Genomic DNA, 42,927 nt, shown 5'->3' on the forward strand with positions numbered 1-42,927 from the left:
GGTATCTGCATAGCTACTGCGCGTCGCTAACGGGCGGGCGGATAAAACCCGTTTGGTCTGGCGGGACCCAATCGCGACGGCTTCGATTCACTCGACCGGAACCCGTCGTTTGCCGGTGAAAGCGTTTTTGTCGATCGCGGCGTCGTACGAACGATGAGTTCACCAGACATAAGCTGTCGTATCTGTAACGAATCGTTCGGAAGCGAGGAATCGCTCAACGAACACATGGCGGAGGAACATCCCGAGCAGGGGATGGCCTGAACCCGACTTCCATGCCCGTCCGAAGCGCTTAGGTTTGCGTCGGCTGACGTACGGGTATGAGGCGGCTCATCATCAACGGCGACCCCGACGTCCGCAAGGGGGGCGTTATCGACCTCGACGGCGAGGAGCTGGTCTGTTTCGGCATCAGCAGGCAGGGCGAGTGGCACGGCCCGGACCGCCCGCAGTTGTGGTGCACGGTCGGAACCGAAGACGAGACCGAGGCCTTCGAGCGCCGCGAGTTCATCCCGATGCATCTCGACGTCGAGACCGTCGACGCCGAGTCCGTCGAGGTGCGAAAGCGCAAGGGCGAACTCACGATCTAACCGACCCGCTGTGAGGCAATCGTGAAGGGGTCGGGTCGCCGACGGCTGGTCCTGTCCGTCCTCGTGGTCGCCATGCTCGTCCTCGCGGCCGGCTGTGCCGGTCTCACCGAGCGCCCGCTCCCCGACGACCTCGCGGGCTACGCGGGCGACCCCGACAACCCCTACGGCGACCGGAATCTGACCGTGGCGGTGACCACCACGGATTCCGAGCGCTCGTTCGGCCCGCTCGTCCGCGAGGCGTTCGAATACTGGGAAACACACGACCAGCGGTATCTGAACTACTCGGTAAACGTCACGCTCGTGGCGAACGAGAGCGACCCCGACATCCGCGTGTCGTTCGTGCCGCGGGTCGCCCGCTGTGGCGAGGTCGCAAACGCCGCCGGCTGTGCGCCCGAGATCACCGACCCCGCACAGACCGGTGAGACCGTCGCGGTTCGCGCGCTCGACAACCTCTCGGCGAACTCGACGGTGCGCGTGCTCGAACACGAGTTCGGCCACGCACTCGGTCTCAGTCACGGCGACCCGCCGCGGGAACTGATGGCGACGCACACGACGCTGACGAGCCTGCCGAAACCGAACGCGAGCGAGCGCGCGCTCGCGTGGAACGACTCGATGCTGTCGGTGTACCTCACCGACGACGTTTCGGAGAGTGAACGCGAACAGATCGACCATGCGCTCGACTACTACGAGCGCGGCGCGGATGGCAGAGTGCCCGAAAACGTCTCCTTTCGCGTCGTGGCGGGGTTCGAGAACGCTGACATCGTGATTCGCCCCGCCGAGCGCTCGCCCTGTGCGTCCGAACGGGGGTCGTGTGGCTCGGTCTTCGGCAGCGACAGCGACGGCGACGGCGCGCTCGAACGGTACGTGCGCCTCGAAATCACCTACACCGACCTCGATACGGGGACCGTCGGCTGGCACGTCGCGCGCTGGCTCGGTCTCGGCTTCGGCATCGAGAACGAATCGGCCTATCCGCCGATACTGCGCGAGGGGACGAGCTACGACGATCGCCGGAGCGACTGGTGGCGATGAGTCTACCGTCGGTCGGAACCACTCCAGCAACCGCCGCTCGATGGACGAGAGGCGACGGCCGGAGACATCGTCTCGAAGAGCGGCGGCGTTCCGACCGTCAGTATCAGGGCAGCGGTCCCCACTCGCGGCGGCGAATCGAGTAGCTTCCACATTCCGGACAGACCTGTCGGCGGTGCTCGAAGCCGGCCCCACAGTTGCGGCAGACGTACTCCGTTTCCTCCGTGGTTCGACCGAGTCGGTTCCTGAACCGGTCGAGATAGCGCATCGGCGGACACTCCCGTCTGACGATGACCCACAGTCGATAAATACTTTTCCGAGAAAATCCCGGATTCTCCGTCTCGTGTGGCCTGTGACGACGATCTACGCCCGGAAGCCCTCCTCCCAGCGGAAAAGGCCGCTTCGCTGTATCACGTCGCCGTCGATTTCGAGGCGTGAGTCCTCGCCCATGTCGGTGATCAGGTCGACGTGCACCGCGCTGTCGTTGCCCGTTTCGCCGTCGGGCAGGCAGGCGTCGTAGGCGCGCCCGAGCGCCAGATGCACAGTTCCATGCATCTTCTCGTCGAACAGGATACTGTCGGTCGGGCGGTCGATGCCGCGATTCATCCCGATACCCAACTCGCCGAGTCGCCGTGCGCCGTCGTCGGTATCGAGGAGTTCGCCGACCACATCCACGTTTCCTGCGGCGTCGTAGTCGACGACCGCGCCGTCGTTGAAGGTCAGTCGAACGTCCCGAACCCGCCGTCCACGGATGGTCATCGGCACGTCGAAGGTGATCTCGCCCTCGGTTCCGTGGGGCGCGGTGAACACCTCGCCGCTCGGGAGGTTGTGTGAGTCGTCGGCGACCGAGGCGGTGGAGTTCACGGCGGTTCGGCTCTCGATGGACATCGTGATGTCAGTCCCCTCGCCGACGATACGGACCTCGCTCCCGTCGTCGAGGAGCGCTTTCAGCCCGCGCATCTCCTCGGCGAGCGCTTCCCAATCGCGGAGCACGGCGTCGTAGACGAAATCGATGTAGGCTTCGTGGCTCATGCCGGCCTGCTGGGCGAGCGCGCGAGTGGGATGCACGGTCGAAACCCAGTCGGTGTCCATGCGCGCCTCCCGAATCCCCTCCCGTGCGGTGGCGTAGGCAGTTCGTATGTGGCCCGGCACGTCGGCCATCGCGCTCGTGTTCCGTCCGCCGCCGAGCGAGAGGACCACGTCGGCGTTCTCGTAGAGCGCGCGCTCGTGGGCGGGGTCGGCGTCGAATTCGTCGTCGTGCGCTCGGAGATAGGCACGGTCGATCTCGTCCGAAGCGTACGTCGTCACGAGGTTCGCGCCGCGCTCGCCGAGTTCCGCCGCGACGGCGACCGCGAGATCGTGTGCGCCCGGGGCGACGTCGATGACGATGTCGTCGCCCGCCTCGATACGTGCGCTCCAGTCGACCAACGTCTCCGCATGCTCGGTGATGCGCTCGTCCATGCTATCGGATGGCGCGAGGCGATCAAAAACCCATCCACACGGCGTGGCGTCACAGTTGGCTCGATTCCTCTCCCACCCAGCGGGCAGTCGTCGCGCTACCCGCGCCAGTCGCTGACGTGCTCGGTCTCGTCGACCCGTACGTGAGATTTGTTCGTCTTGCGTATCCACGACGCGAACTTGCGCATCTCCTCGCTCTCCTTGAGATCCGCGACGGTGTTGAAGCGGTGTTTCAGTTCGTGGTTGGTGAAGACGGCGTGAATCTGACGGTGACAGGGGTCACAGATCGGAGCGACCGGGCTTTCCTTGCGGTTTTGCGGCGTCAGGTGGTGTCTGGTCGTCTCGACGGCGCGCTCGCAGATGGCGCATTCGCCCATGCTCTCGGTTGGTGTCGGCCGTTCATCGGTGTGTCGCCGGAGTGGGGTCGACTAGGCGAGCGTCACGTCGGCGAAGCCGGCGAGGTTCCCGCTCTCGGCGCGCGAGACGGCATCGTAGGCGTCGACGAACCCGCTGCCGACGTTGTACGACGTGTACTCGTTCGTTGCGTCCTCGGCCTCGGCGGTGAGCGTGTTCAACAGCTCCATCGGCGAGACGTCGCCCGTGTTGTTCTCGCGGTAGGCGTCCACGGCGAGCGTGGCGATGCCAGCCGTCGCCGGACAGGCCATCGACGTGCCACTGATGGTCGCATAGAAGAGGCGGCCATCGCCGGCGCTTTCGGCACCCAGCAGGTCCCCGGGCGACATCGTGCTGACGATGGCGTTGCCGGGCGCGCCGATGCCCGGCCGGTAGAGACCGAGTGGTTCAGAACTGCTGCCGGTGTCGTAGTAGCTTCCGAGGTTGTCGAGTGCGCTCTGGCGGTCCCAGTTGTCGGGCGTGTTGGCGCTGCTCTGCTTGCGCCCGCGCGATGAGAAGTCCGTCACCGCTTTCTCGTCGTTCGTCGCGGCGACGCCGAGCACTTGGGGTGCTTTGGCGTATTGGTTCAGCGTGTTCGTTCCTGGTCCCGAGTTCCCGGCCGCAAAGACCGACAGGAGTCCCTCCTGATAGGCCTCCCACGTCGCCGTGTTGAGCGCGCTGTCGGGGTCGAAGTCCTCTCCATTCGAGGAGCCGTAGGAGTTGCTGACGATCTTCACGTCCGAATCGCCGTCCCGAACCCGTTTGAGGAGGTGGTCGTAGGCGGCAGCCGTCTTCAACACCACGAGGACCGCGCCGCCCGCGTATACGTCGAGATCGGCCTCGGGAGCCATTCCGCGGAACTTGCCGTCGCTCGCCGACCCGTCGCCGGCGATGGTCCCCGAACAGTGCGTGCCGTGGCCGCCACCATCGGTGTCGACGATGCCGACGTCCGTCCAGAGCGTCGGCGATCCGAGCGGGTTGCCGATCCACTGCCAGTTGTGCGCGACGTTCTCTCGGAGGTCCGGGTGGTCGCCGTCGACGCCCGAGTCGATGACCGCCGTGTGGACGCCCGCTCCCTCGTATCCCGTCGAGAGACCGCTACCGCTGTCCGACTGGACCTCGTCGGCGCGGGTGACCTTTCTGGAATCGTCGTTGTAGAGTTCGAGTTCCTTGTTGCGCTCGACCCGGCGAACGCCGTCGAGGTCGGCGAGTTCTTCCAACAGACCGCCGCCGACCTCGGTGTAGCCGATGGGCAGGACGTCGAACTTGTAGTAGCCGTTTGGGAGGGCGAAATCGGCCAACTGGTCGACCGCGTCGTTCGACTCGAAGACGACCAGCGCCTCCTGGAGCGCGTCGCTCGTGAGGTCGAACGCACTGTCGACCAGCGACGTGGACTCCGCGCCCGCGACGCCGCTGAACGGCAGCGCCGCGGTGAGGCCCGCTACACCCGTCGCTTTGACGAACGTCCGCCTGTCGATTGCGTCTCGCATGGGACGAACCCCCGTCCTGCACGAGCAATTCGGTTCTGCCCGATCAGTACGGCTTTTTAAATATTCGTTCGGGTGGAACGGTGCTCGTTGGGTCCGTTCCGTACCCGCTTCGAGTGGCCGTCGAGAAGCGCCGCCCGCGCGTCAGTCGAGGAAGGCGGGCGCGACCGTTTTCTCGTCGCGTTCGCGTTCGAGGTGGTCGCGGAACTCCTCGACGGCGACCCCGTCGCGTTCGCGCTCGGCGCGGTCACGGACCGACACGGTCCCCTCGCTCTCCTCGGTGTCGCCGACGACGAGCATGTAGGGAAGACGGTCGTCGTGGCCCGCCCGAATCTTCCGCCCGACCGTCCACGAGCGGGTCTCGACCTCGGTGCGGAACCCATCGAGGTCGGCGGCGACCGCCTCGGCGTAGTCGATGTTGTCGTCGCTCACCGGCAGGATTCTGACCTGCTCGGGCGCGAGCCAGAGTGGGAAGTTCCCGTTGAAGTGCTCGATGAGCACCATGAAAAAGCGCTCGTAGCTGCCGTAGAGCGCCCGATGGATCATCACCGGACGGTGTTCGTCGTTATCCTCGCCGACGTAGGACAGATCGAAGCGCTCGGGCATGTTGAAATCGAGCTGGACGGTTGGTCCGTCCCAGACCCGCCCGAGCGCGTCCTCGAAGGCGAAGTCGATTTTCGGCCCATAAAATGCGCCGTCGCCCTCCTCGACGTCGTAGTCGTAGCCGCCGTCGTCGAGCACAGTACGAAGTTGGGATTCGGCCTGCTCCCAGAGGGCGTCGCTGCCGACCGATTTCTCGGGGCGGGTCGCCAGCACGAGTTCGGTATCCAACCCCACGGTGTCCATCACCTCGAAGACGGTGTTCATGATGGTTCGAATCTCGCTCGCGATCTGGTCGGGCCGGACGAACAGGTGGCCGTCGTCGATGGTGAACGACCACGTGCGCGAGAGGCCCGAGAGTTCGCCGTGCTGTTCTTTGCGGTAGACCTTCCCGTCCTCGAAGTATCGGACCGGGAGGTCACGATAGCTCCACGAGTGGCCGTCGAAAATCGTCGCGTGACCCGGACAGTTCATCGGCTTTAGCCCATATTCCTCGTCGTCCACGTTGAGCAGGAACATGTCGTCGACGTAGTTCTCGTAGTGGCCCGACTGTTTCCAGAGTTCCGTCCGAAACAGGTGGGGGGTTTCGACCGGTTCGTAGCCGGCGTCGAGGTTGAGCGAGCGCGCGTACCCTGAGAGTTCGTCGAGCACGCGCTTGCCGTTCGGGTGATAGAGCGGCAATCCCGGTCCCGTGGTCTCGTCGACCGAGAACAAGTCCATCTCCCGACCGATCTTCCGGTGGTCGCGCTCCTTGGCCTCCTCACGGCGATCGAGAAACTCCTCCAATCCGTCTTGGGTCGGGAACGCCGTCCCGTAGACCCGCGTGAGGGTTTCGTTCTCTTCCTCGCCGCGCCAGTACGCCGCCGAGGTTTCGAGCAGTGCGAAGCCACCGATCTCGCCCGTCGATTCGACATGGGGCCCCTGACAGAGGTCGGAGAACTCGCCCTGTTCGTAGAAGCTCACAGGGTCTTCGCCGGCGGCTTCCGTTTCGAGGATGTCGCGCTTGAACGGGTTGTCCTCGTACATCTCGAAGGCCTCCTCGCGCGAGCGCTCGACGCGCTCGATGGGGAGGTCCTCGTCGATGATGCTCTCGGCTTCTCCCTCGATATCGCTCAGATCGTCCTCGTCGAGGTCCACGTTTGCAATATCGTAGTAGAACCCGTCGTCGGTCCACGGCCCGATGGTGAGTTGCGCCTCGGGGTGGAGTCGCCCGAGCGCCTGTGCGAAGACGTGCGCCGCCGAGTGCCGGAGCACGTCGAGATACTCGTCGGACTGGTCGGTGACGATCTCCAGTCGGCTGTCTTCCTCGATCGGTTCGGCCGCGGCGACGAGGTCGCCATCGACGACGCCCGCGATCGTATCGCGGCCGAGACCCGGTCCGATTTCGTGGGCCACGTCCTCGACCGTCGAGCCAGACTCGACGTGCAGTTCGGAGCCGTCCGGCAGCGTCACGACGACATCGCTCATGGATTGAATAGATTCCACGCGGGGGATAAGCCTGTTGAGACTCTCCCACCCTCCTCAGACGGCTTGTCCAGTAAGGCGGAGCAGCTGGGCGGCGCGGTCGGCCTTGGCGAGGAACACTTCTCGAAACGTCGGCGGCGTCTCGATGCGAGTCTCGTCGAGCAGCGACTCGGGCACCCAGAGCGTGTCGCGGGGTACACCGCCGTCACCGTGGACGGTGAAGTGGCTCGTTTCGAGCTTCATCACCAGCGGGAGGTCGGTCCGCTCGATACCCTCGCCGGCGGCGTACAACTGTTCGTTGAGCCGCTCGTGGGTGGTGCGCTGGATGAGCGCGCCCGCCCCCTCCTCTGGCGTGGGTTCGATGGAGAGCCGGCCGACGTAGTAGCCACGGGAGAACCGTTCGAACATACTATGTGTGTCAGTACCACACAGCCAGTCATAAACGTTTCTGCGGGTCAGCCGTTGCCCCAGTCGGAGATGCCGAGCACGGCGTCACAGTCCGGACAGGTCCAGACCTTCGGCGTGCTCGCGGCGTCTGCCTGTTCGAGTCGCTCCGCCCAGACGGTGATGTCGGCCTCACAGTGCGGACAGTGCGCCATTCGAAATCATACCACAGGGCGGCACTTGTAGTTTCTGGCAGTCCGCCCGTGGATACAACGAGCGACTGGGGCGAACGGCCAGCGCGCTTTTACTCTCCCGCGACCGAGCGACCGGTAGTGAACACGAACGCCGTCGCGGTCGCCTTCGTTTCGGTGCTGCTCTGTGGGTTCGTGGGTATCGGTATCAGTCCACAGGCCGGAACGGCTCGGACGACCGCCCAGCCCGCGGCCGGGGACATGGGGAGCGACGTCTCGGTGTTCATGCAGCGCGGCGTCGCGGCGGCCAACGGCTCGGTCGACTCGGGGATGTGGCTGGCCGCCTTCGACACCGCCGAGAACCAATCGCGCAAGGAGGTGCTCGTCACCCAGCGCGCGGCGACCCTGCGCGTGCGCCTCGCTCGGCTCGAAACCCGCATCGAGGAGTTTGCCGAGGAAACCGACCGCTCGGTCGCCCGGCAGGCACGCCACGCTCGCCTCGTCGCCGACCGTGACGCCCTCAGCACCGCGGTCGGCGAGGCGAAGACCGCCGCGGCGAGCGAGGGCGTGAACGCCTCGGGACTGGACCGACTCAGTCAGCACATCGAGGGCCTCTCCGTTCCCGCGGCGTCGAACGGCACGAGCGGCCCCGTCGAAACGACAACCGACGTCGCCGGGTCGCCCACGGAACGGACGTCGGCGGCTCAGACAACGTTTTACCCATCGAGCACTAACTTCGAGTGAATGGACTCCGCGGCGCTGCTCGACCTTCTCGGCAACGAAAACCGCCGGCGCATCCTCGGACTGCTCGCCCAGCGGCCGTGGTACGTCACCGAAATCAGCGACTCGCTCGGCGTGAGTCCGAAGGCCGTCATCGACCATCTCCGCAAACTGGAAGAGGCCGGACTCGTCGAGAGCCGTGTCGACGACGGCCGCCGGAAGTACTTCCGCATCGCGCGCAACCTCAGACTCGAAGTGAACGTCTCACCGTACGAGTTCGGTGCCAAAAGCGCCTATCCGGCGAGTTCGAGCCTCGACCTGACGACCTGCCGGTACGTCTCCATCGACGTTTCGAGGACCGAGACGAGCGACCTCGCCGAACTCGCCGCCGACCTCGAACGCTTCGAACAGTTGGAGGACGAACTCTCGCTGGCCCAGCGCTGGGTACAGGGTCGGCTGGCGTCGCTGCACGACACGCTCACCGACCGCCTCGAAGACCGACTGAACACGGAGCGGTTCGCCGACCACGGCGACGCGCGCTTCTGTGCGGAGGTGCTGGGCGCGATCGAGAGCGGGGCCGACACCGCCGACGCGCTCGCCGAACGGTTGGGCGTGCCGCTGCCGGTCGTCGAGGACGCGCTCGATCTGCTTTCGACGAACGGTCTCGTCCGCCGTGAGAACGGGCGCTGGACGGTCGAATAGTTTGTTTTTAGGTGCCAACTACGGACACTCCAATGTGATTTATATATTTGTGGATGTAACGATCAGCAATGAACGAGCCGCTTCCGAGAATCGGCTGGGCGATATTCGGACTCATGACGGCTGGAGTGGTTCCGTTCGTCCTCGAAACGCCCGCGGCTGCCGTCGCAGTTTCGTTACTCGCTCTCGGCTCGTTCTACATCGCAGCGAAGGGATCGAACCGTCCGGGAGTTTCGTAGGAACTCGGAGAGAGGATGGTCTCGGCTGATGGGCCGATTACAGTTCGCGCGTCAGCCCGTCCCGGAGGTCGCGCCCGAAGTAGTGGCCGGCCAGCCCGGCGAGCAGGCCGACACCCGCGGCGATGGCGATCACAGGAACGCCCACCCCGGCGATCGTCAGCGCGAAGTAATCGAGCAGCGTGCCGGCGGCGGGTACGAGTGCGCCCGCCAACCCGGCTTCGAGGTAGTGGCGGCGCTCGCTGGCCGCGCCGAGGACGAACGTGGCGACGAAGACGCCGACGTATCTGAGTACCGCACCGAGAACCGGGACGAACCCCCCGAGAAGGACGCCGACGGCCACGAGCGCGAGCGCGACGAGAAATGCCCGTGGCGAGAAAACCCCCTGAATGCGCTCGCGCGTCGTCGGTCCGTCGCTCGCCGGCGTCCGCTCGGGTTCGCCACCCGCGTCGTCGGCCGTGGTCCGCTCGACCTCCGCGAGCAACTCGTCGGTGTCGCGGGTCGTCGTCCGTTCGCCGGCGCGGTCGGCCATAGTGAAACCAGTGTCCCGAGCGGCATGGACCTTTCCCCGCCAGCGGGTCGAGTCCCCCGTCAGTCGCCGAGCGCGGTCAACTCGTCGACGTCGGGGATCGACTCGTTCGCGGCGGTGATCTGCTGCATGCGCTGGCCGTGCTTGCTCGTGGCGTACTCGACGAGTTCGCCGGTCTGAACGCCCGGCTCGTCGCCGTCGTAGTCGGGAATCGACGCCTGCACCAGCGGGAGCAGTTCGCCGACGGTGTTCTCGATGACCGACGCCTCCACCCGTCCGCTCTCGACGAGTTCCTTGAGTTTCGCCATGCCGAAGCCGACGTGACGACCCTCGTCGCTGCGAATCGAGGTGAGACCCTCGACCAAGCCGGGGAGGTGGGGCACGTCGGGATAGGCCTCCGCGTCGAACTGGCGCGTGAGACCGTAGTAGCCGGTCTGAGCGAGGATTCCCTCGACGGTCATGTGGTAATGTGAGTACGCCTTCGCGCGGTTTGCGGGCGTGTCGTCGTCGAGTAGTCGCGCCATCGCGCGCTCGTTGCGCGCGAACAGTTCGTCGTACTCGTCGGAGAACCACCGGTCGTCGGCCGGCGAACTGCGCTCGACACCCCGATCATCCTCGGCCGGCTGGATGACTTCGCGCCAGTAGCGATCGAAGAAGTCGGCGTGTTTGGCCTCCTCGTAGAGCTGTGTCGTGATGAACAGCTGGTCCTCGAAGTCGTCGAGGACGACCGCCAGCGGCGCGAGGTCCTCGGCGACGGCGTCCTCGCCAGCGCCGAACAGCGCGAGCGCGCGTTTGAGTCCCTCGAAACCCACGTCGTCCAGGTCGACCATCGCCTCGCGGTCGGCGGTGAGGTCGATGTCGTGTGGGTCCCAGTGTTTCTCGACGGCGTGGCGGTAGTATCTGAACGTGCGTGCGTCGGTGTCGATGTGCATCGGCGGTTCGGTCTGCGACATCTCGGGAAGACTACGGGCCGAGGAGTCATGAACTTCCTGCCACCGCGACGGCGCTATTTATATATCGACATGGAGTTCAGCGGCGCGACCGACGGAAGGACGAATTGAAGTCCGCGAGGCGGGTAGTCAGGGTATGAATCCGGGCGACCGCGTCCGTCTCGAACACGATGGACGGACCCACGAGGGCGTGCTCATGCCCGCCACGACCGCCGAGCGCGCCGTGCTCAAACTCGACGGCGGCTACAACGTCGGCATCGATAGGAAGGGAAGCGAACTCGAAGTCATCGAGGCGGGCGTCCACGACGTCGGCGGCGCGGACGCCAGCGAGTCCTCGCGGGTGGATTTCGACGACGACTTGCCGACCATCGCGCTCGTCTCGACGGGCGGGACCATCGCCTCGACGGTCGACTATCGCACCGGGGCCGTCACAGCCAGATTCGACGCCGAGGACGTGCTTCGTGCGGTGCCCGATTTGGCCGGACGGGCGAATTATCGAGGGAGAGTCGTGGCGAACATCCTTTCAGAGAACATGACGCCCGACGTCTGGCAGGACCTCGCCCGCGCCGTCCACGAGGAGATCGAGGCGGGCGTGGACGGTGTGGTCGTGATGCATGGTACGGACACGATGCAATTCTCGGCGAGCGCGCTCGCGTTCATGCTCGACACCCCTGTTCCAGTCGTCTTTACGGGGAGCCAGCGCTCGGCCGACCGGCCCTCCTCGGACAACGTGATGAACGCCGTCTGTGCGGTCGAGGCAGCCAAAAGCGACTGCGCGGAGGTAATGGTCTGTATGCACGCGAGCGACTCGGACGACCGGTGTGCGCTCCACCGGGGGACCAGAGTCAGGAAAAATCACACCTCCCGGCGGGACGCCTTCGAGACCGTCGGCAGTACGCCGCTCGGCCACGTCGAGTATGACACCGACACGGTGAACTTACACGAAGAGCATCGTGAGCGCGGCGCAACCAACCTCGCCGTCGCGTCGACCCTCGAAACGGACGTCGAACTCCTCAAATTCACGCCCGGCACGAGCGAGCGCGTGCTCGATGCGGTGGGCGAGAGTGCGGGTCTCGTCCTCGAAGGCACGGGATTGGGCCACGTCCACACCGACTGGATTCCCCGTATCGAGGAGTTGATCGAGGGAGGAACGACGGTCGTGATGACCAGTCAGTGCCTCTCGGGACGGGTCTGCGACCGCGTCTACGATACCGGCCGCGACCTGCTCGATGCGGGCGTTATCGAGGCCGGAGACACCCTGCCGGGCACCGCGAAGGTGAAACTGATGTGGGCGCTGGCGAACGAGGAGGACATCGAGAGGGTGATGGGCGAGTCGCTGGCCGGCGAGTGTACCGAGCGCTCGGTGCCCGCCGAGAACCTGGTCGAGGGAGGTCGTGCGCAGTGAGCACGGGAATCCACATCCGGCAGGCTCGCCGAGAGGACTACGAGGCGGTCGTGGCGTTTACCCGGGAAACGTGGGCCGACCGCGAGGCGAGCGATTACATCCCCGAGATCTATCACGAGTGGATCGCCGGCGACGGCGACGGTCAGCGCACGTTCGTCGCCGATACCGGCGACGACGTCGCGGGCATCTGTCAGGGCGCGCTGCTCTCAGAACACGAGGCGTGGGCACAGGGGATGCGCATCAACCCCGACTACCGGGACAGGGGACTCAGCACGAAACTGAACGACGCGCTGTTCGCGTGGGCGCGTGAACGCGGCGCGACAGTCTGTCGGAACATGGTCTTCTCGTGGAACGAGGCGGGACTGGGCGGCTCGCGCGCCGCCGGGTTCGATCCCCGCATGGAGTTCCGCTGGGCGCATCCCGAACCCGACCGCGACGGGTCCGAATCGACCCTCGACGTCGTCGCCGCGCCCAATGCGGCGTGGAGTTGCTGGCAGCGCTCGCAAGCACGGGGGGCGCTCGCGGGACTCGCCCTCGATACGGACGAGTCGTGGGCGGTCTCGGAACTCACTCGCGAGCGCCTCCGCCGGGCGGCCGACGAGACGCGGGTGTTCACCGTTCGGGGGGCGGACGGCACGCGCGGGATGGCCTACCGGGTGCGCGATTACGAGCGCGAAGAGAACGGGGAAAACGAACACTGGGCGGAGTACGGCGTCGGCGCATGGGACGACCTCGACGCCGCGCGGGCGCTGTTCGACGCCATCAGTACGGATGCCGCCGAACTCGGTGCCGACCGCACGCGAATCCTGATTCCCGAGACGCCACGGCACGTCTCGGACGCCGCGGCCGCCCGTGTCGCGGTGAGCGGCGAGCCGGATTTCGTACTCGAAGCAGACCTCTCCTGAATCAGTACGCCCACGATAGCGCCGCGAGCGAGCCGCAGGCGAGCGAGCGGCACGTGGCTTCGCCTGGCGGATGAAGGGCGAGGGCGCGAGTGCAACGAGCGCCCGAGGGCTTCGACGGTGCGGTTGTGATGGGGGACGATGGCGTCAGTGCGAGCGAAGCGAGCGCGGTTCGCCGCTCGCGCGGTTTGCGGGCGGGAGTTTTTAGCCGAGGTTTTTGCGAGGAGTGGTTCGCGCGAAGCGCGAACCCGACGAAGTAAAAAAGTCGTTAGTAATGCCACGGTACGTCGTCGAATTCTGGGTCACGGCCCTCCATGAACGCCTCCCGTCCCTCTCGGGCTTCGTCGGTCATGTAGGCGAGTCGAGTCGCCTCACCGGCGAAGACCTGCTGGCCGACCATGCCGTCGTCGGTCGCGTTGAAACCGTATTTGAGCATCCGGATGGCGGTCGGCGACTTTCCGTTGATGCGCTCGGCCCATTCGAGGGCTGTGGATTCGAGGTCGTCGTGCGGGACGGCTTCGTTCACCATGCCCATCTCGGCGGCCTCGGCGGCGTCGTAGGTCTTCCCGAGGAAGAAGACCTCGCGGGCTTTCTTCTGGCCGATCTGTTTGGCGAGATACGCCGAGCCGAACCCGCCGTCGAAACTCGCCACGTCAGGGTCCGTTTGCAGGAATTTTCCGTGTTCGGCGCTGGCGATAGTGAGATCGCAGACAACGTGGAGAGAATGACCGCCGCCGACCGCCCAGCCAGGCACCACACAGATGACGGGTTTGGGGAGGTGGCGAATCGCGCGCTGGACTTCGAGGATGTGGAGCCGGCCGGTGTTCTCGGAGTCATCCTCGCCGTCGTCGTATTCGTAGCCGGAGCCACCGCGAACGGACTGGTCGCCGCCCGAGCAAAAGGCCCAGCCGTCGTCCTTCGGCGAGGGACCATTTCCTGTAAGCAGCACGCAGCCGACGTCGGTCTGGCGTTTCGCGTGGTCAAGGGCGGTGTGGAGTTCGTCGACCGTCTTCGGGCGGAAGGCGTTCCTGACTGCGGGGCGGTCGAAGGCGATGCGCACGGTACCAGAATCGGCCGCTCGATGATAGGTGACGTCGGTGAAGTCGAATCGCTCGACGTGCCGCCAGCGGTCGGGATCGAACAGTGCCGAAACCATGATCGGACTCCAGTCGCACGGTCGAAAAACCTTCGTGATTCGACGCCGGGCCGGTAACGTGGGGTGAACTCCGTCCGCGAGTCGGCGGCGATCGCGAACGCCGCCGTCGTTCGGCAACTCGGGTTTGCGTGGGCGATATGCGCACCGGCAAGCCCAGAGGTTAAGTGTATCAGTCCGTGTTGTTTCAGCGCTACAGCGATGCAATCGCACGATGCATTCAATCGAATGAGAGTATCGTCTCTTCAGCGCACGGGCGCTGTCGAGATCGATACGGGAGAGTAACACGTGACAACACGACGCGAATTCCTCAGATATGGTGGCGCAACGGCCGCAACGGCCGGCATGGGCGCGACCGCGGGCTGTACGGCCGTGCTCGGAGCCGACACCAACGCGGTGAAGGTGAGTTCCCAGCGCTTTCCGGAGGCCATCCTGCTCAGCTACATGGCCATCGAATCGCTGCGGGCGAACACCGATCTCACGGTGGTCGACGAAACCTCCCTCGGCGGCGACCCGATGAACTTCCGGGCGGTCAAAAGCGACGAGACCGACATCTGCTGGATCTACACCGGCACCGTCTGGACACTCATCCCACCGAAAAAGGAGAAGATCATCCCCGATTCCGGGCGGCTCTACGATCTGGTCGAACGACAGCTGAAACGCCAGCATGGCCTGTCGTTCCTGAACCCGGCCCGCTTCAACAACACCTACGCCCTCATCGCCGAACCGGAATGGATGGAGAAAACGGGCGTCAAGAGCGTCAGCGGCTTCGGCGAGTACATCCAGAACAACCAACTGAACACCCCGATGGTGCTCGGCATCTCGTTCTCCCAGCGTGCCGACGGCTGGCCGGGACTGGTCGACCACTACGGCTTCGGGAAGGCCGCCTCGAACCTCAATATCCGCACCGCCAGCTCGTCGCTCACCTACCAGATAATCGATAGCACGCGGGCGAGCGTCGGGATGGGGTTCACGACCAACCCACAGCTCCGCCAGTACGACCTCAAAATCCTCGAAGACGACGAGGACTTCTTCCCGATATACAACCCGGCACCGCTGACCAACGACATTATCGAACGGGAACCCCAGATCCGCGAGCCGCTGAACGCCATCGGACCGACGCTCACCTACGACAAGATCGTTCGGCTCAATAAGTTGGTACAGATCGAGCAGAAGGATCCTCAACGGGTCGCCCGGCAGTATCTCCGCTCGGAGGGACTGATATGAGCGTCGTGACGTTCTTCCAGAGTCTCGTTCAATTCGCACTCGACAACAGCGACCGGCTGTTGCGGCTGTTCGGCGAGCACGTCGTGCTCACCATCGAGACGCTGCTCATCGCGTTGCCGATCGCCATCCTGCTCGGCATCGCCATCAGCTACAACGAGCGGGCGGCGACGATCGTCCTCTGGATCGCGAGCGTACTGCTCACGCTACCGGCCATCGCCTTCTTCGGCGTTCTCGTGCCGATTCTCGGCATCGGGACACCCCCGGTCGTCGCCGCGCTGGTGGCCTACTCGCAGCTGCCGATCATCCGCAACACCTACCTCGGCATCACGCAGGTCGATCCCGCCGCCGTCGAGGCCGGCACGGGTCTCGGGATGACCCGGTTCGAGCGCCTCCGGCGCGTTCGCCTCCCCGTGGCACTCCCGGTGGTGATGGCCGGCATCAGAAACGCCGTCGTCCTGCTGGTCGGGCTGGCGACCATCGGTGCGTTCATCGGCGGTCCCGGGCTCGGCTTCTACATCTTCTACGGCATCAATCAGGGCAACACCGCGATGATCGTCGTCGCCACGGTGGCGGTCTCGGTGCTGGCGCTCGCCTTCGACTACCTCTTTGCCGTGACCGAACGTGGTCTTCGCCTGCGCAACGGCGAGGACCTCGAACCGACCTACACGACACGACTGTTCGACGCGATTCGTACCCAACTCCAATGATCCAGTTCGACAACGTTCACAAGCAGTACAGCGACGGCACGCAGGCCGTCAACGGGCTCGACTTCGAGGTCGAGGAAGGGACGACCACGGTTCTCGTGGGTCCCTCCGGCTGCGGGAAGACGACGACGATGCAGCTGGTCAACCGCCTCGAAGAGCCGACCGAAGGCACGGTCTACTACGACGGCACCGACGTCCAGGACCTCTCGGCGACCGAACTCCGCCGACAGATCGGCTACGTCATCCAGGACATCGGACTGTTCGACCACATGACCATCGCCGAGAACGTCGCTACGGTGCCCGAACTCAAGGGCTGGGACGAGGAACGCACCGACGAACGGGTCGACGAACTGCTCGAACTGATGGGGCTGCCCCCGGAGGAGTACCGCGACAGCTACCCGACCGAACTCTCGGGTGGGCAACAGCAGCGTGTCGGCGTCGCCCGCGCGCTCGCGGCCGGTCCCGACGTCATGTTGATGGACGAGCCGTTCGGCGCGCTCGACCCGATCACCCGCGAGAACCTCCAGGACGAGTTCCTCGACATCCAAGAGGAGATCGAGACGACGATCATCTTCGTCACCCACGACATCAACGAAGCCCTCAAAATGGGCGACAAGATCGCCATGATGAACGAGGGTGAACTCGTCCAGTACGACACGCCGACGGCGCTGCTCGAAACGCCGGCGACGAAGTTCGTCGAGGACTTCATCGGGCCTGACCGCACCCTGAAACAGCTGCGCGTGCTCCGGGTGGGTGAGATCATGCGGACCGATATCCCCGACGAGCACAGGGATGTGGTCGACGCGTTCGAACCCGACAACACGGTGATGGCCGACGGCGGCGAACTCATCCCAGTCACGCCGACCGATAGCGCGCAGGTCGCGCTCTCGCGGTGTATCCAGGCCGGCGTGCGGGCGCTCCCGGTCGTCGAGGGTGGCGAGGTCGTCGGCGTCGTCACCGAAGAGGACATTCGGGGCTATCACGCCGAGAAAGCCACCGAGGAGACCGCATGAGCGTCGTCAGTCTGCTCGCGGAGGCGTGGGCGTACCTGCTGGCGAACTCCGGGACGTTCTTCGACCTGCTCCGCGAGCATCTCACGCTCGTGTTCGTCTCGGAGGCGCTCGCCATCGCCGTCGCTGTTCCGTTGGGGATCCTCGCGACGCGCAACGAGCGGGTGAACACGGTCGTCTCGACCGCCGGCAACGTCGCACAGACGGTGCCGACGCTCGCGGTCATCGCGCTCGTGTTCCCGATACTCGGGCTCGGCTTTCTGCCCTCGGTCGTCGGCCTGTTCGCCTACTCGCTGCTGCCGATCCTCACGAACACCATCGCGGGCATCGAGAACGTCAGTGACAGCACCGTCGACGCCGCCCGCGGGATGGGCATGACCGACGGGGAGATACTCCGGAAGGTCAGCCTGCCGCTCGCCCTCCCGGTGATCTTCGCCGGCATCCGCACGAGCACAGTCCTGAACGTCGGCTCGGCGTATCTGGCCTTCTTCATCGGCGGCGGTGGTCTCGGCGTCTGGGTCATCGGCGGCATCAAACTGTTCGACACGGCGCAACTGCTCGCCGGCGCGATTCCGGGCGCACTGTTGGCCATCGCGCTCGACGCTCTGCTCGGCCTGGCTCAACGACGACTCGGCACCGAGACCGCGAGCGGCCAGACCGCGGCGGCGGCCTGATCGCTTTCGTTTCGAGTTTCAATCGAACGTATCGAGAACGCGCTCGTGGACCACCTCCCGGAAGCGATGGCTTCGCGCCGAATCGAACGTGACCTCGATGACCTGCGTGCCGTCGCTGCCGAGGGAGGCCCGGTAGGCGTCCAGAAACGTCGCGCGGTCGTCGGCGCGAACGAACTCGAAGCCGTACAGTTCACCGATGGGCGCGAAATCCAACCCGTGAGGGGTCTCGAACTGCTCGAACACCGATTCGAACTCGGCGATGGGCAACATCCGAAAGATGCCGCCGCCGTCGTTGTTCACGAGGACGATGGTGGCGTCGACGCCACACCGTGAGAGCGCGAGCAGGCCGTTCATGTCGTGGTAGTAGGCCACGTCGCCGAGAACGAGGATCAGGGGGTCGTCGGTCGCGCTCCCAGCACCCAACCCCGTAGAGAGGATGCCGTCGATGCCGCTCGCGCCGCGATTACCCAACACCGTGAGGTCGCCGTCGTGCGGTTCGCCGAAGCGGTCGGCGTCGCGCACAGGCATGGAGTTCGAGACGAACACCGTCGCGGGATCGGGAGCCGCGGCGAGAACATCATTCGAGATCGTGCCCTCGAAGAACTCCTCGTCGTGGGCGTCGTCGAGGAGGTCCCAGTAGCGCCGTTCGGCCGTGGCGAACCGGTCGCGCCACTCGTCGCTCGCGCCCGTCTCGACCCGCCCCGCGAGGTCGCGTGCGAGCCGGTTCGGGTCGGTGACGAGCAGGTCGCTTGCGGTGAAGGTCGCTTCGCGCCACTCCCCCGCGGGGTCGACGAGGAACTGGCGCGTGCCCGCCTCGCGGGCTCCATTGCGGAGATATCGCCTGAGCACCTTCGAGGTCGGCGATGCGCCGACTCTGAGAACGGTCTCGGGATCCGGCCACCCATCCACGTCGAGATAGGAGTCGTAGCCGCCGCAGACGAGCGTGTCAGCGAGCTGCGGGCCGAAGCGCAGCCCCGAGAGTGGGTCGGCGAGAATCGGAAATCCAGTTTGCTCGGCGAGTGCGGCAATCGCCGCGGCGTCGAGGTCCGTGCTCGGCCCGGCGATGAGCAAGCCACGGTCGACCGCGAGCGCGTCGGCGACCCGCGAGAGGGTGCCATCGTCGAGCGCGGGACGACCCTGTCTGATGTGGACGAACGGCCCATCACGACCGGTCGCACCGAGCGGCGCTTCGCGCTCGAAGTCGTCGGGCACGTCGCCCGATACGGGGACGGGTTCGAGCGGTTTGCGGAACGGAACGTTCAGATGCACGGGTCCGGCCGGCGTGCCCGTGCTCGCGGCGAGCGCGCGGGCGGCGGTGACGCGCAACGAGCGGAGTTTGCGGCCGTCCGCCTCGGGTTCGGGAAGGTCGTGATACCAGCGGACCGCCGACCCGTACAGTTTCTGTTGGTCGACGGTCTGATTCGCGCCGCTGTCGCGCAGTTCGGGCGGGCGGTCGGCGGTCAGCACCACCAGCGGGATACGGGCCTGATTGGCTTCGATGACCGCCGGATGGAAGTTCGCGGTCGCGGTGCCCGACGTCGAGAGCAGGGGTGTGGGGTCGCCGGTGCGTTTGGCGCGCCCGAGTGCGAAAAACCCCATCGAGCGCTCGTCGAGGTGCGAAAACACCTCGATGGCGGGATGGTCGGCGAACGCCACCGTCAGCGGCGTCGAGCGGCTACCCGGCGCGACACAGACCGCCGAAACGCCCTGCGCCGCGAGTTCGTCGACGAAGACCTCGGCCCAGAGCGTATTGCGATTGGGCCAGTTCGGGTCCCGGCTCATCCGTCGAGTTCGTCGAGTATCGGTCGGAACTTCGGGGCGAGTTCGGCCCACTCCTCGTCGGGGTCGGAATCGCCGACGATGCCGTTGCCCGCGAACAGCGTCGCCTCGTCGCCGCCGGCGACCGCCGAGCGGATGCCGACGACGAACTCGCCGTCACCGGCGGCGTCGAACCAGCCGATCGGCGAAGCGTACCAGCCGCGATCGAACGGCTCGGTCTCGCGGATCACGGTTCGGGCGCGCTCGGGCGGGAGACCGCCGACCGCCGGCGTCGGATGCAGCGCCTCGACCACATCGAGGACGTGGATGTCGTCGTCGAGCGTCGCCGAGATCGGTGTTCGGAGATGCTGGATGTTGGAGAGTCGCTTGATCTCGCGCTCGCCGACGGTGATATCGCCGAGGGGTTCGAGACGCTCGCGGATGGTGTCGGTGACGAGCGCCTGCTCGTGACCGAGTTTCGCGCTCTCGTCGAGCGAACGCGCGAGTTCCGCATCCTCTTCGGGTGTGTCGCCGCGCTCGACCGACCCCGCGAGCGCCTCGGTGGCGACCCGTTCGCCGTCTATCCTGACGAGTCGTTCAGGAGGTGGACCGAAAAATCCCTTCTCCTCTGTGGGCTGGACGAGAAACCGATAGCAGTCGGGGTAGGTCCGCCGGAGGCGTTCGAGCGTGTCGGGAACGTCGATTGGCGCATCGAGACTCGCATCGAGCGCGGTGGCGAGCACGACCTTCCGGAGGTCGCCGTCTCGAATGGACGCGACGGCGCGCTCAACGCTTGTGACCCACTCGGATCTGGTGGTCAGTCGGCGGGTGGCGGCGATACCCGGTCGCGCGCCGCTCGGGCGCATCATCGGCAGCCCCGTGAGTTCGTCGTGGGCGGCGTCGAGGCGTGTCTCGACCGATTCGGGAGTGGCGTCGGTGTCGTACGAAGCGACGCTCAGCCACGTACGGTCGTCCGCACGTGTCAGTTGGATACTGGGTAGGACGAACAGTGCTGCCGGGAATCCCGTCCACGGCAGCGCTGGCGCGTGGTCGGCCTCGAAGGCGAGTCCACCGATGAGGCGGGGACGGGCCGCGGGCGGGCCGTCGGCGTCGACGTCGGCGAACAGCGCGTTGGCCGTCGCACGGAGCGTGTCGAAGCGGGCTTCGCCCTCGGCGCGAACGATGGCCGCCGCGCCGCCGCCGGCGAGTTCGAGACCGTCGGGCGTCGCCCACGCGACCCGCGGGGCCGACTGAGCCGAGAGAAACGCGCGGAACGAGCAGTCGTCGATCTCGCGGGTGCGACTCACCAGCCGCCCGTCGCCGACGTCCGGTGGGCGCTCTTCGCGTCCTGCCTGTGCCATCACTCGAAGGGAGGTGCGGCAGGCTCTTGAGGGTGTCCGTTGTGCGTTCGCGTGCGCTCGTCGGCGTGATTCGATCGCTGCGTGTTCGGGACACGTCGGTTGGCACGAACGCCACCGAGCGGCGGAATTACTCGTTTCGGAACATTGTTTTGATATCGTGAAATCGTGAATTGTCTTTCCACGGGTAGAGTTTTCTCGATACGAATGAATTTCCCCGCCAGAGTTAAATACCACTCTACCGAAGCCCCCGATGTTCCGATGGCTAAAGTAGAGATCACGATCCCGGAGCAGCTCGAAATGCAGATCGCACGGATGGTCGAGGAGGGGGAGTTCCTCAACCGACAGGAGGCCGCCGAGGAGCTGCTTTCGACCGGGATGCGGGCGTATCAGACGAGTGGGCCGATGGACGACGAGGACGAACCGGGTCTCGAAGACGACGGCATGATGGGCCACGAGGACGAATACGTCTTCTGAGGGCGTCGTGAGGACAACCGTTAAACCGAGCGCGCCCGTTTAGTCCACCAATATGCACAAAGAGGAACTTCTCGACCTCCACGAGGAGATGGTGACGATCACCGAGTTCGTCAACGACCGCGAGGACGTCGACCCGGAGCTGTTCGAGACCTACGAGAAACTCGACGTCACGCCCGACGACGTCCACAAATCGAAAAACGAGCACAAACACGCCGTCTTCATCCTCGGCAACGCCCTCGCCGAGGCGATGAGTGACGACGAGTTCTCCGACGCCGGCCGCATCGGCAAGCGCATGCGCGAACTCGCCACCGACGCCGAAGGCAAGCTCTGAGGGCAGTATCACGGCGCGCCGCCGAGTCCCGGTGGCTATTTCACCCCACGCGAGCGAGCCGTGAGCATGGACGCCGACGAACTCATCGAGCGCGCCCGCGAGGCAGCGACGAGCGCCCACGTCCCCTACTCCGAATATCGGGTCGGGGCGGCGCTCGAAACCGCGGACGGAACGGTCTTTCTCGGCTGTAACATCGAGAACGCGAACTACTCGAACAGCCTCCACGCCGAGGAGGTCGCCCTCGCCGAGGCGGTCAAGAACGGCCACCGCGACTTCGCGCGCCTCGCGGTCACCTCCTCCGAGCGCGACGGCGTGCTTCCCTGCGGGATGTGCCGCCAGAGCCTCTCGGAGTTCTGCGCCGACGACCTCCGGGTGCTCTGTGACGAAGGCGAATCCAGGAGCGAGTACCGACTCGGCGAACTGCTGCCGGATGCGATCTCGGCGGCAACGTTGGGCAAATAGACAAAGCTACACGGCCTAGTGTTCCGAGTGGAGTTCACCCGAGTCAGATCGCTTCGCGTCTCCGATAGAGATAGACGGGAACCGTGATGTAGAAAAAGAACAGTCCGACCAAGTACAGCCATGTGGTCGGGTTCCATGAACTGTGACGACGAACGTATCGAATGTCGAGATAGAGAGCGACTGCAACGACAATCAGTAAAATCCCGAAAACAGTTTCGGCCGCGCTGTTGACTGCCCCGAGAAAACCGATATTCGTCCCGTCCGATAGCACACCGATGAGGAGAGCTGTGAATGCAAGCCCAGTAGCCTTGAGCAACGTGCTGTACCAATCGCGTGCCCGTACCGCTCTCGCGAGCAATCCGTCTTCGCTCTCCGCTGATGCGATGGCACTCGCGTGAGACTGTGCGCTCTGTGTTTCGTTGTCCGACTGCGCTCCCTCTACTTCCCCTATATCGTATTGTTCCAGAAGGTCTTCAGCGCCTAGCTCATCAACCATCGAGACAAGATCGTCGCCATCGACCAATTTCACGTTCAACTCTTCTGCCCGCTTCTCGGCTGCCCGCGTAAACGTGTTGGTAGTCGCGATGACGACTGAATCGACTCCCGATTCTTGCTGTTTCAGACTCGCATATTGTTGAATAGCGGGACCACTGACCGTGGTGTTCGGTCCGTATCGCTTCGCCTGAATAATTGTTTTCTGTGGATACGGGTTCGGTTTCGTCGCAACGACATCTATTCCAGCATCAACGGATGCTTGTGAGACGTTACATTCCCAGCCCATTCGTTCCCAGAGGTCACCGACAAAATATTCGAAGTCGTAGTCGTCCATCCGTTGCAGACGATTTTTGACAGCGACTTGCATCGGATAGCGATACGTTCGGAAACCAGTAGTATAAATCAATCCCCGCGACCGTCTGCTAACGTACAACCACGGCTTATTTGCTATCGGTCAGCGAACCCACCGTATGACCGGCGATAGCGAAGATCCGAACGACGAACTGCAATATCACCTGGCGGTCGGCCCCGACGATGTCGCCGACACAGTCCTTCTCCCGGGCGACCCAGAACGCATCGAGAAGATCACGAATCAGTGGAGTAATTCAGAGGTGGTCGCCGAACACCGTGAGTTCCGCACCGCCACGGGCGAATATGAGGAGACTCCGATCAGCACGACCTCGACGGGCATCGGCAGTCCCTCGGCAGCCATCGCAGTCGAGGAACTCGCGCGCGTCGGCGTGGAGACGTTCCTTCGTGTGGGGTCCTGTGGAGCCATCCAGCCCGAGATGGACGTGGGCGACCTCGTCATCACCTCGGGAGCCGTCAGACAGGAGGGTACCAGCGGCGAGTACGTCCGCGAGGACTTTCCGGCGAGCGCCGACGACCGCGTGGTGGCGGCACTAGTTGCGGCCGCCGAGCAGTTGGGCCACGACTACCACGTGGGCGTGACCGCGAGCACCGACAGCTTCTACGCCGGGCAGGGTCGGCCGGGCTTCGAGGGGTTCGAGGCCGCCGGCAGCGAGGCCCAGTTCGAGGAACTGCGCGAGGCAGGAGTGTTGAACTTCGAGATGGAGGCGAGCGCGATTCTCAGCCTCGCCAACCTCTACGGATTGCGGGCGGGCGCGGTCTGCACAGTGTATGCCAATCGGACGACCGGCGAGTTCCGCACCGAAGGGGAGAACCGTGCGGCCGAGACCGCCAGTCTCGCGGCGGCGCTGCTCGCTCGGATGGACGAGCGGGCGCGCGAGGTCGGTGCCGACCGCTGGTATCCCGGTCTCGGCATCGACGGCTGACGACGCTCGATAGCACGGAGAGCGCCCACAGCACGGTTCCGCATCGGGAATCCTTTTCAGTCGGGACGCGCTATATCCCATGTGGCGTCCCCGTTCGAGGTTTTGGAGATCGATCCCGACGCGAGCGCAGCCGAACTCCGGCGGGCCTACCGCGAGCGCGTCATCGAGGCCCACCCCGATCACGGCGGTTCGGCCACGGAGTTCCAGCGCGTCCGGGAAGCGTACGCGGCGGCCAAGGCCGGCCGCGAACTCGAAGCGCCGCCCGAGCGCGAGGAACTCGACGAGGAGTCCGAACCAGACGACGAACCCGACGGCGCGCGCGTCGAGTACCTGAACTACGCGGTGCTCGACGACCACGGCTGGGACGTCGGCGACGCGGACCTCTTCGGGAAGGCCAACGACGCGGACCTCGACCCGGTCAACTATGGCAAGTTCCTCGTCCAGCCGGGCGAGTCGCTGCTCGAAGCCGCCGAGAACCGGGGTTTCGCGTGGCCCTACGCCTGTCGTGGCGGCGCGTGTGCGAACTGTGCGGTCGCACTCGTCGAAGGCGAGTTGGAGATGCCCGCCGACACCATCCTCCCGCCGAAGATGAAGGCCAGCGGCATCCGGCTCTCGTGCAACGGGATTCCGATCACCGACGAGATGAAAGTCATTTATAATATCAAACACCTCCCGGGTCTCGACGAACTGAGACTGCCCCCGCGGCCGTTCGAGCAGGCTCACGCCAGCGACTGACTTGGAGACGTGGCAAACAGTTAAGCCGAATCCCGACGCACCGTTTCGGATGATAAAACTCGTTGTCGGGTTAGTCAAGAAAGACGGCATGAGCATCGAGGCGTTCGAAGACCACTGGCACGACGAGCACGCCCCGCGGGCGAGCGAGATTCCGAGCCTCGAAAAGTACACTACTGGAGTCGCACTCGACCCCGAGGAAAGCGAGTACGACGGCATCGCCGAACTCTACTTCGAGAACCCCGAGGACGTCGAGACGGCCTTCGATTCGGAGGCCGGTCGGTGGGCGCTCGACGACCTCGAAAACTTCACCGAGACGGACGAGAACATCCAGCTAGTGCTCGACGAGACGGTGCAGGTTGAGTAGGCGGGTAGCTCACTTCCTGAGAAACGACGAGATGCGGTCGGTCAGGCCGCCGTCGCCGAGTTTGAGGTAGTAGGCCGCGCCGCCGTCCTCGTAGTAGTGGTCGATGTGGCGCTGGATCTCGAAGCCGATGTGTTCGTAGAAGCCGACGGCGTCCCGATTGCTCGCGCGGGCGTGACAGCTCACCGAACCGTGTTCCTCGGCGACGGTGGCGACGAGCCGTTCGCCGAAGCCCTCGCCGCGGTGGGCGAAATCGACGGCCAGAAAGAGCACGTAACCGTCACGGCGGACGGCCGCGAAGCCGATGAGGTCGTCGTCGCTGCCGGCGAAGACGAGGTGGACGGTCGCGCGGCGGTAGGCGTCGGCGAAGAACCCGCGGCGCTGTTTGAGCACGCCCTCCTCGCGGCGGATGCGCTCTTTCAGCTCCCACGCGGCGTCGAGATGCTCGTCGCTGCCCGGCCCGGCGACGCGATTCGTGACATCGACACTCACTGTCGGTCGATAGTGCACACGAAACCATAACTCCACCGCCCGCAGGGGAAGGCACAACGTTTTCGAGGGGGCCACCGCTGACTGCGGTATGGCTTCGGCGTCGGAACCGCGAGAGTCGTCGGGTGTGCTGCACACGCTGCGCGAGTGGCTCATCACGGGCGCTGCGCTCACGATCCCATTCCTCATCACCGTGATGGTGCTGGCGTTCGTGTTGAACTTCCTCAGTAACGTCCTCACGCCGGTCGTCGAGGCGGCGCGCGTGCTCGGGTTCATCGGGCCGGTCGCCGGTATCGCCCGTGCCATCGGTCTCGGACCGGCGTTCGGTTCGGTCATCATCGAGTTCGGCACCATCTTCGCGCTCGTGGCCATCGTCTTCGTCGTCGGGTTCGTCGCCCACGCCACCTCCTCCGAGCGGAAGTTCTCCCAGTGGTTCCACACCGCGATGGAGGCGATCCCGGGCGTCGGCTCGGTCTACACGAGTTTCAGGCGTATGAGCGACGTGTTGCTCGAAAGCGACACCAGTAGTTTTCAGGACGTGAAGCTCATCGAGTTCCCGAACGAGGGCACCTACTCGTTCGCGTTCGTGACCGCCCAGCCGCCGGCGACCATCGACGAGGCCGCGAGCCACGACGACCTCAGAACGCTGTTCATGCCGCTCGCGCCCAACCCCGTGATGGGCGGGTTTCTGGTCCACGTCCCCGCAGCGCGGGTCTACGACGTCGACCTCACCGTGGAGCAGGCCGTCAGCGCCATCGTCACCAGCGGCGTCGCCATCGGCGATACGGAGGACACGACGAGTCTCTCGGCCGACGAACTGGCGGCGCTCGGCGAGTACGACGCCGAGCGGACGACCGTCGAGGAGGGACTCGTCGGCGGGCCGGCGAACCCCGAACCGGCAGAACGCACCGCCGAACCCGCCGAGAGCAGCGATACGGAGCGTGGCGAGTCGTGAGCTTCGAACTCCGCGCACACACCGCGGACGTGGCCGTCGCCGCTGCGGGAGCGACGCTCGACGAGACGTTCGGCGCGGTCGCCGACGGACTGGCGGCGGCGATGTGCGAAGCGATCCCCGAGAGCGGCGAGCGCTTCGAGTTCACCGTCAGCGCCGAGAACCGCGAGGCGCTCCTGTACGAGTATCTCGCCGACTGCATCTATCAGCGCGACGTGCGCGGCGTACTGCCCGTCGCAAACCGGGCGACGGTACAGCGCGATGGCGACGAGTGGCGCGGTGAGGCGAGCGCGCGCGGTGTTTCGCTCTCAGACGTCGATGCACGGGAGATCAAGGCCGTGACGTACTCCGAGATGTGCATCGAAGAGGACGAGGGAGGCTGGCGGGCCTATGTCGTCTTCGACGTCTGACCCGGGGAGACGAAACCTATTCCGGCGACGGCGGAGTAAGGCGGGCATGGATACCTACGACGCCGACGGAGTTACGCTCGAACGGGTGGACGAATACGTCTGGGAGATCCCACAGGAGGGGGCGATGAACGCGCCCGCACGGGTGCTCGCCAGCGAGGCGCTGCTCGACGAGATCTCGGACGACAAGACGCTCGAACAGTTGCAGAACTCGACACAGCTCCCGGGAGTGGAAAAATACGCGGTCTGCATGCCCGACGGCCATCAGGGGTACGGCTTCCCGGTGGGTGGGGTTGCCGGTATCGACGCCGAGGATGGCTGTATTTCACCGGGGGCGGTGGGCTTCGACATTAACTGTGGCGTGCGGATGATGACGACGAACCTCACCTACGAGGACGTCGAGGGTCACGAGGAGGAACTGGTCGAGTCGCTCTTTGCGAACGTTCCATCAGGACTCGGCGGCGGCGGCGTGGTCGAATCCGGTGTCGAAACCGTCGAGGAGATCCTCGACCGGGGCGTCGAGTGGGCGCTCGACGAGGGCTACGCCGTCGAAGCGGACCTCGCCCACTGCGAGGACGAGGGTCGCCGGCCGGACGCCGACCCCGATGCCGTCTCGCAGAAGGCCAAAGACAGGGGCAAGAACCAGATCGGGAGTCTTGGGTCGGGCAACCACTTCCTCGAAGTCCAGCGCGTGACCGACGTCTTCCGGGATGGAGTGGCCGATTCCTACGGGCTGTCGGAGGACCAGATCGTGGTGCTCATCCACTGTGGCTCGCGGGGACTCGGCCATCAGGTCTGTACCGAGTACACCCGCGAGGTCGAGCAGGCGCACTCGGGACTGGTCGATCGGCTCCCGGACAAGGAACTCGCGGCCGCTCCGGCGGGAAGCCAGCTCGCGGACGAATACTACGGCGCGATGTGTGCGGCCATCAACTATGCCTGGGTCAACCGTCAGGTCATCATGCATCGCACGCGAGAGGTGTTCGAGCGGGTGTTCGAGCGCTCGTGGGAGGAGATGGAGATGAACCTGCTCTACGACGTGGCGCACAACATCGCCAAGAAAGAAGTCCACGACGTGGACGGCGAGGAGCGCGAACTCTACGTCCACCGCAAGGGCGCGACCCGGGCGTTCCCCGCCGGGCGCGAGGAAGTCCCGAAGGCGTACCGGGACGTCGGCCAGCCAGTGATAATCCCGGGGAGCATGGGCGCTGGCTCGTATGTCCTCCGTGGTGGCGAAGCCTCGATGGACACCACATTCGGTTCGACGGCCCACGGCGCGGGCCGGACGATGAGTCGCACGCAGGCGAAAAGCGAGTTCTGGGGCGAGGACGTCCAGGACGAACTCCGCGGGCAGAAGGTGTACGTGAAGGCTCAGAGCGGCGCGACCGTCGCTGAGGAAGCGCCCGGCGTCTACAAGGACGTCGACGAAGTCGTGAGGGTGTCCGAGGAGTTGGGCATCGGCGACACCGTGGCGCGAACCTTCCCCGTGTGCAATATCAAAGGCTGAGTCAGCCGGGATGAATCAGCGGATTTCTGACTGCTCGACCGCCGGCCGTCGTATCCGACCTTCGATTTCCGGGTCGATACCGAATTCGCGGGCGTACTCGACGAGCGCCTCGTAGGCTTTCCCAACTGTTCGAACCACGTCGCGTTCGTCGAACGCCGAAAAGAGGTGGTCGCTCTCGACGTGGTGAAAATCGACCGCGACGGAGTACGTCCGGTCGGGGGCAACAGGTTCGCCACCGACCCGCGCCTCGACGAGTTGTCCGGGTTCGTCCCACACCAGAGTCGCACCACTGACGTGACCAACCCTCCAGTCAGGGACCTCGGGATAGCGATAGGAGTGGTCGCACTCGCGGAAGGACTCGAGCAGTTGCTCGCCGGTGAGTTCGAGGACCACGAGATCGTTGTCGAAGGGCAACACGCCGACGAGGTCCACGGCAGTCACTGTTCCCGAGAGCGGGTCGCTCTCCCGGATGCCGGCTCTGAGCATCGCTACCTCCGTGTCGGCTCGCCAGCGAAGGGCATCGGTCACGACGTTGCCGACGCGGCTCTCGCCACCGTATCGGTCTCGCTTTTCGAGTTCGAGAGGCGTATCGAGCGTCGTCACCACCTCCGACAATCCCGTCTCGTCCATCCGCTTGCGGAGCGCCGTTTCGACATCTTCGTCCAGCGGCCCGTCCAGCACGGCGTGGGCGGTCAGCGTCGCTTCGTCGTCCCCGAGTTCAACGTCGAGCAGCCGTCGGCCGTTCGCGCCGGGCCGCGCGACGAGCGTTCCAGCGATGCGCTCTGTGTGGGCCGTGTGGTCGTGCCCGCCGAGAACCGCATCGACGTCGAGTTCCGCCGCCAGTTCGGTGTCATCGCCACAGTGTGAGAGCACGACCGTGTAATCCACCTCGCCTTCGAGTGCTTCGACGCTTTCGGCGACGGCCGCGACCGAGGCGGTGAATTCGAGGTCGTCCGCTTCGGGCGTCATCACCGGCGTGTCGGGGGTCGCCACGCCCACGAGGCCGATGCGATGAGCATCAGTCTCGACGACCGTATGCGCGAGTGCTCCCGCGTCGGTGGCGAAGCGCTCGCCCTCTTCGAAGACGTTCGCGCCGAGCCACGGCTGTGGGGAGTCGCCGACGAGTTCTCGCGTGGCCTCGACGCCGTAATCGAAGTCGTGGTTGCCGAATACCTCGGCGTCCGGCTCGACGGCACGGTAGAAATCGAGCGCCTGCCGGCCCTGCGTGACGAGCGAGAGCACGCCGGGCGCGGTGTTGTCGCCCGCTCCGCACACGACGGTCTCGCTGTCGCGCAACTGATCGATGAGTCCGGCGAGCCGCCCGATGCGTTCCGGGTCGTCGTAGGCGTTCTCGATATCGGCGTAGTGCAACAGGCGCGGGGCCATTCGTCCACATATCAATGGGAGTGGATAAAGTTGTTCCGGGCTATCGAAGAAAGTCGAACGAGACATCCGCCGGCGTAGTGTGTGCCTCCACCGCACGGCCCTGCTCGTAGTTGACGAAGTTCAGATAAAATAACTCGCCACAGCCCTCGCCGTCGGTTTCGCTCGCCCCACAGACGATTTCGACGCCATCGCCCTCCTCGAAGTTCTCGTGTGGAGCGGCGTACTCCCAGCCATCGAGGGCGAAGGGCGTCACGGACTTATCGGCGAGTTCGGGTTCGCGGTCAAGCGTGACGAGCGCATCACAGCGGGGACAGGTGTAGCGAACGGCAACCATATCGGAAGAAGGGTATGGACGCGTATAGCTTCGGTCCTCCAGCGGCGATACGGCCGCCGTACGGTGCTGGCGGTGCTGTGCAGTAGTGCGGAAGGTGTCCGCGCGAACGGAATGGGCGCGGTTGACCGCTCACGCGGTTTGCGAGCGGGAGTTTTTAGTCCAGGTTTTTGCGAGGGGTTTAGCGCGCCGACGGCGCGCGATGCCCCGAAGTAAAAAAGTGGGGGCGGATTAGTCGTTACAGCAGCCACCGACCCGGTCGCCGAAGTCGATGGCGAGATCGGCGGCGATCTCTTGGTTCACCCGTTCGAGACGCGCATCGAGGGCTTCCTGCGCTTCGAGGAACTCGGCCATCGCCGGCACCGTGTGAAGGTCCTGCTGGGCACTTTGGAGCGTTTCGAGGTCGTCCTGTGTGGCCTCGCCGGTCTGGCGAGCCTGCACGAACTCGTCGCGCAGGCGCTCGAACTCCTGAACCTTCTTCTGGGCTTCGGGGCTTTTCTCGACAGCGGCTTTCGACTCGACGAAGCGCTCGTACTCCGGCGTGTCGGCGATGGCCGCGCCGAGATCGCCCGCGACGGTTTCGGGTTCGTCCCGTGTCGTGGCTTCGACGCCGGCGTCGACCTCCGATTCGGTGCTCATCACTCCCCGGTTGGGTCGTGAGCGCCTTCAACGTGGCGGTCAGCGGAGTCGAGATTCGATCCACGCCACCACGTCGGCGAGTTCGTCCGGGCCGATACCGTGGGCGCTCTCGTACTGGTGGGACTCGACCGCACAACCCATCTCACGGAGGCGGTCGGCGGCCCGCTCGGCGCGCTGGGCGGGAATCATCCGGTCGGCGGTGCCCGAACCGACGAACACCGGTGTGCCCGCGATACCATTGGGCGCGCTGTCGGCGTGTGTTTCGGCCAGATACCCATGTAAACAGACGACCCACGCGAACCGGTCCGGCTGCTCGCACAAAAGCGAGAGGCTCGTGATGGCCCCCTGACTGAATCCGAGCAGTCCGATTCTCCCTGGTGCGAGGTCGTAGCGCTCGATCGCAGCCTCGATGTTCTCGGCGACGAGATCGAGGCTCCGGCGGAACTCCTCCTCGTCGGGTTGGCTGCGATGGAGATCACCGTCGGGCATCACCATCTCGTACCACGTATAGCCTTGCATGAGTCGGTCCGGCGCGCGCAGGCTGACGATGTGGAGTTCGTCGGGCAGGCGCTGGGCCACGGGAAGCAGGTCCTGCTCGTCCGCGCCGCGACCGTGAAGGACGAACACCGCCGGTGCGGGTCCCTCGGTGAGGCTATCGGGGTCCACGTGGACGTGTTCGAGCGGGAGGTCGGCGGGCATGGAGCGACGTAGGTCGGTAAGGGGTTTCAACCTCTTGGGCAGCAACGATTCGATGGCCTGTGCGTCTCGTCGCTCACGCAAAACACCGAGACTAAACGTCAGGACAGCCAAACCCGGTCAATGAGCCATACGTCGGAATCGAAGTCGGGTGACCTCACCAAGACGGGAATGTCGCTCAAGCACGACCGTGAGTGGGACTACGAACTCGACAGGATAGTGGAAGCGGTCGAGGAGCGCGACGCGAAGAAGGTCGGTCTCCAGTTCCCCGAGGGGCTGAAGCGCCGCGGTCCCGCGGTCACCGACGACCTGCGCGCACTCCTGCCCGACGACGTTCGGGTACTCCTGTCGGGCCAGCCTTGCTATGGCGCCTGCGACCTCGACACCTACATGATGCGCCGCACGGACGTGTTCGTCCACTTCGGCCACTCGCCGATGAAAGAGTCGGACAAGATCATCTACGTCCCGCTCTTCTCGAACGTCGACGTCGAGCCGATCCTCGAAGACTCTCTGGACGAACTCGCAGACCCCGCCGAGAACCCCGACGTCGGCCTCGTGACGACCGCCCAGCACATGAACAAGTTCGAGGAGATGCGCGCGTGGCTCGAGGAGCGAGAGTTCGACGTCCACACACGCCGCGGCGACGAGCGGCTCACCCACGAGGGGCAGGTCTTGGGCTGTAACTACGCCTCGGCGGACATCGACGCCGACCAAGTGCTCTACGTGGGCGGCGGGAAGTTCCATCCCCTCGGACTGGCGATGGAACACCCTGACAAGCGGGTCGTCATCGCCGATCCCGTCAACAACGCCGTCTCGATCGCCGACACCGAGAAATTCCTCAAACAGCGCTACGGGGCCGTCCACCGCGCGATGGATGCACGGAAATGGGGCGTCATCTTCTGTACGAAGATCGGCCAGGGTCGCTACGACCAGGCCGAGAAGATCGTCGAGGAGAACGACGACGCCTACCTCATCACGATGGACGAGGTGACGCCCGACAGGCTCCGGAACTTCGACATGGACGCGTTCGTCAACACTGGGTGTCCGAGAATTACGACCGACGACGGTCCGCGATTCCACAAACCGATGCTCACGCCGGGCGAGTACGAGATCGCCGTCGGCAACGAACCGCTGGAGAACCTCTCGTTCGATACTTTCCACGGCACGTGGTAGGCGTCGTGGGCTGCTGTTAGTCGACCGCTTCGAGCCGGAACGCATATGCCGGCCATCCCGGTCGTGTACCCATGCCCGGCGCACGCATCGAGCGCGGCGAGCGCGTCACGCTCCGAACCATCGAAGAGAAGGATATTCCGTTCACACAGCGCGCATCGGCCAATCCGGAAATCCGCTACCCGCTCGGCTCCCCGCTCAGGAACCGCGAGGAGGTCGAAAACTGGGATACCGAAAGCACTGACCGCTTTCTCGTCAGTCTCGACGACGATGCGGGTCCCGGCCAACCCGACGAGGGAGAGACGAAACCCATCGGCGTCGTCGCCGTCGAGGACGCCGACTGGAAACGTCCCGAACTCGGTTACTGGCTCGTCCCGGAGGTCCACGGCGAGGGCTACGGCACCGAGGCGGTCGCGCTCGTCGTCGAGTACGTCTTCCGGAGCTACGAGACGCCCGCCATCGGCGCGGGTGCGTTCGACTTCAACGACGCTTCCCAGGGACTGCTCGAATCGCTCGGCTTCAGCGAGGAGGGCCGCCGTCGCAAATACATGTTCGTCGACGGCGCACACCGCGACATGATTCAGTACGGCTTGTTGCGGGAGGAGTGGCGCGAACAGCACGATTCGTGAGTCTCGCTTATCGAACTCTACCAGTAGCTCTCGTATACTTTCACCGCGTAGCCTTCTGACGAGTCGCGATACAGACGAGAACCCAGGCTACACCCTCTTCGATCGAGTTCATACAGTTAGTCCGAAAAATCGAGCACGACCGCTCGTCCGGCTCAGCTCTCGATGGTTTCGATTTCCTCGTCGGTGAGGTCGATGTCGCTTGCGGCGACGTTCTCTTCGAGGTGGTCGATACTCGAGGTACCGGGAATCGGAAGCATCACGGGCGAGTGCTGGAGCAGCCACGCGAGCCCGACCTGATACTCGGTCGCGTCGTGGTTGTCGGCGACTTCGTCGAGACCGTCGAGGTCGCCCGAGCCGAGCGGTGCCCACGGGATGAATCCGATATCATGCTCCTCGCAGTAGTCGAGAACCTCCTCGTGCTCGCGGTCGCCGATGTTGTACTGGTTCTGGACGGTGGCGATCTCCACTACGTCGCGCGCGGTTTCGAGCTGCTCGACCGAGACGTTCGAGACGCCGACGTGGTTGACCTTCCCCTCGTCTGTGAGGTCGGCGAAGGTCTCGACGGCTTCGGCGTAGTCGATGTCGGGGTCCGGGCGGTGATACTGATAGAGGTCGATCTGGTCCACTTTGAGCCGGTCGAGACTCCCGAGAATCGAATTGCGGATGTAGCCCGGCTGGCCACAGCGCGGCCACGAGGCGTCGCGGTCGTCGCGCCAGAGTCCGCCTTTCGTCGCCACGAAGACGTCCTCGTAGGGCGCGAGCGCCTCGCCGATGAGTCGTTCCGAGACCGCTGGCCCGTACGAATCGGCGGTGTCGATGAAGTCCACACCCAACTCGGTGGCCCGCTGGAGGACGTCCTTGGCCTCCTCTTCGTCGTCCGGCGGACCGATGATCTCCTCGCCGGTGAGTCGCATCGCGCCGTAGCCCAGTCGATGAACAGTATCTTCACCGCCGATATCGAACGTGTCGCTCCGGTTTTCGGTTGCCATCGAACGAAAGACGACTACCACACGGGAGCCTCTTTCGGCCGCGGCAGTCCGTTCGGCAAGTACGAGATACCGGACCTCAGAACCCGCGCTGGTACTGAATGGGTGGCTCGATCTGTTCCGACCGGTCGAGGGTATCGGCGGCGTGCAGCGAGAAATACGGGTCCCTGAGATGCTCGCGGCCGACGATGGCCATGTCCGCCCGGCCGTTGCGGACGAGCGCGTCGGCTTGAACGGGGGAGGAGATGCCGCCGACCGCCCCGACGGCGATATCGGACTCGCGCTCGCGGGTGATGCGGTCGGCGTAGGGCAGCTGATAGCCCGGTCCCCGGGAGGGGATCTGCGGGTCGGGGTCGTTGCCGCCGGCGCTCACGTCGATGAGGTCCGCGCCCGCCGCGGCGAGGTCGTCGGTCAATCTGATCGAGTCCTCGACCGTCCACGAGTTGCGCTCGGGCAGCCAGTCGGTCGCCGAGATACGGACGAAGACGGGCTTGTCGTCGGGCCAGACTTCCCGCACCGCGGCCGTCACCTCGCGGACCAAGCGGCTCCGGCCCTCGAAGTCGCCGCCGTAATCGTCCGTCCGGTGGTTGGTGACCGGCGAGAGGAACTCGTGGAGGAGGTAGCCGTGGGCGGCGTGGACCTCGGCGATATCGAAGCCCGCCTCGTCGGCGTGCTCGGCGGCAGTCCTGAAGGAGTCGATGACGTCCTCGATGTCGTCCTGCGTCATCGCCGCCGTTTCCGTCGCCCCGCTTTCGTAGGGCCACGGCTCCCGGCTGGGGGCGATCGTCTCCCAGCCGCCCTCGTCGGGCTGAAGCGGCTCGCTACCGTCCCACGGTCGGGATTTCGACGCCTTCCGGCCGGCGTGGGCGAGCTGGATGGCCGGCACCGAGCCCTGGGATTTGACGAACTCGGCTACCGGCGCGAGCGCGTCGGCATGGGCGTCGCTCCAGATGCCCAGATCCTCCGGCGAGATGCGCCCGCGCGCCTCGACCGCGGTCGCCTCGGTCATCACGACGCCGGCCCCGCCGGACGCCCGACTACCGAGGTGGACGAGATGCCAGTCGGTCGCCAGCCCGTCGCGATCCTCACAAGAATACTGACACATCGGAGAGACCATCACCCGGTTCGGGATCGTCGTCTCGCGCAGTTCGAGCGGCGCGAAGAGATCTGCTGTCATCACCGAAACCACGTGCTCACCCGGAAAGACGGTGACGAAAACGGCCGCCGTGGCACGAAAAACAGGTCTATACCGCCGATTCCGGAAACGGTGTCTCGCCGCCGGTTCAGCCGAGCGTGAGCGCGAGCGGAATCGCAAACACGACCACGAGACCGACGAGCGCCACGAGCGCGCCGATACCGACTTCGCGGCCCGAGAAGTCGCTCATCGGGGCCGTCTCGCGGGTGGCGACCGGTTCGACGCTTCCATGAGTTCCCTCGCCCGCCGCGTCGGGGTGGCTCTCGCGGCTCTCGTGGTCGCCCTCGACCATCGTCTCGTTTTCGGTGTCGGTCGCCTGCTCCTGGCCGGCCTCTGACTCGCGCGGCTCGGTCGGCGCGTCGTCGCTCATGGCCGAGTCGATGACCGCGGGCTACTAAAGCCTCCCTGTCGGGGGCGACCGGATTGCTTTTTGCTCGGAGTGCGGTAGGTCGCGTCAATGGCGTTGACGAAGCGAGTCATTCCCTGTATCGACGTCGACCTCGACGAGGCGGGCGAGCCGGCGGTCTACACCGGCGTGAACTTCGAGAACCTGACCTACTCGGGCGACCCCGTCGAGATGGCGCGCCAGTACAACGAGGCGGGGGCCGACGAGTTCGTCTTCCTCGACATCACCGCGAGCGCCGACGGCCGCGAGACGATGCTCGACGTCGTCTCGCGTGTCGCGGACGAGGTGTTCATTCCCCTGACAGTAGGCGGCGGCATCCGCACCCGCGCGGATATAAGGGAGACCCTCCGGGCGGGCGCGGACAAGGTCTCCATCAACACGGGCGCACTCCAGAGTCCAAGTCTCATCACCGAGGGCGCAGAATCGTTCGGCAGCCAGTGTATCGTCATCTCGGTCGACGCGCGCCGCCGCTACGACGGCGAGGGCGAACACTTCGTCACCATCGACGGCGAATCGTGCTGGTTCGAGTGCACGGTGAAGGGTGGGCGCGAAGGGACGGGCATCGACGTGATCGAGTGGGCGCGCGAGGCCCAAAATCGCGGTGCGGGCGAACTGTTCGTCAACTCCATCGACGCCGATGGCACGAAGGAGGGGTACGACATCCCATTGACGCGCGCAGTCTGTGAGACCGTCTCGACGCCGGTCATCGCCTCCTCGGGCTGTGGCGGTCCCGCCGACATGACGGAGGTGTTCACCGAGGCGGGTGCGGACGCGGCGCTTGCGGCCTCGATTTTCCACTTCGGCGAGTATTCGATTCGGGAGGTCAAGGAACGTCTCGACGAGCATGGGATACCGGTCCGACGCTAAGGGTCGTCTCGCCTGTGGCAGGCGGTTTTTGATGCAGATTTTTGCGGCCCCGTGAACGAAGTGAATCGGGCCGCAAGAAGGTGCCAATGGAATATCTCGACGAGCAGGGGATACCGGTGCGGCGCTGAGAGCGGGCAGTGGCCGTCGGTGTGCTCACTCCGTCAGCGGCAGAACGATGCCGAAGAAAATCACCGAGAGGAAGGCGATGACGATGCCGGCGATCTCGCTGTCGGCGAGGAGAGTCTCACCCCAGCCGGGAAGCGGGCCGAACAGCGCGGGACCGGCGATCGCGCCGAGTGCGCCGAGGACGAACAGCGTGACACCCAGTCCGAAGCCGTATTTCGTGAGCCAGCCGTAATCGAGGTCGCCGTACCGAGCCATACACACCGCTTCCCGCCGACTGCCTCAAAGATTGCGTTTCGTCCCCGCGAAGCACAACCGCTTTGTCCCCACGCGAACGAGTCGACTCAAATGTACGAGACTGCGATGGAGTTGGTTGCGGAGTTCGGATCGACCGCCGTTCGCGCCGTGGGCGCGGCGGTCGCGGCCGTGGCGGGCGTGGTCGTCGAGCTCAATGGTATGGAGACCCTTGGGGCGGGCGAACAGACGATCGGGCTCTGGATGGCGGTGCTGGGCGGCGTGTTGCTCATCGCGGGCTTCGTGCTCGCCCGCGAGGCGGTCGGACAGGTCCGGTCGGCGAACTAACCGTCAGGCAGCGCTCTCGAACGCCGTGTGGAACGCCGCTGTCATGTCGCTCACCCGCTGCGCACCGGCTTCGAGCGCGTCGAGCGGGTCCGTTCCTTCTGTGCGGATGGTGAGCACCGGTTCGGTCTGGCCGCCCGACTGCTCGGGGTTGACGTCGTAGGTGGCCGCCGCGACACCCTCGGTTTCGAGCAGTGCGCCCTTGAGCACGTTCATGAACGTGTGATCCTCGCCCGTTATCTCTATCGACAGTTCCTCGTCGCCGCTCTCGATGACGCGCAGGTCCATACGGTTTCTTCGCGCTCGCGCGCTTCAACCTGACGGACTCCCGCGACAGAGTGAAACCCACGCCCACCCACCACCGATCATGGTCTCGCCGTGGCTGGCGCTCGTCCGCGTCGGGGTCGTCCTCGCGGTCCTCGTCTCGGCGCTCGTCGCGTGGCGACTCGACACGGACGACTGGGAGCGCGCACTGCGGACGCGCTTTCTCGCCGGCGTACCGTGGGGCACGCTGTCGACGGTGGCTGGCGTGCTCGTCGTCTATGTGTTCGTACAGGGCGGGCTCCGGCACTGGCACGCCCCGCTCGCGCTGCCCTTCCGCGCGTGGTCGTACCTCTACCCGCTCGGCATGGCCCTCTCCTCGTTCGCCCACGTCGGCCCGAGCCATCTGGTGAGCAATCTGGTGGGAACGGTTGCACTCGCGCCGCTGGCCGAGTACGCATGGGGCCACTACCCGTCCGAGCGCGGTTCGCCGCTCGTGAGGACCCCCCTCGGCCGCGTGCTCGCGGTGCCGGCCGCCGCCCTCCTCGTCGGGCTGTTCGTCGCGCTCTTTTCGATCGGACCCGTCATCGGCTTCTCGGGCGTGCTCTTCGCCTTCGCGGGCTTCGCGCTCGTACAGTACCCGCTCGCGACCGTGGTCGCGCTCGCGGCCAGCGGTGCTGTTCGACAGCTCTACGCCGCCATCCAGAACCCGGTCGTACAGGCCAGCGCCGAACCCTCGTTCGGAGCGCCGTGGTGGGCCGGCATCGCTATTCAGGCCCACGCCATCGGCCTGCTCGTGGGTGTTCTGGCCGGTATCGCCCTCGTCCGCCGTCGGGGAACGGGACCCTCGGCGAGCCGGCTCTGGCTCGGCACTGTCCTATTCGCCGTCTCGCAGTCGCTGTGGGCGGTCTACTGGTTTCGCGGCAACGGCGGGTTCGTGCTCTACCGGGCGCTCGGCGTGGTGCTCGTCTTCGGGCTTGCCACGCTGGTCGCCGCGAGCGTCGCCGCCCCCGGTCGCTTTTCGCCGACGCGACCGCTCGTCGGCGGCAGCGAGCGCCGGGTGGGGGCCGTGGTCGTCGTCCTGCTCGCGCTCGCGGCGCTTTCGGCTCCCGCGATCCCGGTGAATCTCACCACCGTCGATTCCTCGACGGCACGGGCGGCCGCCGCGCCCGCCGACGCGACGCCCGATGGCAATCCCATCGCCGTACGCGATTACACCGTGCACTACGCCGAGAACGTCACCAACCGGCAGGTGTCGGTGGTTGACGTTGCGGCGTTCGGCGAGAGTACGACCGTCAACGCCAGCGGCGTCGTCGTGGCGAGCGAGCGCCGACACCTCTGGACGACCGCCGTCAGAGCCTCGCGCCTGCAGTTCGCCGGCTGTGCGACCGTCCGTGTCGGCGGTCTCGGCTGGGAGGAGCGAGTGCGAGTCTTACGCACCGGCTGGCGGACGGGCGGCGAGCGGGCTTACAAAGTTCGATTCGAGCACGGCAATCACAGCCGACTCGCCTACCGCTCCGAACCGGCGACCGCCGACGCGACGATCCGGAACAAGAACGTCTCGGTAGTCCCTCGACGGAAGGGGTTCGGGCTGGTCGTCTCACGGGAAAACCGAACGGTTGGGCGCGTGCCGCTCCCGAGAAACGGAACCGCGCGCGCCGCGAACCTCACCTTCAGCCGCGAGGGCCGGGACCTGTTCGTCACGGCCGGCGAGACGCGCGTTCGGGTGGCAAAACGAGAGACGTACGAGTGAGTCCTGCGTATCGAGTGGGGTTCGCCGCCCGACTACGCCCACTCGATGCGGAAGAGTTCGGCGTCGACGGTGTGTGAGTCCGCGTCGTGGAAGTCGAACTGCTTGGGGAGATCGAGTTCGGCGCGGAACGAGCGCGTGACCGTCCCGTCGTTGTCGGCGGCGAACGATGCGACGAAATCCCGACTGCCGGCGTTGTGCACCGAATACGAGACGTCGCCCACGCGGGCGGCCGTGGCGAGGAACGCACGATCCGCGTGTTCGCTGTCGTTCTGTGCGCCGAATGGAGGGTTCATCACCACGGTCGTCCCTCCATCCGTGTCGAGCGGCGCGTCGGTCGCGTCGGCGCGCAGCCACGAGATGTCGGCTGCCGTGCCGACCCGTCCCTCGTTGTCGCGCGCCGTCGAGAGCGGATTGGGGTCGATGTCGACGCCGACCACCCCCGTGGGGCCCCTGAGTGCGGCCGCGAGCGCGAGCATCCCGGTTCCAGTCCCCAAATCGACGACGAACCGGCCCTCGATGTCGCCCTGCAGGTCGGCGTCGTGGACCAGTCTGGCCGCCAGTTCGGGCGGCGTTCGGTACTGCTCCAGGCTCGCCTGCGGGTTCTCGAAGCCGGCGACGACGGCGAGTTGCTGGGCCAGCGCGCTCACGGAACTCATCGCCGACCATACCCAATGGGCATACGAAAACCTTTCCACATACATCGGAGTTATCCGAGGGGTAGAACTACGTCGGTGGCCACCGTTCGACCGACCGGATGGACGAACCCGACCCACAGGTGCAGCAACTGCTCGATTTCATCGACCAACAGCGCGCGCCGCCGACCCACGGCATGTCGGTTCCGACCGCCCGCGCTCGCCTCGACGAACTGTTCGCGACGCCCGATCCCGAACCGGTCGGCGGGGTCGAAAACTTCTCTATCGAGGGGCCCGGCGGCCCGCTTCCCGTTCGGGTGTACGCCCCCGAGACGGGCACGGAGCCGTACGGCGTGTTCGTCACCTTTCATGGCGGTGGGTGGGTCGTCGGCAGCCTCGACACCCACGACCCGGTCTGTCGCGCGCTCGCAAACGCCGCCGAATGTCTCGTCGTCTCGGTCGACTACCGCCTCGCACCCGAACATCCGTTCCCGGCGGCCGCCGAGGACTGCTATGCGGCCGTCGAGTGGGCCGCCGAATACGCCGACGAACTCGGCGGCGACCCCGAGCGCATCGCCGTCGGCGGCGACAGCGCGGGCGGCAACCTCACGGCTGCGGTCACGCTCATGGCCCGCGACCGCGACGGGCCTGAACTGTGTCACCAGTCGCTCGTCTATCCGGCGGTCAACTCCCCCGTGTTGAAGCGATTCGACTCCTACGAGGAGAACGCCGAGGGCTACCTCCTCGAATACGGCAGCATCGAGTGGTACTACGAGCGCTACGTCCAGCGCGCGACCGACGCGCGCAACGAGTACGTCGCACCGCTGCTGGCGCGCGATCTATCGAGCCTTCCACCGGCGACAGTCCTTACTGCGGGGTTCGACCCACTGCGCGACGAGGGCTTCACCTACGCCGATCGCCTCGATGCGGCGGGCGTTTCGGTCACGCACGAGCACTTCGAGGGGATGGTCCACGGGTTCGTCAATCTCGTCGACACCATCGATCGCAGCCGCGACGCCATCGGGTTGCTCGCCGACGACCTCGAAGAAGCGTTCGCCGGGTAGGTGGTCGGTGCGCGAACCGATTGCGGAGAATCAGGCGGCGTTCGTCGAGACGAGACTGCTGGCGACGGCGGCCAGTTCACCGGCGTCGGCCTCGGCGAGGCGCTCGTCGCCGAGCAGCAGCCGCAGGCGCGGGCGACCGACGTCGATGGGGACTTTCGTCGTGTCGAGCAGCCCCATCTCCTCTAGCCGGGTCTTCGTCCGCGAGAAGGTGGCCTTGCTGGCGACGCCGGTGTCCTCACCCCACTTCGAGATGTCGTAGAGCAGTTCCTCGTTTTTCGCCGCGACGAGCAGACTGATCGTCACCTCGTCGAGACCGTCGCCGTCGCCGCGGGCGGTTTCGAGCGAGGCGAGCACGGCGTCGAAGTCCTCGCGCATGGCGGGATCGAACGCCTCGGCCATCGTCTCGCGCACCCGCGACATCGGCGGGGTTCTGAGGCTGTAGTCCGGACTCTCCGCCCAGCGCTCGTCGTACTGCTCGCGGGCACTCTCGACGAACGCCTCGTCGTCGGTCCCGAGGGCGGCCACCCGCTGGTCGGCCGTGACGAGCGAGACGACCGTCTCCCCGGTGACGATCACAGGACCGGTGCCGGCGTCCTCGGTCGTGCGCAGCGAGAGCGTGCCGTCGGCGACGAGGTCGGCGGCCATGCTGGCGACGAGGAAGTCGTCGAGAACGGTCTTGAGCGTGTCGTCGAACGCGAGCAGTCGAACCGTCGGCGGGCTGTCGAGGTCCGCGAGCACCGCGACCAGCCGCTCGACCGACGTCGCCGCAGGAACGACGACGAGCGCCTCGTCGGGCGCGTCCGCGAACACGGTGCGGTAGATTTCGGCGACGTCCGTTTCGATTCGGTTCGAGAAACTCATCGTAGCTAAACGGAGGTTCCCTGTCTATTTAATTTTACTGGCCGAGAGGACCTGAAACGCATAAAATCGAAAGAATTAGGCAACATATCGGACGATCGTTCGGGCAGGACGCCTTACACCCCGTGGTCGGAGAGCAGCAATCACCCCGTCACTGGGAAGCCAGTCTTGCCCACGTTTCCACGAACCACGATGACGAATGGGTGTTGCTCGTCCTCAACCCTTAGAAACGTGAGTTCCCGAGCGATCGTCGTCGGATCCGCCGGAAAGTTGCCTTGAACCATTCTGACCACGTGCGTTACTATATGAAATATTACGGTATATTCATGCGTCATCGGGGCCCTCTCAAAAGTGTTATGGCCAACAGCCGGCACGGGACGGCCGAAGGAGAATCGCCACCGACCAGCATCCTGTTCGAGATGTCGTGTGTCGGGCAGACGGGGGCGGCGCTCGCCGGCAGCGCTTGCGGCTACTCCGGCCCCTAGATCACACCGAGATCGAGGCGGTCGCTCCAGTGTAGTTCGCCGTCGACTTTCACCGGCATGGCTTCGAGTTCGAGCAGCGCCCATAACTCGTGCGCCGAGAGGTCGAGCGTCCGGACGTGACCCGAGGAGAGATAACAGTCGCTCTCGCCCATCGCGGGGATGAAGAGACTGCCGAGACCGTGTTTGCGCGTCGGATAGGTGAACTGCTCGACCCGAAACCGTCCCTCGGCGCGCTCGATTTCACAGAGGATCGGCGTGCCGCTCGCGGCGTAGGCGATGGTGAACTCACCGTCGCCGACGACGAGGTACTGCCCACCGACGATGCACTCGCTGCGGGCGACGTCGAGGGCGGCGCGCAACGGAAATCCGGCATCGAACAGCCCCGCGAGCGCCCGTCCCATCCGAACCGCGTCGCGGTTCAGAATGTCCGAGAGGGTGACGATC

54 protein-coding genes and 1 pseudogene (1 of these 55 cut by a window edge) are annotated in these 42,927 nt (G+C 65.5%); 28 read left to right on the top strand and 27 right to left on the bottom strand.

Annotation, left to right across the window (positions count from 1 at the left end; all coding sequences use genetic code 11):
- Window positions 1-11: the 5' portion of a 50S ribosomal protein L44e gene (locus ACP97_RS08875; protein WP_049997479.1), read on the bottom strand. Its footprint begins 271 nt before the window's first position; the window shows 11 of its 282 coding nt (coding positions 1-11); its start codon is at window positions 9-11; the stop codon falls past the left edge of the window.
- A 142-nt stretch (window positions 12-153) separates the two neighbouring features.
- On the opposite strand from ACP97_RS08875, the gene ACP97_RS19885 reads away from it, so the two are divergent.
- From ACP97_RS19885 to ACP97_RS08885, 3 genes are read left to right on the top strand one after another with little or no spacing between them, the layout of a single operon-like run.
- The gene (locus ACP97_RS19885; protein ID WP_152420480.1) at window positions 154-261 is read left to right on the top strand and encodes a C2H2-type zinc finger protein; all 108 of its coding nucleotides are present in this window, start codon (window positions 154-156) and stop codon (window positions 259-261) included.
- A 56-nt stretch (window positions 262-317) separates the two neighbouring features.
- On the top strand, window positions 318-584 hold the full coding sequence (locus ACP97_RS08880; RefSeq protein WP_049997480.1) for an HAH_0734 family protein: 267 nt from the start codon (window positions 318-320) through the stop codon (window positions 582-584).
- A gap of 21 nt (window positions 585-605) precedes the next feature.
- A complete protein-coding gene (locus ACP97_RS08885; RefSeq protein WP_336884756.1) occupies window positions 606-1,613 on the top strand; it encodes a matrixin family metalloprotease in 1,008 nt (335 codons plus the stop codon).
- A gap of 103 nt (window positions 1,614-1,716) precedes the next feature.
- On the opposite strand, the gene ACP97_RS20410 is transcribed toward ACP97_RS08885, so the two are convergent.
- The 7 genes from ACP97_RS20410 to ACP97_RS20415 form a co-directional block, all read right to left on the bottom strand.
- Window positions 1,717-1,878, bottom strand: coding sequence for an FmdB family zinc ribbon protein (locus ACP97_RS20410; RefSeq protein ID WP_202593589.1), 162 nt, complete (start codon window positions 1,876-1,878; stop codon window positions 1,717-1,719).
- 95 nt (window positions 1,879-1,973) lie between these two features.
- Window positions 1,974-3,071 (bottom strand): aminopeptidase, encoded by a 1,098-nt coding sequence (locus ACP97_RS08890; RefSeq protein WP_049997481.1) that lies wholly within the window; start codon window positions 3,069-3,071, stop codon window positions 1,974-1,976.
- A 95-nt stretch (window positions 3,072-3,166) separates the two neighbouring features.
- Window positions 3,167-3,445, bottom strand: a complete 279-nt coding sequence (locus tag ACP97_RS08895; protein ID WP_049997482.1) for a hypothetical protein — start codon at window positions 3,443-3,445, stop codon at window positions 3,167-3,169.
- 51 nt (window positions 3,446-3,496) lie between these two features.
- Window positions 3,497-4,951 carry a S8 family serine peptidase gene (locus tag ACP97_RS08900; RefSeq protein ID WP_049997483.1) on the bottom strand — a complete coding sequence of 485 codons (1,455 nt, stop codon included), beginning with the start codon at window positions 4,949-4,951 and terminating at the stop codon, window positions 3,497-3,499.
- A gap of 141 nt (window positions 4,952-5,092) precedes the next feature.
- Window positions 5,093-7,015 carry a threonine--tRNA ligase gene (gene thrS, locus ACP97_RS08905; protein ID WP_049997484.1) on the bottom strand — a complete coding sequence of 641 codons (1,923 nt, stop codon included), beginning with the start codon at window positions 7,013-7,015 and terminating at the stop codon, window positions 5,093-5,095.
- A 54-nt stretch (window positions 7,016-7,069) separates the two neighbouring features.
- Window positions 7,070-7,420 (bottom strand): DUF5802 family protein, encoded by a 351-nt coding sequence (locus tag ACP97_RS08910; protein WP_049997485.1) that lies wholly within the window; start codon window positions 7,418-7,420, stop codon window positions 7,070-7,072.
- Between the two features lie 47 nt (window positions 7,421-7,467).
- Window positions 7,468-7,611 (bottom strand): hypothetical protein, encoded by a 144-nt coding sequence (locus ACP97_RS20415; RefSeq protein ID WP_202593590.1) that lies wholly within the window; start codon window positions 7,609-7,611, stop codon window positions 7,468-7,470.
- A gap of 48 nt (window positions 7,612-7,659) precedes the next feature.
- Between ACP97_RS20415 and ACP97_RS08915 the strand changes: the two genes are divergently transcribed.
- From ACP97_RS08915 to ACP97_RS19890, 3 genes are all read left to right on the top strand, one after another.
- Complete coding sequence (locus ACP97_RS08915; RefSeq protein WP_154019984.1) at window positions 7,660-8,331, top strand: hypothetical protein; 672 nt, start codon at window positions 7,660-7,662, stop codon at window positions 8,329-8,331.
- Window positions 8,332-9,009, top strand: coding sequence for a metalloregulator ArsR/SmtB family transcription factor (locus ACP97_RS08920; protein WP_049997486.1), 678 nt, complete (start codon window positions 8,332-8,334; stop codon window positions 9,007-9,009).
- A gap of 68 nt (window positions 9,010-9,077) precedes the next feature.
- A complete protein-coding gene (locus ACP97_RS19890) occupies window positions 9,078-9,245 on the top strand; it encodes a hypothetical protein (RefSeq protein WP_154019985.1) in 168 nt (55 codons plus the stop codon).
- Between the two features lie 37 nt (window positions 9,246-9,282).
- On the opposite strand, the gene ACP97_RS08925 is transcribed toward ACP97_RS19890, so the two are convergent.
- Both ACP97_RS08925 and ACP97_RS08930 read right to left on the bottom strand, forming a co-directional pair.
- Complete coding sequence (locus ACP97_RS08925; protein WP_049997487.1) at window positions 9,283-9,774, bottom strand: hypothetical protein; 492 nt, start codon at window positions 9,772-9,774, stop codon at window positions 9,283-9,285.
- A gap of 59 nt (window positions 9,775-9,833) precedes the next feature.
- Entirely contained in the window at window positions 9,834-10,724 is an 891-nt protein-coding gene (locus tag ACP97_RS08930) for a ribonucleotide-diphosphate reductase subunit beta (RefSeq protein ID WP_049997488.1), read from the bottom strand.
- A 133-nt stretch (window positions 10,725-10,857) separates the two neighbouring features.
- Between ACP97_RS08930 and gatD the strand changes: the two genes are divergently transcribed.
- Both gatD and ACP97_RS08940 read left to right on the top strand, forming a co-directional pair.
- Complete coding sequence (gatD, locus tag ACP97_RS08935; protein ID WP_049997489.1) at window positions 10,858-12,126, top strand: Glu-tRNA(Gln) amidotransferase subunit GatD; 1,269 nt, start codon at window positions 10,858-10,860, stop codon at window positions 12,124-12,126.
- Window positions 12,123-13,031 (top strand): GNAT family N-acetyltransferase, encoded by a 909-nt coding sequence (locus tag ACP97_RS08940; RefSeq protein ID WP_049997490.1) that lies wholly within the window; start codon window positions 12,123-12,125, stop codon window positions 13,029-13,031. The genes gatD and ACP97_RS08940 overlap by 4 nt, the downstream gene beginning before the upstream one ends.
- 265 nt (window positions 13,032-13,296) lie before the next feature.
- Here ACP97_RS08940 and ACP97_RS08945 read toward each other — a convergent pair whose 3' ends face one another.
- On the bottom strand, window positions 13,297-14,184 hold the full coding sequence (locus tag ACP97_RS08945; protein ID WP_049997491.1) for a 1,4-dihydroxy-2-naphthoyl-CoA synthase: 888 nt from the start codon (window positions 14,182-14,184) through the stop codon (window positions 13,297-13,299).
- Between the two features lie 285 nt (window positions 14,185-14,469).
- Between ACP97_RS08945 and ACP97_RS08950 the strand changes: the two genes are divergently transcribed.
- From ACP97_RS08950 to ACP97_RS08965, 4 genes are read left to right on the top strand one after another with little or no spacing between them, the layout of a single operon-like run.
- Complete coding sequence (locus ACP97_RS08950; protein WP_049997492.1) at window positions 14,470-15,408, top strand: glycine betaine ABC transporter substrate-binding protein; 939 nt, start codon at window positions 14,470-14,472, stop codon at window positions 15,406-15,408.
- Entirely contained in the window at window positions 15,405-16,115 is a 711-nt protein-coding gene (locus ACP97_RS08955; protein ID WP_049997493.1) for an ABC transporter permease, read from the top strand. Before ACP97_RS08950 ends, ACP97_RS08955 begins: the two co-directional genes overlap by 4 nt.
- Entirely contained in the window at window positions 16,112-17,125 is a 1,014-nt protein-coding gene (locus tag ACP97_RS08960; protein ID WP_049997494.1) for an ABC transporter ATP-binding protein, read from the top strand. The genes ACP97_RS08955 and ACP97_RS08960 overlap by 4 nt, the downstream gene beginning before the upstream one ends.
- Complete coding sequence (locus ACP97_RS08965) at window positions 17,122-17,796, top strand: ABC transporter permease (RefSeq protein WP_049997495.1); 675 nt, start codon at window positions 17,122-17,124, stop codon at window positions 17,794-17,796. Before ACP97_RS08960 ends, ACP97_RS08965 begins: the two co-directional genes overlap by 4 nt.
- A gap of 18 nt (window positions 17,797-17,814) precedes the next feature.
- On the opposite strand, the gene menD is transcribed toward ACP97_RS08965, so the two are convergent.
- Window positions 17,815-19,578 carry a 2-succinyl-5-enolpyruvyl-6-hydroxy-3-cyclohexene-1-carboxylic-acid synthase gene (menD, locus tag ACP97_RS08970; RefSeq protein WP_049997496.1) on the bottom strand — a complete coding sequence of 588 codons (1,764 nt, stop codon included), beginning with the start codon at window positions 19,576-19,578 and terminating at the stop codon, window positions 17,815-17,817.
- Complete coding sequence (locus ACP97_RS08975) at window positions 19,575-20,915, bottom strand: isochorismate synthase (RefSeq protein WP_049997497.1); 1,341 nt, start codon at window positions 20,913-20,915, stop codon at window positions 19,575-19,577. The genes menD and ACP97_RS08975 overlap by 4 nt, the downstream gene beginning before the upstream one ends.
- A 258-nt stretch (window positions 20,916-21,173) precedes the next feature.
- Here ACP97_RS08975 and ACP97_RS08980 point away from each other — a divergent pair, with 258 nt between their 5' ends.
- The 3 genes from ACP97_RS08980 (at window position 21,174) to cdd (ending at window position 22,182) form a co-directional block, all read left to right on the top strand.
- Complete coding sequence (locus ACP97_RS08980) at window positions 21,174-21,389, top strand: DUF7120 family protein (protein ID WP_049997498.1); 216 nt, start codon at window positions 21,174-21,176, stop codon at window positions 21,387-21,389.
- Window positions 21,390-21,441: 52 nt separating this feature from the next.
- A complete protein-coding gene (locus ACP97_RS08985; RefSeq protein ID WP_049997499.1) occupies window positions 21,442-21,720 on the top strand; it encodes a UPF0058 family protein in 279 nt (92 codons plus the stop codon).
- A 66-nt stretch (window positions 21,721-21,786) separates the two neighbouring features.
- The gene (gene cdd, locus ACP97_RS08990) at window positions 21,787-22,182 is read left to right on the top strand and encodes a cytidine deaminase (protein WP_049997500.1); all 396 of its coding nucleotides are present in this window, start codon (window positions 21,787-21,789) and stop codon (window positions 22,180-22,182) included.
- 43 nt (window positions 22,183-22,225) lie between these two features.
- Here the strand turns inward: cdd and ACP97_RS08995 are convergent, their stop codons facing one another.
- The gene (locus tag ACP97_RS08995) at window positions 22,226-23,011 is read right to left on the bottom strand and encodes a restriction endonuclease (protein ID WP_161782622.1); all 786 of its coding nucleotides are present in this window, start codon (window positions 23,009-23,011) and stop codon (window positions 22,226-22,228) included.
- Window positions 23,012-23,147: 136 nt separating this feature from the next.
- On the opposite strand from ACP97_RS08995, the gene ACP97_RS09000 reads away from it, so the two are divergent.
- The 3 genes from ACP97_RS09000 to ACP97_RS09010 all read left to right on the top strand — a co-directional run bounded on the left by ACP97_RS09000 (window position 23,148) and on the right by ACP97_RS09010 (window position 25,071).
- Complete coding sequence (locus ACP97_RS09000) at window positions 23,148-23,972, top strand: nucleoside phosphorylase (protein WP_049997502.1); 825 nt, start codon at window positions 23,148-23,150, stop codon at window positions 23,970-23,972.
- Between the two features lie 81 nt (window positions 23,973-24,053).
- Complete coding sequence (gene fer / locus ACP97_RS09005) at window positions 24,054-24,707, top strand: ferredoxin Fer (RefSeq protein ID WP_049997503.1); 654 nt, start codon at window positions 24,054-24,056, stop codon at window positions 24,705-24,707.
- Window positions 24,708-24,756: 49 nt separating this feature from the next.
- Window positions 24,757-25,071 carry an EthD family reductase gene (locus tag ACP97_RS09010; RefSeq protein ID WP_049997504.1) on the top strand — a complete coding sequence of 105 codons (315 nt, stop codon included), beginning with the start codon at window positions 24,757-24,759 and terminating at the stop codon, window positions 25,069-25,071.
- 9 nt (window positions 25,072-25,080) lie between these two features.
- On the opposite strand, the gene ACP97_RS09015 is transcribed toward ACP97_RS09010, so the two are convergent.
- Window positions 25,081-25,560, bottom strand: a complete 480-nt coding sequence (locus tag ACP97_RS09015; protein WP_049997505.1) for a GNAT family N-acetyltransferase — start codon at window positions 25,558-25,560, stop codon at window positions 25,081-25,083.
- A gap of 88 nt (window positions 25,561-25,648) precedes the next feature.
- Here ACP97_RS09015 and ACP97_RS09020 point away from each other — a divergent pair, with 88 nt between their 5' ends.
- From ACP97_RS09020 to ACP97_RS09030, 3 genes are read left to right on the top strand one after another with little or no spacing between them, the layout of a single operon-like run.
- The gene (locus tag ACP97_RS09020) at window positions 25,649-26,512 is read left to right on the top strand and encodes a DUF502 domain-containing protein (protein ID WP_049997506.1); all 864 of its coding nucleotides are present in this window, start codon (window positions 25,649-25,651) and stop codon (window positions 26,510-26,512) included.
- Window positions 26,509-26,919, top strand: coding sequence for an archease (locus ACP97_RS09025; RefSeq protein ID WP_049997507.1), 411 nt, complete (start codon window positions 26,509-26,511; stop codon window positions 26,917-26,919). Before ACP97_RS09020 ends, ACP97_RS09025 begins: the two co-directional genes overlap by 4 nt.
- A gap of 46 nt (window positions 26,920-26,965) precedes the next feature.
- A complete protein-coding gene (locus tag ACP97_RS09030; RefSeq protein WP_049997508.1) occupies window positions 26,966-28,423 on the top strand; it encodes an RtcB family protein in 1,458 nt (485 codons plus the stop codon).
- 15 nt (window positions 28,424-28,438) lie between these two features.
- Here the strand turns inward: ACP97_RS09030 and ACP97_RS09035 are convergent, their stop codons facing one another.
- The 4 genes from ACP97_RS09035 to ACP97_RS09050 form a co-directional block, all read right to left on the bottom strand.
- Window positions 28,439-29,809: a bifunctional metallophosphatase/5'-nucleotidase gene (locus tag ACP97_RS09035; protein ID WP_049997509.1), complete on the bottom strand. Its 1,371-nt coding sequence runs from the start codon at window positions 29,807-29,809 to the stop codon at window positions 28,439-28,441.
- 40 nt (window positions 29,810-29,849) lie between these two features.
- Window positions 29,850-30,143: a hypothetical protein gene (locus ACP97_RS09040; protein WP_049997510.1), complete on the bottom strand. Its 294-nt coding sequence runs from the start codon at window positions 30,141-30,143 to the stop codon at window positions 29,850-29,852.
- A gap of 228 nt (window positions 30,144-30,371) precedes the next feature.
- Window positions 30,372-30,779 carry a YlbF family regulator gene (locus ACP97_RS09045; protein WP_049997511.1) on the bottom strand — a complete coding sequence of 136 codons (408 nt, stop codon included), beginning with the start codon at window positions 30,777-30,779 and terminating at the stop codon, window positions 30,372-30,374.
- A 39-nt stretch (window positions 30,780-30,818) separates the two neighbouring features.
- Window positions 30,819-31,478, bottom strand: coding sequence for an alpha/beta hydrolase (locus ACP97_RS09050; protein ID WP_049997512.1), 660 nt, complete (start codon window positions 31,476-31,478; stop codon window positions 30,819-30,821).
- A 120-nt stretch (window positions 31,479-31,598) separates the two neighbouring features.
- On the opposite strand from ACP97_RS09050, the gene dph2 reads away from it, so the two are divergent.
- Both dph2 and ACP97_RS09060 read left to right on the top strand, forming a co-directional pair.
- Window positions 31,599-32,648 (top strand): diphthamide biosynthesis enzyme Dph2, encoded by a 1,050-nt coding sequence (gene dph2, locus ACP97_RS09055; protein ID WP_049997513.1) that lies wholly within the window; start codon window positions 31,599-31,601, stop codon window positions 32,646-32,648.
- 71 nt (window positions 32,649-32,719) lie between these two features.
- Window positions 32,720-33,274: a GNAT family N-acetyltransferase gene (locus tag ACP97_RS09060; RefSeq protein ID WP_049997514.1), complete on the top strand. Its 555-nt coding sequence runs from the start codon at window positions 32,720-32,722 to the stop codon at window positions 33,272-33,274.
- Between the two features lie 152 nt (window positions 33,275-33,426).
- On the opposite strand, the gene ACP97_RS09065 is transcribed toward ACP97_RS09060, so the two are convergent.
- The 3 genes from ACP97_RS09065 to ACP97_RS09075 all read right to left on the bottom strand — a co-directional run bounded on the left by ACP97_RS09065 (window position 33,427) and on the right by ACP97_RS09075 (window position 35,825).
- The gene (locus tag ACP97_RS09065) at window positions 33,427-34,263 is read right to left on the bottom strand and encodes an aldo/keto reductase (RefSeq protein ID WP_049997515.1); all 837 of its coding nucleotides are present in this window, start codon (window positions 34,261-34,263) and stop codon (window positions 33,427-33,429) included.
- A 76-nt stretch (window positions 34,264-34,339) separates the two neighbouring features.
- The gene (locus ACP97_RS09070; protein WP_049997530.1) at window positions 34,340-35,437 is read right to left on the bottom strand and encodes an NADH:flavin oxidoreductase/NADH oxidase; all 1,098 of its coding nucleotides are present in this window, start codon (window positions 35,435-35,437) and stop codon (window positions 34,340-34,342) included.
- Between the two features lie 106 nt (window positions 35,438-35,543).
- Window positions 35,544-35,825, bottom strand: a complete 282-nt coding sequence (locus ACP97_RS09075; protein WP_049997516.1) for a DUF7550 family protein — start codon at window positions 35,823-35,825, stop codon at window positions 35,544-35,546.
- An 87-nt stretch (window positions 35,826-35,912) separates the two neighbouring features.
- Here ACP97_RS09075 and hisF point away from each other — a divergent pair, with 87 nt between their 5' ends.
- On the top strand, window positions 35,913-36,728 hold the full coding sequence (gene hisF / locus ACP97_RS09080; protein WP_049997517.1) for an imidazole glycerol phosphate synthase subunit HisF: 816 nt from the start codon (window positions 35,913-35,915) through the stop codon (window positions 36,726-36,728).
- Between the two features lie 153 nt (window positions 36,729-36,881).
- Here the strand turns inward: hisF and ACP97_RS09085 are convergent, their stop codons facing one another.
- Window positions 36,882-37,109 carry a DUF7860 family protein gene (locus ACP97_RS09085; RefSeq protein ID WP_049997518.1) on the bottom strand — a complete coding sequence of 76 codons (228 nt, stop codon included), beginning with the start codon at window positions 37,107-37,109 and terminating at the stop codon, window positions 36,882-36,884.
- Window positions 37,110-37,199: 90 nt separating this feature from the next.
- On the opposite strand from ACP97_RS09085, the gene ACP97_RS09090 reads away from it, so the two are divergent.
- Window positions 37,200-37,433 carry a hypothetical protein gene (locus tag ACP97_RS09090; protein WP_049997519.1) on the top strand — a complete coding sequence of 78 codons (234 nt, stop codon included), beginning with the start codon at window positions 37,200-37,202 and terminating at the stop codon, window positions 37,431-37,433.
- A gap of 3 nt (window positions 37,434-37,436) precedes the next feature.
- Here the strand turns inward: ACP97_RS09090 and ACP97_RS09095 are convergent, their stop codons facing one another.
- On the bottom strand, window positions 37,437-37,718 hold the full coding sequence (locus ACP97_RS09095) for a DNA-directed RNA polymerase subunit L (protein WP_049997520.1): 282 nt from the start codon (window positions 37,716-37,718) through the stop codon (window positions 37,437-37,439).
- Window positions 37,719-37,797: 79 nt separating this feature from the next.
- Between ACP97_RS09095 and ACP97_RS09100 the strand changes: the two genes are divergently transcribed.
- Window positions 37,798-39,444 (top strand): rhomboid family intramembrane serine protease, encoded by a 1,647-nt coding sequence (locus ACP97_RS09100; RefSeq protein ID WP_049997521.1) that lies wholly within the window; start codon window positions 37,798-37,800, stop codon window positions 39,442-39,444.
- 32 nt (window positions 39,445-39,476) lie between these two features.
- Here ACP97_RS09100 and ACP97_RS09105 read toward each other — a convergent pair whose 3' ends face one another.
- Window positions 39,477-40,100, bottom strand: coding sequence for an METTL5 family protein (locus ACP97_RS09105; protein ID WP_049997522.1), 624 nt, complete (start codon window positions 40,098-40,100; stop codon window positions 39,477-39,479).
- Between the two features lie 98 nt (window positions 40,101-40,198).
- On the opposite strand from ACP97_RS09105, the gene ACP97_RS09110 reads away from it, so the two are divergent.
- Window positions 40,199-41,140 (top strand): alpha/beta hydrolase, encoded by a 942-nt coding sequence (locus ACP97_RS09110; RefSeq protein WP_049997523.1) that lies wholly within the window; start codon window positions 40,199-40,201, stop codon window positions 41,138-41,140.
- 30 nt (window positions 41,141-41,170) lie between these two features.
- Here the strand turns inward: ACP97_RS09110 and tbsP are convergent, their stop codons facing one another.
- Window positions 41,171-42,001 carry a transcriptional regulator TbsP gene (gene tbsP, locus ACP97_RS09115; protein ID WP_049997524.1) on the bottom strand — a complete coding sequence of 277 codons (831 nt, stop codon included), beginning with the start codon at window positions 41,999-42,001 and terminating at the stop codon, window positions 41,171-41,173.
- A 353-nt stretch (window positions 42,002-42,354) separates the two neighbouring features.
- Between tbsP and ACP97_RS21035 the strand changes: the two genes are divergently transcribed.
- Window positions 42,355-42,483, top strand: a complete 129-nt coding sequence (locus ACP97_RS21035; protein WP_272913444.1) for a hypothetical protein — start codon at window positions 42,355-42,357, stop codon at window positions 42,481-42,483.
- On the opposite strand, the pseudogene ACP97_RS20180 reads toward ACP97_RS21035, so the two are convergent.
- A pseudogene (locus ACP97_RS20180) lies at window positions 42,480-42,927 on the bottom strand (hypothetical protein); the annotation flags it as partial. The gene ACP97_RS21035 and the pseudogene ACP97_RS20180 overlap by 4 nt on opposite strands.

The sequence above is a fragment of the Halococcus sediminicola genome (assembly GCF_000755245.1).
GTDB classification, from domain to species: Archaea; Halobacteriota; Halobacteria; order Halobacteriales; family Halococcaceae; genus Halococcus; species Halococcus sediminicola.

Excerpts from the sequence above, each read along its gene's own strand:
- ACP97_RS09035 (WP_049997509.1), bottom strand. The coding sequence starts at position 29,809 with ATGGCCCCGCGCCTGTTGCACTACGCCGATATCGAGAACGCCTACGAC.
- ACP97_RS08960 (WP_049997494.1), top strand. The coding sequence starts at position 16,112 with ATGATCCAGTTCGACAACGTTCACAAGCAGTACAGCGACGGCACGCAG.
- ACP97_RS08910 (WP_049997485.1), bottom strand. The coding sequence starts at position 7,420 with ATGTTCGAACGGTTCTCCCGTGGCTACTACGTCGGCCGGCTCTCCATC.
- ACP97_RS09110 (WP_049997523.1), top strand. The coding sequence starts at position 40,199 with ATGGACGAACCCGACCCACAGGTGCAGCAACTGCTCGATTTCATCGAC.
- ACP97_RS09010 (WP_049997504.1), top strand. The coding sequence starts at position 24,757 with ATGATAAAACTCGTTGTCGGGTTAGTCAAGAAAGACGGCATGAGCATC.
- dph2 (WP_049997513.1), top strand. The coding sequence starts at position 31,599 with ATGAGCCATACGTCGGAATCGAAGTCGGGTGACCTCACCAAGACGGGA.
- ACP97_RS08945 (WP_049997491.1), bottom strand. The coding sequence starts at position 14,184 with ATGGTTTCGGCACTGTTCGATCCCGACCGCTGGCGGCACGTCGAGCGA.
- ACP97_RS20415 (WP_202593590.1), bottom strand. The coding sequence starts at position 7,611 with ATGGCGCACTGTCCGCACTGTGAGGCCGACATCACCGTCTGGGCGGAG.
- ACP97_RS08890 (WP_049997481.1), bottom strand. The coding sequence starts at position 3,071 with ATGGACGAGCGCATCACCGAGCATGCGGAGACGTTGGTCGACTGGAGC.
- ACP97_RS20410 (WP_202593589.1), bottom strand. The coding sequence starts at position 1,878 with ATGCGCTATCTCGACCGGTTCAGGAACCGACTCGGTCGAACCACGGAG.
- ACP97_RS08920 (WP_049997486.1), top strand. The coding sequence starts at position 8,332 with ATGGACTCCGCGGCGCTGCTCGACCTTCTCGGCAACGAAAACCGCCGG.
- ACP97_RS08900 (WP_049997483.1), bottom strand. The coding sequence starts at position 4,951 with ATGCGAGACGCAATCGACAGGCGGACGTTCGTCAAAGCGACGGGTGTA.
- ACP97_RS08880 (WP_049997480.1), top strand. The coding sequence starts at position 318 with ATGAGGCGGCTCATCATCAACGGCGACCCCGACGTCCGCAAGGGGGGC.
- gatD (WP_049997489.1), top strand. The coding sequence starts at position 10,858 with ATGAATCCGGGCGACCGCGTCCGTCTCGAACACGATGGACGGACCCAC.
- ACP97_RS08925 (WP_049997487.1), bottom strand. The coding sequence starts at position 9,774 with ATGGCCGACCGCGCCGGCGAACGGACGACGACCCGCGACACCGACGAG.
- ACP97_RS19890 (WP_154019985.1), top strand. The coding sequence starts at position 9,078 with ATGAACGAGCCGCTTCCGAGAATCGGCTGGGCGATATTCGGACTCATG.
- ACP97_RS09060 (WP_049997514.1), top strand. The coding sequence starts at position 32,720 with ATGCCCGGCGCACGCATCGAGCGCGGCGAGCGCGTCACGCTCCGAACC.
- ACP97_RS09095 (WP_049997520.1), bottom strand. The coding sequence starts at position 37,718 with ATGGACCTGCGCGTCATCGAGAGCGGCGACGAGGAACTGTCGATAGAG.
- ACP97_RS21035 (WP_272913444.1), top strand. The coding sequence starts at position 42,355 with ATGGCCAACAGCCGGCACGGGACGGCCGAAGGAGAATCGCCACCGACC.
- tbsP (WP_049997524.1), bottom strand. The coding sequence starts at position 42,001 with ATGAGTTTCTCGAACCGAATCGAAACGGACGTCGCCGAAATCTACCGC.
- ACP97_RS09020 (WP_049997506.1), top strand. The coding sequence starts at position 25,649 with ATGGCTTCGGCGTCGGAACCGCGAGAGTCGTCGGGTGTGCTGCACACG.
- ACP97_RS09045 (WP_049997511.1), bottom strand. The coding sequence starts at position 30,779 with ATGAGCACCGAATCGGAGGTCGACGCCGGCGTCGAAGCCACGACACGG.
- ACP97_RS19885 (WP_152420480.1), top strand. The coding sequence starts at position 154 with ATGAGTTCACCAGACATAAGCTGTCGTATCTGTAACGAATCGTTCGGA.
- ACP97_RS09075 (WP_049997516.1), bottom strand. The coding sequence starts at position 35,825 with ATGAGCGACGACGCGCCGACCGAGCCGCGCGAGTCAGAGGCCGGCCAG.
- ACP97_RS09085 (WP_049997518.1), bottom strand. The coding sequence starts at position 37,109 with ATGGCTCGGTACGGCGACCTCGATTACGGCTGGCTCACGAAATACGGC.
- ACP97_RS08965 (WP_049997495.1), top strand. The coding sequence starts at position 17,122 with ATGAGCGTCGTCAGTCTGCTCGCGGAGGCGTGGGCGTACCTGCTGGCG.
- ACP97_RS08985 (WP_049997499.1), top strand. The coding sequence starts at position 21,442 with ATGCACAAAGAGGAACTTCTCGACCTCCACGAGGAGATGGTGACGATC.
- hisF (WP_049997517.1), top strand. The coding sequence starts at position 35,913 with ATGGCGTTGACGAAGCGAGTCATTCCCTGTATCGACGTCGACCTCGAC.
- ACP97_RS09090 (WP_049997519.1), top strand. The coding sequence starts at position 37,200 with ATGTACGAGACTGCGATGGAGTTGGTTGCGGAGTTCGGATCGACCGCC.
- ACP97_RS09050 (WP_049997512.1), bottom strand. The coding sequence starts at position 31,478 with ATGCCCGCCGACCTCCCGCTCGAACACGTCCACGTGGACCCCGATAGC.
- cdd (WP_049997500.1), top strand. The coding sequence starts at position 21,787 with ATGGACGCCGACGAACTCATCGAGCGCGCCCGCGAGGCAGCGACGAGC.
- ACP97_RS09105 (WP_049997522.1), bottom strand. The coding sequence starts at position 40,100 with ATGAGTTCCGTGAGCGCGCTGGCCCAGCAACTCGCCGTCGTCGCCGGC.
- ACP97_RS08975 (WP_049997497.1), bottom strand. The coding sequence starts at position 20,915 with ATGGCACAGGCAGGACGCGAAGAGCGCCCACCGGACGTCGGCGACGGG.
- ACP97_RS09065 (WP_049997515.1), bottom strand. The coding sequence starts at position 34,263 with ATGGCAACCGAAAACCGGAGCGACACGTTCGATATCGGCGGTGAAGAT.
- ACP97_RS09000 (WP_049997502.1), top strand. The coding sequence starts at position 23,148 with ATGACCGGCGATAGCGAAGATCCGAACGACGAACTGCAATATCACCTG.
- ACP97_RS08930 (WP_049997488.1), bottom strand. The coding sequence starts at position 10,724 with ATGTCGCAGACCGAACCGCCGATGCACATCGACACCGACGCACGCACG.
- ACP97_RS08895 (WP_049997482.1), bottom strand. The coding sequence starts at position 3,445 with ATGGGCGAATGCGCCATCTGCGAGCGCGCCGTCGAGACGACCAGACAC.
- ACP97_RS09070 (WP_049997530.1), bottom strand. The coding sequence starts at position 35,437 with ATGACAGCAGATCTCTTCGCGCCGCTCGAACTGCGCGAGACGACGATC.
- ACP97_RS09040 (WP_049997510.1), bottom strand. The coding sequence starts at position 30,143 with ATGGTTGCCGTTCGCTACACCTGTCCCCGCTGTGATGCGCTCGTCACG.
- ACP97_RS08980 (WP_049997498.1), top strand. The coding sequence starts at position 21,174 with ATGGCTAAAGTAGAGATCACGATCCCGGAGCAGCTCGAAATGCAGATC.
- ACP97_RS09100 (WP_049997521.1), top strand. The coding sequence starts at position 37,798 with ATGGTCTCGCCGTGGCTGGCGCTCGTCCGCGTCGGGGTCGTCCTCGCG.
- thrS (WP_049997484.1), bottom strand. The coding sequence starts at position 7,015 with ATGAGCGATGTCGTCGTGACGCTGCCGGACGGCTCCGAACTGCACGTC.
- menD (WP_049997496.1), bottom strand. The coding sequence starts at position 19,578 with ATGAGCCGGGACCCGAACTGGCCCAATCGCAATACGCTCTGGGCCGAG.
- ACP97_RS09030 (WP_049997508.1), top strand. The coding sequence starts at position 26,966 with ATGGATACCTACGACGCCGACGGAGTTACGCTCGAACGGGTGGACGAA.
- ACP97_RS08955 (WP_049997493.1), top strand. The coding sequence starts at position 15,405 with ATGAGCGTCGTGACGTTCTTCCAGAGTCTCGTTCAATTCGCACTCGAC.
- ACP97_RS08995 (WP_161782622.1), bottom strand. The coding sequence starts at position 23,011 with ATGGACGACTACGACTTCGAATATTTTGTCGGTGACCTCTGGGAACGA.